The sequence below is a fragment of the Maricaulis sp. genome (assembly GCF_048269565.1).
Taxonomy (GTDB): Bacteria; Pseudomonadota; Alphaproteobacteria; order Caulobacterales; family Maricaulaceae; genus Maricaulis.
Map to the genome: position 1 here is coordinate 1 of NZ_JBLXIK010000002.1, position 47,529 is coordinate 47,529.

The window sequence follows — 47,529 nt, forward strand, 5'->3', positions numbered from 1 at the left end:
AATGGCTGGAATTATGCCCTCGAAATGGACGGATCAGAGTTCATCTTTGCTCCGGCCGCTGCTGCGGAGCTCAAACTCGCCAACATCGTCTCTCCGGAGCTGACCTTCGACGTGACCTCCGGAATCGGAACCGACTTCGTGCCGAACCTGCACAACACCCCGGCCGAACTGACCGGTTGGGATGCCGGCCTCTTCGACTTCGACCGGATCGATTACGACGCGTTCTGATGAATAAGGCGTCCAGACACGGGCAATATCCCGGTCTGGACGCCTGCTTCAAACTGGACTTAAGTGCGGCGGGGCCTTCGGGCACCCGCCGTTCGCTTGTCTGGCCGCAACCGGCCAGCGAGCGGCGCCATGTATGGGGGATATGATTTCAATGGCTGCCGCGACCCGACCGCCCCGTGTTCTGCTGGTTCACTATTGGCTTGTCGGAATGCGTGGCGGCGAGAAAGTACTCGAAGCCCTTTGCCGGATGTTTCCGGGCGCGGACATCCTCACCCATGTCATTGATCACGACAGCCTGTCACCTCGTCTGAATCAACACCGGATCCTGACGACCTCGATCAACCAACTGCCTTGGTCAAAGCAGCTTTACCAGAGCTATCTGCCCTTAATGCCACAGGCGCTCGAGGCCTGTGATCTGGCAGCGTATGACCTTGTCATTTCAAGTGAATCCGGTCCGGCCAAAGGGGTTATAGTACCGCCGGACACGCCTCATTTGTGCTACTGCCACTCACCGATGCGTTATATCTGGGACCAGTATCACACCTACAAGGCATCAGCGGGCGTATTTGCGAGACTGGCAATGCCCTACATCGCCCATCGCCTGCGCCAGTGGGACGTGACAAGCGCCGCGCGCGTCGATCAATTCGTTGCCAATTCAGAACATGTTGCCAACCGGGTACAAAAATACTGGCGCCGCGAGGCGGCGGTCGTCCACCCGCCCGTCGGGGTTGCGGACTTCGCTCCGGTAACGCCGGATGAACGTGGCGATTACTATCTCTGGCTGGGCGAGCTGACGCCCTACAAGCGGCCCGACCTCGCCGTCGAAGCCTTCACCCGATCAGGGCGGCCCCTCAAACTGATCGGTGGCCCTGACAAATCGGTCTCCCGGTTGGAAAAGACTGCGGGGAGCAATGTCGAGTTTCTCGGCAAAACGGATTTCGATACCCTCAAACACCATCTGGCACGCTGCAAGGCCCTGATTTTTCCAGGTGAGGAGGATTTTGGCATCGTCCCTGTCGAAGCCCTGGCATCCGGGAGGCCCGTGATCGGATTCAATCGCGGCGGAATCCGCGACACGATCTCCGACGGCCGCACCGGCATTCTCTACGATGAAGCAACCGTTGAGGGCCTGAATGCAGCCGTGTCGCGGTTTGAAAACAGTGATCTCGCCACGTGCGGCAGCGATGTCTTCACCCGGGCCGCGGCCGACTTTTCCGAAGAGCGGTTCGCCCGGGAGATGTGGTCATTGATCAAAGCCATGCCATTGCCGCACGGAGTTGATTGGCAATAATGTTGCTACATGGTTCAAGATCTGTGCTCGCCCGCATTCGCGCCCAACCGGTGCTGGTCGGGCGAACCGTGCTTGTGCTCCTCATCAAGCTGGGCGCTGCGGCCCTTTCCTACGTCATGTTCGTCGCGATTGCCCGGTCACTGGACGCCGGAGCATTCGGTGTTTTCGGCGTGGCATTTTCCACCGCAACACTGGGCGCTGTCGTCATCGGATTTGGCCAGAAAGCCTACATATTGCGACGCGCGCCGGTCTTGCTGGCGGCACACAAGCCCGCTGCCGTCGCGGCCCTGAACCTGCGCGCACTGGTGGTTTTTGCCGTGCTGACGCTGGCAATGGCGGGCCTCGGTCCTCTCGTCACAACAATTGATGCCATCGCGCCGTCAACAAGCCTGTGGCTGTGGGTCACCGGCGCGGCCGGCCTGTTCGCGCTCGCCGATTATCAGCAGAGCGCCGCGCGATCGGCCGGAGTCTTTTTTCGCGCCCTGACACCGCGGGATATCATCTGGCGGATGATGGTGATCGCCTTTGCGGCCGCAGGAGCCGGCGCACCCTGGATGTCGGTCAACAACCTGTTTGCCGCTCTGGTGGTATCACTGGCTGGCCTGCTCTTGCTGCAACTGGCACTGCTCACGCCGCTGCAGCCCCGCTTCGCGCCCCTTGAGGCCGAGGACCGCAACCGCGCCTGGCTCGCCGCGTCATCGGGATTGTGGGGCGTCGCCATCGTGCAAGCCCTGATCCCCAACCTGTCTGTTCTTGCGGCGGGGCTCATCCTTGATGTCGATACGGCTGGCCGCTTCTTCGCGGCTTTGCGCACCGCCATGCTGCTGCAAATTTTCCAGATGGCCGCAAACCTTGTCATCGCGCCGTCCATTTCACGCCTGAAGGCCGAGAATGAGCTGGGGCGCCTTCAAAAGGAGAGCCGCCTGATCACGCTGCTGGCGGCATTTCCTCTGTTCGCGCTCTTGCTGGTGTTCGCGCTGGCTGGCGGATGGGTCATGTCCATTTTCGGAGCAGGACATGCTGACTCCGGCCCGATCCTGCTGATCCTTGCGCTGGGCTTTGCGGTGAATGCGCTGTGCGGGCCGACGGCGCAGATGATGGAATCCCTCCACGATGAGCGCATGCTGTTTGTCATTCTGACAGCTTCTGCGCTGCTCTCGACATTGTTGATATTCAGCCTCGGACACGCCTTCGGTGTCATCGGCGTCGCCACGGCCGTCTCACTGCACAGCGTGTTCTGGAATCTCGCGGCCTATATCCGAATCTGGCGACGGCATGGCATTCGCGTGGGGATGATCTGACCGGATGAGACAATGAAGCCCAACTTTCTCTATCTCGGCGGTGACAAGTGCGGTTCGACCTGGCTGCACCGGATTCTGTCCCTGCATCCGGATGTGGCGTTGCCCGGATCCAAGGAACTTTTCTTCTTTGACCGTTACTTTCAGCGCGGCACGGACTGGTACATGCGCCAGTTCGACGGGTTGGCGGCACCGCGGGTGGGGGAGATCTGCCATGACTATCTCTACAGCCCGCCAGCCCTCGAGCGTATTGCCGATTTTTTCGACGACGATGCGGTGTTTCTGATCGTGCTGCGAAACCCCTGGGTGCGAATGATCTCGCATCACCGCTATCTGCAGCGGATCGGAAAGACCGCCCTACCGCTCGACGGCGCGATCGACAGCCACGCCGGGCTCACCGCCCACAGCCTCTATCTTCAACCGGTCCGGCAAGCCATCAAGCTGCTGGGTCGTGAGCGGATCCGGTTCTTGAAATACGAGGATCTCGCCAGCGACCCGAGCGGGTTTGGCCGGCAGCTTTCCGACGCCTTGGGTATAGGGTTCGAACCGGAGCTTCCCTATGCCGAACGGGTGCTGGAGGGCAGCTCAGCGCGATCCGGCCAGGTCGTTCGCGTCTTGCGCGCTGCCGGCTGGCGCTTGCGTGAACTCGGCCTCCAGAATCTCGTGAGCTCGGTCAAGTCCAATCCGTTGGTAAACCGGGCCCTGTTCCAGCGTCAGACCGCACGCAGTTCGCCCCAGGATGCTGGATCGACACCACAGATGGCAGAATTGGTGCAGCGGTTTCACGAACAGTCTTTCGGACTGGAGGACGCCTGCGGTCTGGATCTGTCGGATTGGCGCGAGATCCTGGACCAGCTGCCAACCTCACAGGTTCAGTAAATCGCGTCCCCGACACACATGATCGCTGGATGCGAATGACCCAGCTTCACGATCCCAAGGCTCGCCCGATGCCGATCGGGCCGCTGAGCCCCCGGACCGGTGCGGGAGTGACGAGGCCAGCCGTCATGTGCCGAGATAGACTTAATGGGTAATTTACACGGGCCGATTAGACCGTGTCCTCGTCAGGGGTCAGCGCATGCGAAGGGGGCGGAAGCGACAGGCTATGGTGGCAGACACCCCGTTTCATCCCGTAATCGCCGCTGTGATGTACAGCCCCAATCTTGGCGATGGCGCGATCGCAGCCTGTATCGACCATGCAATCCGCCAGCAACTTCCCGGCGTCAAACCCGGCTGGCTCGATCTCGCCGGACGAACGGAATTTCCCCGGCAGCCCTCGAAGGGCAGACAGGCGGCCATAACGCTGATGGCAAGTCTGCCATCGCCAGTCGATCAACTGATTGGCGAGCAGATAATCCGCCATCAGGCCCGGTCACGGCTGGAACCGCTTCTCGCCCGGACCTTGCCCTCAACCAGCGCACTCATGCTGGGTGGCGGTCAGCTACTGTCTGATGTGCATATGAATTTCCCTGTCAAACTCGCTGCCCTGGGCACCGGGGCGGCGCAATGGGACATTCCGGTAGTGATCCATGGTGTCGGCGTGACCGAGACTTGGCACCCGCGCGCCACCGCATTGTTTCTTAAACTGCTTGGCAACCGGAAACTGGTCTCGGTCTGTGTTCGTGATCGGGCCTCGCACGAAAACCTTTTGCGTCATGCCGGCGATGAATTCGCGCCGCGCGGGCGGCTGGACCTACGCATTGCGCCGGACCCGGCCTTGCTGGCCCCGGATGCCTTTGACCTCCAGATATCCGACGCGGCAACCGGGCGCATCGGGCTCGGTATCACGCACCCGTCCGCGCTGCAGGCCCACGGGGAAGGCGCCGCGCCGTCAGGACATAATGCCATCAGCAACGTCGCGGCACTTGCTTCCAATCTCACTGCAAACGGGTTCCGCCCGGTCCTGTTCACAAATGGCGCCTTTGAGGATGAAGCCTTTTTGGCGAGACTCGTCGCATCAAAAACGTTCGCAGCCTTCAAATCGGGGGTTGAGGTCGCGCCGCGCGCATCCTCGCCAGCTGGACTGGCCCGTCTGATTGCCGGTTTCGACGGCGTGATTGCGCATCGGCTGCATGCGAATATTCTCTCCTTCGCGCTGGGTGGCGTACCGGTCGGTCTGGCGTGGGATGCCAAGATGCGTGGCTTTTTCGATCTCATCGACGAGGCTGGTCTGTTGCAGACCTCGGCCTGCCCGGACCCGGCTCAGGCGGTCGCAAGTTTGCAGGACGGGTTGAAACGGCGCGCCGAAATGAGACAGCGTGCCCGCGAACTATCTGTGGCCGCCCGGGCGGGCGTGCTGGAGAGTCTGGATCGTGTGTGCTAGCCAAACGAGATACTAGGCGGCACCAACGTGCCATTTCGGGAGACGCAGAAATGCAACTGACATCTCTATTCCGCTTGATTTCTGTCCTCAGTGTCCTGGTCATCTGCGCCTGCGCCTCAACGTCCGCAGGGCCGATCTCCGGTGACACCGCCGAGAGCATGATCGACTCCGTCGAATACCGCCTCGGTGCTGGCGACCAGCTTCGCATCATCGTGTTCGGCGAAGAGGACCTGTCGGGCGAGTTTGTCGTCGATGGCCGCGGGACGGTTTCCCTGCCCCTGATCGGGGAAATCGATGCGGGAGGCTTGACCGCGCGTGAATTCCAGCAGGCCTTCGCGGATGAGCTTCGCAATGGCTATCTGAACGATCCGCGGGTCAGCGTCGAAGTGATCAATTTCCGCCCCTATTACATTCTGGGCGAGGTCGAGGCCGCAGGCGAGTATCCGTTTTCTGACGGGCTGACCGTGATGAATGCCGTGGCGACGGCCGGCGGCTTCACCTATCGCGCCAATCGCCGGGTCGTCTTCATCCGCCGCGCTGGCAGCGACCGGGAGATCGAAGTCCCGCTTCTCGCCGTTACCGAGGTGCAACCCGGCGATACGATCCGTATCGGCGAGCGCTTCTTCTAGGCGATCCGGTCGAGGGGATGTGGTCATCCTGCTGTCTGCCTATTTCTCCCTCGGCCTGATCTGGCTGGCCGCCTTTGCCGCGCTGGGCGCCGATGGCGAAATGGCGAGCTATCTGTTTGGCGCACCGCTGCTGCTGATTGGCGCCTGGATTGGCTGGCGTGATCGTGAGATCGGCACCGGCGCGGTCGCCCTGCTCGCCCTGTTTGCGCTGTTCGTGGGCATCGCGGTGATACAGGGACGCTGGTCCAGCGGTGCGCCAGAATTCATCGTGCTCGGCGCCTGTATTGGCGTTTTTCTCAGCGCACGGGCCTTCGCCCGGCGCCAGCCAAACCCCTCCCATATTTCGACACTCCTGCTGTGGTTCTTCCTGCTGGCCGCGACGGTGTCCTTCCTGGATCATGTCTGGGCGCCGGACCGCATATTCGTGTTCGAGCGACCGTTTCATCTCGGCCGGCTGTCCTCGCCCTTCCTGTCCGCGAATACTGCCGCCAGCTTCTTCGGGATCGGTGTCATCCTGACCATTGGCAGGATCATCCGGGTCTCGACTCGCTATGCCGGCGAAAACAAGTCGAGGCGCCTGATCCTGCCGATTGTGACCTTGCTTCTTTGCCTCACCTGTCTGGTTCTGACAGCTTCGCGAGCCGGGATATTGCTGGCCGGCGGCGCGTCGGCGGCGCTGCTCTGCTGGGAGCTGGTGCATCGCTTCCGGCGCGGGGAGCGTCAATCGCTCTGGATGCTGGCCGGCGCCGGCCTCGGACTGGCCGCCGCGGCCGGCTATATTGCCCTGATCTCCGGCGAAACACTCGGAGGCCGCCTTGGCGATGGCGTCGATGGTATCGAGACGCGAACCGAATTGTGGACCGCCTATGCCGGCGCCATTCGCGACCAGCTCTGGTTCGGGGCCGGGCCGGGAGGGTTTGAATATGTAAACGCGATTTCAGCCGATGCCCGCAATGCGTCGACTCTCGTGTTCCAGCGCGCCGCGCACAATGTCGTGCTGCAATGGCTGGTCCAGACCGGCCTGGTGGGCCTGGCCGGTCTGGGCTGCTTCTGGATCGGGACGGGTCGCAGGGTGTCAAATGGCCTGCGCCGGGCCGGTCAGTCACGCTGGTTCATCAGGGCGCTGGTGTGCGTCGGCCTCTTCGTGTTCGCCCACAGCCTCGTTGATTATGGACTGGAAATCCCCGCCATGGCCTGGTTGGTCGCCTGGCTGACCGGTCTGGCCTGCGGCCTGTCCCCGGTTCGGGCCGGGTCCGGCACCCGCCTGGTCCGGATTGCCGTTGCCAGCGGAATGATATTGCTGGCGGGGTGGGCCCTGCTTGGCCTGAAGGACATGCTGACGGCCACAAGTGTGCGCACCGCCTCCGGCGCTACCGCTCAGGCGATCCTGGCGGCCCCCGTCCCCGAACATGCCAGCCTTCCCGTGGCGCGGGCGCATTCGGATCTCGCGCTGCGCTCCACCCCGGCCCATCCACAACATGCACGCGAGGCACTTGAGCGGGCGCTCAACCTGGAGCCTCGTGATGGCCGGGCCGAAGCGCGGCTCGCTTACGCGCTGCTCCTGTCCGGCGAAAGTCGGGCCGCAGCGAGCCATCTTGGCCGGAGCTATCAGCTCTGGCCCTATGCCCATCCCGATTTCCGTACCTGGCGGCTTGATCTGGCTGCGGCGCTCTGGAACCGGCTGCCAGAGCGGGAGCGCACCGCAGCCCTTCACGAGCTGCGGCAGGTGCGTCCGGAATGGCGCGGGCCCTGGCTGGCCCAGACTCACGCCTGCGAACTCGGCGAAAGCCCGGCCTGCATCGGTCTCTCCAGCGATTGACGTCGATTCCACCTCGACTCTGCAACGTCAACTCCCTAAGCTTGCATTAGTTCAGACAGCGCGTTTGCTTTACTCCAATGGGGTCGTGCTGTAACTTGCACCTAGGATGAGTGGGGGCTCGGGTTCCGTGAGAAAATTACGTTCTGTGTTTGCTGTAACCGTCTTGGCCGGTGCCCTTCTCGGCGCTCCAGCCCAGGCATGGCTGCAAGATACAATCGCGAGCGGCGAAGTGACCGCACCATCACCTGAAGCACGGGCATTGGCGGATCAACTGCTCGCCGTCCTGGCGGCAACCGGAGCGGATGCTGATGCGACAGCCCTTGAGGTTGCATTGATCAACGCCTTGATTTCCGCGGACCAGAACGCGGACATTGAGGCGGAGGCCCTGCGCCTCGTGAGTGCCGAAACCGGAAATGACACCTTTCGCGCCGCTGCGGATGCTGTGCTGGCACGCCTGCCTGATACAGAGGTGGGCTTTGTGGCGACCGCAGAATTCACAGGCGGTCTGCCGGCTGGCGTCGGTGAGCTGGTCCTGCCGGGGACCCCGCCTGAAACGCGCGGCGGCGGCTCGGACTACTAAGAGACAATTGCACGGCACCAGTGCCGGCAGGTGGGGGACGACATGCGGGGAACACCAATCCTGATAGCGGCGCTGGCCATTCTGCCGACGTTGGCTGGCGGTGCCGCCTGGGGGCAAAACCAGGGCGAGTACTTCCAGCGCGACCGGAATACGTCGGTTCTGGAGCGGCCGCGTAACGAATTCATCGCGCCTCCTGCCCAGCATGGCGCCTTTTTCGTAAAGGCTGAAGCCGAGCTCGGCGTCGCCGTCGACAACAATATCTATGCGACCACGACCAATACCGAATCCGATGTCGTGGCATCATTCCAGCCCTCTTTTGAAGCGGAAAGCACCTGGTCACGCCACGCGATGTCAGCCAGTGCCTCTGCGGTCCGCCGCCAGTATCTCGATTTCACATCGGAAAGTGTCTGGAACGCCGAGGTTGGCGTTGCAGGCCGTGTTGATATTCAGCGTGGCGTCTTCCTTGACGGCGACGCCTCGATGGCGATGTTGACCGAGAACCGTTCGAGCGCCGGCGCCGCACTCCTGGCCGCCGAACCGATCGAATATGACACCGCCCAAGTGTCCGGTGGCGCGACCTACACCACGGGACGCGTGAGAATGAACGCTGCCGTCAGCGCCGAGAGTTATGACTTCGATGACGCCAGCCTCACGACCGGCGGCATCGCGGATCAGGACTTCCGCGATTACACTGAAACGGCGATCAGCGCCCGGATTGATGCGGCCGCAAGCCCCGCTGTGGCGGTCTTCGCGCGCGCCTCCAAGAACCAGCGGGATTACGATGCCCCTGCCGCCGGCAACCCCAATCGCGACTCTGACGGTTATGTCGTGGAATTGGGCGTTGATTTCGACATCGGCGGCACTGCGCGCGGCACCGTTGCCGCAGGGGTGCTCAAACAATCCTATGACGACGCGACCTTCGCCGACATCGATGGCACAAGTGTCAACGCCCTGGTCGAATGGTTCCCGACCGAGCTGACAACGATTGAGCTCTCCGCGACCCGCGCACCACGCGAGTCCGCCATCACCACCAGCGCTGGCTATACTGAAACCCAGATTTCGGGTCGGGTGGATCATGAGCTGTTGCGCAATCTGATCCTGTCGGCACGGGCCTCATTTGGCGATGACGAGTATTCCGACATCGACCGCACCGATGAGCGCTTCGAGGCGATGGCCTCGGCCTCTTGGCTGATGAACCGACGGGTTGGCCTGCAGGCATCCTTCACCCACCTCGATGTGGAGTCGACAGGTGCGGCGGCGCGTGGGGATTTCGACAATAATATTGTCCGGATTTCTGTCAGCCTGCGCATGTAGTTCCTCAACGAATGGCCTCATTCGTGCATGTGAAATTACAAAACCCGCACATGACGAAGGTGCCACATGGCAAGACTGGAAATTGAAGAGTTCGACCGTCACAACCCGGAAACACCCGGCAATGACGTCGCCGACCTTCGGCTCGTTCTCGTCATTCTGCGCCGGCGAATGTGGAGCATGCTATTTGTTGCAGTGCTGATCTTCAGCGCGGTCACACTATACACCCTTCAACAAACGCCCCTCTACACGGCGAGCGCCCGCCTGCTGATCGACACGCGGGAATCGCGCGTGGTAGACTTCGAAGCCGTGCTGTCAGGCCTGCCGCCCAACTCGGCAGCGATCGACACCGAAGTCGAGGTGCTGCGCAGCCGGTCACTGGCTCAGGCCGTGGTCAGACGGACTGGCCTGACAACCATTCCGGAGTTCAATACCGCACTTCAGGAGGAGAACTGGCGCGACCGGTTGCTGCGCCAGCTGGCGGCCCTGGGCGGGACCGTCATCGCGAACCGCAGTCATGAGGTCAATGGCGGTGAAACACCGGAAATGGTGATGGACCGGGTGGCAGAGGAGCTGCTCGAACATAGTTCTGCCCGCCGCCTCGGCAGCACATTCGTCATTGAAGTCTCGGCCACATCGCAGAGCCCCGAGCTCGCCCAGGACATGGCCAATGCCTATGCCGAGGAATACCTGCTGGCCCAATTAGAGGCCAAGTTCAACGCAACCGAACGCGCCAATGAATGGTTGTTCGAACGCGTTGCGGCACTGCGCGAAGAGGTTCAGGCAGCCGAACAGGCGGTTGCGCGATATCGCGATGAGCACGGATTGCTGGATGCCGAGGGCGCGACGCTGACGGAACAACAGATTTCCGATACCAACGCCCAACTTATTGTCCAGCGTGCGGAATTGACGGAGGCCCGGGCGCGCCTGCGCAATGTCCGTTCGCGGCTGGACCAGGGTGTCGGGCCGGAATCGATTGCAGAAGTCCTCAATTCCGAGGTCGTTCGCGAACTGCGTTCACAGGAAGCCATGGTGAGCCGCCAGCGCGGGGAATTGATGTCGCGCTACGGAGCGCGCCACCCGGAGATCCAGACCGTCGAGCGCGAACTGGCCGATATCCGCGTTCAGATCGACCAGGAAGTCAATCGCATCGTGAGCAATCTCGAGAGCGAGGTGAATATCGCCGCCGAGCGGGCCAATTCTCTTGCCGCCAGCCTCCAGGACTTGCGCAGTGAGTTGGGCAGCAACAATGCCGCGCTCGTGAATCTACGAGCACTGGAGCGCGAGGCCAATGCCAGCCGGGCGATGTTTGAATCCTTCCTCAATCGCTTTCGCCAGACTGATGAAGCCGACCAGTTCAATGAGGCAGACGCGCGCATTGTCGCCAATGCCACCTTGCCGCTCGACGCAAGCTCACCGCGGCTCCTACTGAATTTTGCGCTTGGCCTGGCGCTCGCCGGTCTGGGAGCCGTTCTGGTCGCCCTGATGCGCGAGGTCCTGGAATCCGGCCTGAGAACGGAGGCGGAAGTCGAGCGCAAGCTTGGGGTGCCCCATATCGCGTCCGTACCAAAATTGAAGGCAGGCTTTTTCGAGGGCCTGCGCGGCAAGCGGACAGAGCCGGGACAGTACGTCCTCAACAAGCCGCTTTCGAGCATCGCGGAGAGCTATCGCACGCTGAGGTCCGGCCTCAAAGTCGCCGGGCTCGACAAGCCTCTCACAGTCATTGCCGTAACCTCGGCGCTTCCCGGCGAAGGCAAGACCACGACCACAATCGCGCTCGGCCGCATCGCGAGCCAGGCGGCCGACCGGGTGCTCGCCATTGATTGCGATTTGCGACGGCGCGGACTCAGCATGGGCCTGGCCCCGGATGCCCCGACGGGCATGCTCGAGGTTCTGGCCGGAGAGTCCAGTCTTGCGGATGCCATTGTTGTTGACGAACCATCCGGCCTGCATGTCCTGCCTCTCACCGTCAGCTCCTTCTCACCCAAGGACCTGTTCCGGTCGGAAGCTTTCAAGACGTTTCTGGAGCGGGTGCGCGGCCAGTATGACCTTATCCTGCTGGACACCGCGCCGGTGATGGCGGTCGCGGACACCCGTGCGATCGCAAGTCTCGCCGACGGGATGATCTTCTCGGTGGAATGGGGCCGCAGTCCCGTGGGAGCTGCCAGGCTTTCGATCGATGCCCTCACCCGCGCCAAGGGCAATATTGTGGGCGTCGTTCTTAACGGCGTCGATATCAATCGACAGGCCAGGTATGGGTATGGCGCGTACTACACGTATTACGGGTCATATCAGAAATATTATACAAATTAACTTTTAGGGCTTGCCCCGGGCGCGATTATGGCCCCCAATTTGCGGAACTACCGTAAATTGTCCTGAATTGAAGCGGGCAGACGGATAGTGAATGCCTGCAAGGGCTTGGGGGATGGTATGTTGTTTGACACCCGGTATGAGCGGAGCTTCTCCGACGTGGAGACACCGCCCAAGGCGACGGTGATCGGGGGCTCGGAGGCAAGCTCAAAGGTTAAGCGGTTCGCTGACATTTTACTGTCGGTACTGCTGGTGATACCGGTCGGCCTGGTCCTGGGCATGATCGCGCTGATTGTCCTGGTCTTTGACCGCCAACCCGTGTTTTACGTCCAGACCCGTGTCGGGCGCTGGGGCCTCCCGTTCCAGTGCCTCAAGATCCGCACGATGCGGATTGATGCGGACGAGCTGCTGGAACAAATTCTGGCTGATGACCCGGTCGCAGCGCAGGAGTGGCGTGAGCACCAGAAGCTCAGCAACGACCCGCGCGTCACCCCGATCGGCCGGTTCCTGCGCAAGACCAGTCTAGATGAGCTGCCGCAGCTGCTGAATGTGCTGCGGGGGGACATGTCGCTGGTCGGACCGCGCCCGATTATCGAGCCCGAGGTCGAACGTTATGGTTCGGATATTGCCTACTACCACGCTGTACGGCCGGGCGTGACCGGGTTGTGGCAAGTCTCCGGGCGCAGCAAGACCAGTTATTCCCGTCGCGTCGCCCTGGATCGGGAGTATGTCGAAACTCGCTCCCTGGCCCTCGACATGTCGATCCTGGTCCGTACCGGCTGGGTAGTCCTCACCGGTCAGGGTTCTGCCTGACAGCATCCCCGGGACCTGAATTATTCCTCACGGAATGAACGGGCCAGCCGGTCGGTGATGGGCCTCAAGAGATAGTCGATCGCCGAGCGCGAACCGGACGTGATGAAGACCTCAACCGGCATGCCCGGCACAAGCTCGATGTCCGGGCCGTCCCCTTCCATGGCAATGAGTGCCAGGTAATAGGGCATCCCTGTTTCCGCCTCGACGAGTCTGTCAGCAGAAATCGTCAATACAGAGCCGGGCCATTCAGGAGTCTGCCGGCCCTGAAAGGTCGAGAACCGGATGCGTGCCGGCGCCCCCGGCGCTATACGATCAATCTGGGTCGGCGGGATTTTCGCGGAGATCACCAGAGGCTGGTTTTCCGGCGACACCTGCATCAATGGCACCCCGGGCCGGACCACGCCGCCAAGCGTGTGCACGTCGAGTCCGAAGACATAGCCCGAACGCGGCGAAGTTACTTCCGTTCGCTCAAGTGCATCGGCAACGGCAACGCGCCGCTCCCGCAGCTCGGCGATCTGGGCCCCGACATCGGCTTCATCGGCGGCAACTTCCTCAATGAAGGAATTATAGAGTTGCGCGATTTCCACCTCGGTCTGGCCAATCGCCGACTGGGTTCCGGCAATATCGGCAATCCGGGAGCCGCGAGAGCCACGCAGCGCCTCCGCGTCGCGCTCAAGCGCGAGAACACGGGTACGGGGCGTCAGTCCGCGCTCGAACAGCGATCGCAATCCGACCAGCTCCTCCTCGATGAGGGCGAGCTGGCGGGTTTCGGAGTCATATTGCGCCTGCAGGCCGGTAATCCGCTCATGGTACTGGCTGATGCGATTACGCATCACCTCAATCTCGGTCTGTCGCGTGTCACGCCGCGTCGTGAAGACAGCCCGTTGCGCCGCGATAATGTTCTCGCTGTCATCGGACACCGTTATGCTGCTGAAATAGCGCTCAAAGTCGATCTCATCGAGGCCCTCACGCTCGGCTGCCAGGCGCGCACGGCGGGCGGTCAGTTCGGTGAGGCGGGATTCGATCTGCGCCATTTCGGCACGCGGCCCGGTATCATCGAGGCGGATCAGGATGTCCCCCTCCGCGACCCGGTCGCCTTCGCTGACCAGAATTTCGGAAATAATGCCGCCTTCAAGGTGCTGGATGGACTGCACCTCCGTCTGGCCACGAATTTCGCCCGGCGCGATCACGGCGCTGGAGATAGGTGCCAGGACGGACCATGCGATCAGTCCGCCGAAAACGCTGAGAATAATGGCGTAGCCAAGCCGGTTCGCATTGCGGATACGCGCATCGCTGTCCGTCCCGCCCTTCGCTGCAGCCCCGTCACCCATGCTTCTTTTCCTTGCTCGCTTCTGCCAGGCCGGCAAGCACTTCATCGCGTGGGCCAAAGCCACGAACCTGGCCATCGGCCAGCACCAGAACCTTGTTGCAGGACCCGAGAATGCTTGGCCGGTGCGCGATCACAATTGTCGTCACCTGGCTGGCCCGGAGATCCAGCATCGCCTTGAGGAGCGCATCCTCGCCCTCCTTGTCGAGGTTGGAGTTCGGCTCGTCGAGCACAACCAGAACCGGATTGCCATAGAGTGCCCTGGCCAGGCCGACGCGTTGACGCTGGCCGGCCGATAGATTGCGTCCCCCCTCCCCGACATTGGTGTCATATCCATCGGCCAGCCGAAGTATCAGATCGTGGGCACCGGCCTTCCGTGCGGCCTCGACAATCGACTCGGAGTCGGCACCCGGCCGGAAACGGCTGATATTGTCGGCAACCGTGCCCGGCAACAGATCGACGGTCTGCGACAGATATCCCAGCTGCGGACCGAGCTCGTCACGGCGCCAGTCCTCGAGCGACGCGCCGTCGAGACGGACAGCTCCACTGACCGGCGTCCACAAACCCAGCAGCACCTTGGCGAGAGTCGACTTGCCGCCGCCCGAAGGCCCGATCACACCAAGCCCGTCGCCTGGCTCCAGTCTGAGGCTGACACCCTTGAGAATATGGATCTTGCCGGCCGGCGGCGTGGCGAACACTTTTTCCACGCTGAGGACGCCCGTTGCAGGCGGGAGTGACATTTTTTGCTGCGGAGGCTTCGCCAGCGAGAGCAGATCGCTCAGCCGCCGGTAGGACTGGAGCGCCATCATCGCGGGCCGCCACTGCCCGATTCCCTGTTCGATCGGGGCCAGGGCCCGGCCAAGCAGGATCGAGCCGGCGATCATCATCCCGGGGGTAATGTCACCCTGTACTGCCAGCCAGGCCCCCAGACCGAGGACCGCTGACTGGAGTCCGACACGGAGCGCCTTGGTCGTCGAGCTGTAGTGGGCGATGCTCTCGCTGGCTTCACCGTTCAGATCGAGTGACTTCTCGTTGCGTTCGAGCCAACGCCGCTCGAGTTCGCTACGCATGCCCATTGCTTCGAGTGATTCAAGGCTGGAGAAGGCGGCATCGGCCGTCAGATCAGCCGCGGCAGAAGCCTGTCCGGCATCTTTCAACTGGCCGCGCGAGCGAGCCTGATTGCCGAGCGCAAGTGCACCCAACAGGATGATGGAACCGACACAAAACACCCCGAGGACCGGATGGATCAACGCCATGACCACAATGAAAAGCGGCGACCATGGCAGGTCAAAAATCACACCCGGAGCCGGGCTCGAAATGAAGTTCCGCAAGGTACGCATATCCTGCAGCGCCTGGTTGGAACGGCTACCGGCAGCGAGGTTGGCGCGCATGACCGCGTCGATTAGTCGGGGTCCCATTTTCCGTTCGGCAGCGGTTGCGATACGACTGAAAAGCGCCGAACGGACAAACTCAAGACCGCCATAGGCAATATACATCACCGCGGCGAGCAGCGAGACCGCTATCAGGGTGTCTATAGATTGCGATGCGAGGACACGATCATACACCTGCAGCATGTAGATCGGCCCGGTAAGGACCAGCAGATTGATGCCGAACGAAAAAATCGTGAGATTCACAATACTGCCGCGGGCAGCGCTCAGGGCGCTCTTGACGATCTCATTATCCCGGATTTCTGTTCGGTCTCCGGGCGCCGCTGACGGTGCCGATTTGCTGGACATTTCAGGCTGGCCCTTCGCTTTCAGCGCCGATCTCGCGCCTGGGGCGAAGTGCGTCGACCGCTCTGCCCCCATAGCGTGTGTTATGCGTCATCCCACTGAGCAGCAATAACATTGTAACGACGTTAACGTTGATTCCGGTTGTGTCACAGCCCCGATGTGCTTAAGGTTTCCTTAACTTGCCCAATACGCCCGGCATGACCCGCCTGGCACCGGCAGCCCGCCAGTGGCGGGGGTCGCAGGGCGAGCGTCGGTCAAGATGGGGATGGTGTGTTTCAGCTGGATTTCATAGAAGAGCTGGACCGTGGATCAAGCGGCTCGCAGCCGATCGGTATGGAATTCGTCGCCGCCGATATCCTGCGCGCGGGCATGGGCGGACGCGCTGCAAACATGCCCCGGCCCACCGAACAATCCGCACGTCACGACCACTCAACCCAGTTGGTTCAGCACGACCTGTTTTCGCAGGATTGGAATCCGTCGCCGCCGGAAATGGACCTTCGGGGCTCCGCGAGCCATGTGGATTTGATCGAAACCATAAGCCTTGATGAGGGGCTGAGCGGGTTGGCCGACAATTCCCCCCTGTTCGATTTCAGCGCCTATCTGGAACGCCATGACCGGCATGTCGATGTGCTCAGTCGCATCGCTGAACTGGAACTGCCGGCTGGCGATGGGGCCACCGTCACGGACACGAACGGTATCACCGTGCCGCTATCCTTCCTGCTGGAGCATATCGAGGACGGGTTCGGCCAGAACGACGCCAGACTTCCTGACACCAACGGCAGATCGCCAGGCGCGGAGCCGGGAATTATCGAGTCCATGAGCGGTCTGGCCGGTGGCGAGTCGCCGTTCAATTTTGATGGCTATCTTGAGCTTTCTGATCAGTGGATCGCAACTCTTGGCCGGGCTGACGGCCTCGAGGCACTCGCCGCAGGCGCAATTGAGGCGATCCCGGAAAATGCCTATGCGGTCCAACTGGCGCTGTTGCTGGAAGAGGCCAACCAACACCCCGGCACAACAGATCTCGCATCACTGGCCGATCATCATCCGGCCGAGATTCCATCCGCAGCGGAAATCACCGACCTGGACTGGTTGTCGCCGGAAGTGGTGGACAGCTACGGTTTCGATTACTCGCTGTTCTAGCCGATAACCGCGGCGAAACCGTGCGGCACATGCCGTTAGCCGGTACAATTCGTTCAGCTTTCCAGACTATGCTACCGGAAGTGGGTTCATTCGGGCGGGGGCGCGAGCATGGCACGCATTCTTGTTACAGGCGGGGCGGGATATATCGGCGCCCATGTTTGCCGCGCCCTTGCGGCCCGAGGCGACCTGCCGATCTCCTTCGACAATCTGTCCGGTGGCCATGCCCATGCCGTGCAATGGGGCCCGCTCGTCTGCGGCGATATCCGCTCACCCGCACAGCTCGATGACGCGTTCCGCGAATTCAAACCCAAGGCTGTCATGCACTGCGCAGCAAGCATCGAAATCAATGAAGGCCAGAAACACCCCTTCCCGTTTTGGGAGAATAATGTCGGCGGCGCCATCAACCTGATGGGCGCAATGGTCCGGGCCGGCGTCAAGCCGATCGTGTTCTCGTCATCCTGTGCCGTCTATGGCGAGCCGGAGCGTGTCCCCATTCGCGAGAGCGAACCGCGCACCCCGGTCAGCGTCTACGGCCAGACCAAGCTGGCAGTTGAAATGCTGCTTGCCGACCTGGCGCTCAGCGATGATATCCGGTTCGCGGCCCTTCGCTATTTCAACGCGGCCGGGGCCAGCCCGGACGCCGAGATCGGTGAGGAACACGAGCCCGAAACCCACCTTATTCCCAATGCACTGAAGGCCGCGGCCGGGGTCGGACCCGCTCGGCTTGAGGTCTTCGGGTCCGATTATGACACCCATGACGGCACCTGCCTGCGCGACTATGTCCATGTCGTCGACCTGGCCGCCGCCCATCTGGCGGCGCTGGACCGCGTCATGGCTGGCTCCAGTGGGTTGTGCTGCAATCTCGGCACCGGGCGGGGCGCCACGGTGCTGGAAGTCCTGCAGGCCGTGGAGCGCGTGACGGGATCCCCGGTCCCCTATGATATCCAACCGCGAAGGGCGGGCGATGCGGCTGTCTTGCTGGCCGACACCGAATTGGCGAGGACAGAGCTGGGTTTTGTACCCGAGGCGTCATCGATCGATCAGATCATCGCCGATGCCTGGCGCTTTCACGCCCGCAAGTGGGGTGCCTGACCGAGGCTTGAGCCTACCCGGTGCCATGCGTCGCCATGTCGCCTGTTGCAGATCGTCAGGATTGATAATCGTCAATCCTGAAATCTGTCCGCTTCCAAGGCTCGCCCGAAAATGCCCAGCAGCACCATCCTGAAATACGCCGCCCTCAACACACCGCGCTACACCAGCTACCCGACGGCGCCGCATTTTCATGCCGGGGTCGGGCAGGACGTGTATGCGCAATGGCTGGAGGAGATCGACGGGGCAATGACCGGGTCGATTTATCTTCACATCCCCTATTGCCGGGAGATGTGCTGGTATTGCGGTTGTTCGACCAAGGCGACCCGCCGGGCTGCGCCGGTGGATACCTATGTTGATGTCCTGCTGCAGGAGATCGCCCAGACGGCGGCGCGGCTCCGCACACGCCCCCGCATCGACCACATCCACTTCGGCGGCGGCACACCCACCCTCGTCGAGCCGGCCAGGCTGGCCGAAATCATGGCGGCCCTGCGCCAGGGCTTCGAAATCTCGGAAACGGCCGAGATCGCGGTCGAAATCGATCCGCGCCAGTGCAGTCAATCGCTGGTGGAGACCCTGGCCTCGCTAGGCTTCAACCGGGCCAGCCTCGGCGTGCAGACCTTCGACCCGGAAATCCAGGCGAAGATCAATCGCATCCAGAGTCGGGAAACCGTGACCGCCTGCGTCGAGCGACTGCGGTCCGTCGGGATCGACGCGATCAGCCTCGACCTACTCTATGGCCTCCCCGGCGAGACAGTGACCAGCTGTCAGGAGACGGTCGCGGCCGCGCTCGAGCTGGAGCCGGACCGTTTCTCCGTATTCGGCTACGCCCATCTGCCACATCTGAAATCACACCAGCGACTGATTGCCGATGCCGACCTGCCGGGGCCGGATGCGCGCGTCAGGCATGCCATGGCGATCGCCGAGGCCTTGAACGCGGCAGGCTATACCCCGATCGGGCTGGATCATTTCGCGCGCGCCGGCGACCGCATGTCGACCCAGGCTCAAAGCGGCACGCTGCGACGCAATTTCCAGGGCTACACCACCGACCAGGCCGATTTCCTGATCGGCCTCGGCGCCTCCTCCATCGGCAAGCTGCCGCAGGGCTATGTCCAGAATGCCAGCTCCGTCCCCGACTGGACCCGCCGAATCCAGGCCGGCGAGGCGGCAACGATTCGCGGCTTTGCGCTCTCGGCCGAAGACCGCCTGCGCGCAGACATCATTGAACGCCTGATGTGCGACCTGCGCGTTGATCGCGATGCTGTGACACGCAGCTTTGAAGGTAGCTTTCCGGACGCTTTTCTCGACGACCTCTATGAGGACGGAGTCGTTTGTGAGGACGGACGTTTATTGCGCGTGCCCGAGCATTTCCGCATGCTCGCCCGCACCGTCGCGGCCCGTTTCGATGCCCATCTTGGACAAGCCCCCGGCGCTGTGCACGCCCGATCAGTCTGACCTCGCAGAACCGGCGCCACAAACCGGCCCGCCCCCGGATCACCAGGAGACGGGCACCGGATCAATGCCTGGACCTAAAAGCCTATACGGATTTCCATGCGGGCCCCGTTGGCCGAGAAATCACCATCGCCGAGGCCGGCAAAGCTGGTCTCGATGGCGAGGCTGGCGCCCGGCGAAATCTGACCACGCAGACCGAACTTCGCGTCAGCGCGGACACCGCCTGTACCGACCAGGCCGCCATTCTCGTCCATCAATTGCGCCGCGTCATAATCCCAGACACCGGTGATATCCAGGCTCGGCTCCCACCAGCCGCCCGAAGGCGTATCGAAGCGATAGGCGATCTGCGGACCGGCCTGGAAGCGTCCGATCGCGATGGTCTGCTCCGGAATATCGATGCCGAGGCTGTCGACATAGGCGGCCTGGCTCTCCTCGAAATGGGCGAGGCCGGCGGTTGGACGGATGCGCCAATTGCCCGAACGCCATTCGCCGGTCAGGTTCATCCGGACCAGATAACGCGTGGTGGTGAACTCATCCTCATAGAGACCGAGCGGATCGACCGTATTGTCGGATTCGCCATACATGGCGGTGGCATCGAACCAGAGGCCGTCGCCAATTTCCCGGACCAGGTAGGGGCCGGCGAGCCAGCCACTGCCTTCAATCCGGGCGCCGCGAATGGCGCCCGCACGTTCGGCGATATCGTCGGCCGTCTCGTCCATCCAGTCATGCTGGAACATCACGCCGACAATCGTCTGCTGCCCCAGCATCCAGTCGGCCCCAAGCTGGACCAGGCCAAAGGCACTGTCGGCTGCGTCGCCGGCCCGGTCATCAGAGACCGACGAATAGTTGGCAGAGAACCAGACATCGAGCCCGTTCTCATCCACCTCAACATCGGCTGCCTCGCCCTCCATCTGCGGCGCGGAATCATGGGCGGCGCGGCGCATGCCGGACAGGCTGGCGCCCATCGAGACATTGCGCGTACCGCCATTGATATCGGCAGCAAACTGACCGGGTGAACGGGTGTCGCGATCCTGGACACGCCGGGTCAGATCCGGTGCGGCCTGGAGAATGCGGTCACCGCGACGGACCATGAAATTGCGGATAGCACGCTGGGTAGCCAGTTGGACCTCTGCCTCATCACGGGTATTGGCGAAGGTGCAGACAATGTCCTCATTGGCATCCAGATCGATATCGACCCGGCCAGCGGCGAGATCGATGACGCTGCCGCCATCCGTGTCGCCGACGCAGCTGATCGTATCGAGACGCCAGCCTGCCGGGACCGATTGCGCCACATCATACGTGCCCAGCAGTTTGCGCACTGGTGTGCTCGCCGCATAGCCGGCCTGGGTGGTCAGGCTGAGGGCATCCAGATCGCTGTCGCTGGAGGTGAAGACGAAGGTCTCGTCACGCTGGACACCGCCCGGCGTGGTCGAAACCAGCTGTATCGAGCCACGACGCTCCGCGATCGAAACGGTAAGCGGGATGGCGACAACGATGGTGTCACCGCTGGCGCGCGTCTCGGCATTGGGCCCCTTGGCAGCAGCACCGCCGCCGCTGAGATTGATCACGGTCACCGTGCCGGTATAGGTGCCGGCTGGCAGCGCATTGGCGAGTTCATTGACGGTGATCGTCAGATCCACGCCGCCAAAAGCCGGGAGAGTGCCGCTCAGGGGATCGACATCGAGCCAGTCGACATCGGCTTCGACCCGGAACTGGACCGGCTGGCTGCCGGGATTAGTGACCGTGGCAGTCGCCGTGACATCCGTCGGGTCCTCGACATCGCTGCCCAGAATAACTTCAACCTCGATGGGCTGCGCCACGGCTTCGATCGAAGCGGACTCAGCTTCATTGCCATTGCCCGCCGCATCTTCCGCGACCTCGGCGGCAACGCTGATCTCGATGCTGCCGATCGTCTGCGGCGTCACCAGGACGGTGTATTCGCTCGCGCTGGCGGCCGTGAATGCGGACAGATCGGCATTGGAGGCGCGAATGTCATCGAGCTCGAAACCGGTGACATCCTCGGAAAAGGTGAAGCTGGCCGTGAAGGGCCCTTCGGTCTCGGTGCCGGGCAGGGCAATGGTCAGAACGGGCGCGGTATTGTCGGTGATGATGGAGAATTGCTCCGCCGCCAGATTGGCATTGCCGGCCGCGTCGATCACGGTTTCAGCGGGCAGGTCCACCGTCACCGGGCTTCCGGCCGTCGGCGTCACGATCAGCTCGTATTCGCTACCGCTGCCGCTCAGATCAGAGAGATCGGCATTGACGGCCACAAAATCCTCGAGCGCCAGATCGGTCACGTCCTCGGAGAAGGTCACCGTCAGCGTGAAGGCCCCGATCGCCGGCTCGGCGGCATCGCTGCTCAGCACCACCGTCGGCGCAGTGCCATCCGTACCGATCGTGAATTGCGTCGCGGCCAGGTTTGCATTGCCCGCCACATCTTCGGCCGCACCGGCGGCGAGATCGACGGTGACATCACCATCGGCAGCCGGCGTGATCGTCACAGAATAGTCAGAGCCAGAGCCCGTGAGGTCAGACGCCGCACCATTGCCGACCGTCAGGTCTTCGAGGGTAAAGCCGGTAACACCTTCGGAGAAGGTGATCGCCAGCTCGAAGGCGCCGGAGACCGGATCCGTCGAGGCCGTGGAGAGCGTCACCTCTGGCGCGGTCACGTCCGCCGCGATGGTGAATTGCGTCGCAGCGAGGCTGGCGTTGGCGCTCTCGTCCTGGGCGGCACCGGCAGCAAGATCCACCGTCACATCGCCATCGGCCGACGGTGTGATCGTGACCGTATATTCAGCCTCGCCCCGGCTGGAGCGCGAGGCCGACTCACCACCGTGGGCCGCGTTACCCGCAGGCGGAGCCGAGCCGGAGAAATCTGAAGCCGTGCCATTGCCAACGACGATGTCCTCGAGGGCGAGGCCGGTCACGGCTTCAGAGAAGACAATGTCGAGCGTGAAGGCGCCCGCGACCGGACCGGCGTCCACGGAGGACAGCACCACACTCGGCGCGACCACGTCGTTGACGAGCGTGAATGTCGTCTCATTCGCACCGGACGGCGTCAGACTGACCAGAGCTTGCCCGGAATAGTCGGCGACATCATTGCCCGCCGCGAGTGACAGGGTCACCACGCCGTTCAGCGATGGCAGATCGCCACTATAGGCCGAAACATTATAGACATCGGGGGCCGCCGATCCGGAGCTGGCAGTCCCGGCAGCGGGCTCATTCAGGCCGCCGCCGGCAGATCTCACGGAGATCTGCGCCGTCGTGCCATCAAGCGCGAAGTCCGAACGATCCAGATTGGACACGGGTTCGGAGAAGGTCACCACCCACGTCAGACTGTCGGAATCCGTTGTCTCGGCGAGCCAGCTGGCGCGTTCGATCGAGACGAGCAGTGGCGCGGTCTCATCATTGGTCACGCTCAGCGTCTGACCGCCGGCCAGATTACTGTTCCCCGCCATGTCGGTCATCACATCCGCGGCGACACTGATCATCACCGTGCCTTCGGCCAGTGGAGTGATCGTGAAGGAGAAGAACTCGCCGTCCTGCGCCAGCAGGGCCGCCGTCGCATTGGAGAGGGTCAGATCAGCCGCTGTGAAACCGATGACCACCTCGTCAAAACTGACGTTCACTACAAAATCGCCGGTCGTCGTGTCACCGGGGCTATCCAGCTCGAGTTGCGGCGTCGGGGCCGTGTTGTCGACCGTGACGACCCGCTCATCCGTCCCGCCGGTCGGCGCGAGGCTTTGGAGCCTGAACCCGCCGGCATCAACGGCATCGGTGTAATAGCCCAGCTGGAGCTCGACCGATCCATCGAGCGAGGCGAGGTCGCCACCTGAGGCTTCCACGACATACACAGTCGGCTGTGGCTGCGTCACCGACGTGATGGTCGCGGTGGTGTTGACCAGGCGGAAATCGTCTTCCGAGACATTGTCGAGCTCTTCCGAAAACATGACGGCCCAGGTCAATGTGTCGGAATGGGTCGGAGAGCCACCGGTGGTGACGAATTCCACGACCGTCACGCTGGGTGGCGTAAAGTCATACAGGTAGGAGGCCTGCTCCGGCGCCGCATGGCCATTGCCCGCGATATCGGTCGCCGCGCCCGCGGCGAGATCAACCGTCACCAGTCCGTCGCCGGCCGGCGTAATCGTGACGAGATACCCGTTCCCGAAGGTCCTGAGGTCTGACGCCGTGCCATTTCCGACAATGAATTCATCCAGCTCAAGCCCGGTCAATCTCTCGCCGGACAACACGACGAGCGTAAGCTGACCCGTGTCCTCAACCATATCCGCGTCGATGATGAACTCCACGACGGGTGCTGTGCGATCAAGCGTATAGCCAATTTCCTTGGTGCCGGTCGCAACATAGCTCCCCGGGTTGTTGCCATACTCGTCGGGATAGGGGCCACCCTCACCAAAATTGATATAGACGTAGCCCTCATGCGTCGGCAGATCGCCGCCGGATGCCGTGACATAGAAGCCGACCGAATAACGCTCCACCTCGATCGTCCCCACATTCACATTCCGCACACTGAAGGCTTCAGGTGGGAGGCTGTAGCCAGACGAAATGCTCGAGAACTGGAAATCCCACGTCAATTCCGTTGCGTTTGTCAGCTCCGATGTCGAAGTCACTCGGCGAATATGGGCCAGAACCGGCGCGGTATTCGAAACATCGAAATAGTTTTCATTGGTCCCTGACGGGGTCGCATCGACCAAGGCGCGGCCGTCGGTGTCTTCGATATCCTGTGAAGCAGAGACGCCGAGGGACACGATCCCGTCCAGCCCGGCAAGGTCGCCGCCGCCTATCCGGACATGCCAGGCATTTCCGCCGGCCGACTGTGCGTTGAGAACCGTGGCAGTGCTGCCGGTCACGCTGAAATCAGTCTCATCCACTCCGGTCACAGGCTTGGAAAACGTAACAAGCCACCAGAGGTAATCCTCGTTTGTCTTTTCGCTCAAAGGGTCGGTGCGCTCGATCGAGAGTATGGTCGGCGGGCTCATATCCGCCGCGATCGAGAACCGGGTCGAGGCCGTGTTCTCATTGCTGGAGTCATCGTACAGGCTGCCAGCGGGGAGATCGACCGTCACAGTGCCCGTCGAGGACGGGCGCAGGGTGAAGCTGCCCGTATAGGGCCCCGGGAATGAGAAGCTCTCCACCGTGGCATTGCCGACCACGAGGTCGGACTCGGCGAAGGCGACAATATAGTCGGCAAAGCCGTCCTGCGGCGTACACGCCACGGTGACGGTGAACACATCGGTGACCGGTGCCGAGGCTGCCGATGCAAAGGCACAGTTCGGCGCGGTGTTGTTGACGGTGACAAGCTCTTCGTACTCGGTGTCCAGATTGGTGAGCGGCACCCCGTCAAGGCTCTCGATATCCTGACCGGCGACGAGACGGATCGTGACCTGCCCGTTCAGATCCGCCAGATCTCCGCCAGAGAGTGTCGCCAGGTAGCTGCTGGCATTGCCGGCGCTCCATCCGGTGATGGTGGCCGTCGTGCCGATAACTTCAAAATCGGTCGCATCGACATTGCGCACGTCGATGTCGAAACTGAGCCGGATACTGATCGAATCGGCATTGGTGTAGGTCGGCCCGCTCGTGGACTCGAGGCGTGGCGCAGCAGGCGCGGGAATTCGCGATTCGGCACCGGGGGTCAGGCCGGCACCAGCGACGAGGGCTGCGCCGAGCATGGCCACCACAAGACCGGGCGTTTTCGCACCGATACCCCGGCACGCGCGGGCAAGGCCGCCCCATGCAGCTGAGCCAAAACCAAACATGAGCTTACTCCCCTTAACTGCGGCGCGCGGCGGATGGCGACTTCCCCCGAAGCCGCCATCCACCTTGCGCAATGCCCTGCGGACATCGCACAGCGCGCCTCCCCCCCAGTTCCCACGCCCACCTAGAGGTTGAGCGCAAATAAGGGTTGGATTTCAACTTGATTGGGCAATGTTTTAAGACCAGCATCAATCACCCATATGGGTGGTTCTGGCCGCCTTTTCTGTGAAATCCGTCCACGCGAAAGCCGCCCATGTCCGATCCTGATTCTGCGCCTCAACCGGAAAACTTCCCCGCAACCAGGCTCGGGATTGGGCAGCGGGCGAGCTATGGCGCCGGCGATATCGGCTTCGTGCTGGTATGGCAGGGAGCCGCGCTCTTCCTGCTCTATTTCTATACCGACATTCTGCACTTGCCGCCCTGGACGGCCGGCGCGATCTATCTGGCCGGCATGATCTGGGATGCCGTGTCCGATCCGCTGGTCGCGACCTGGGCCGAGCGCCGCGCCGCCCGTACCGGGCGCTATGGCCCGATCATCGCCTGGTCGGCGCTGCCCGTCGGTCTCAGCTATGTCTGGATGTTCTCAATCCCTGCCGATGGCGGCCTGTCGACAGCTATAGGCGCCCTGCTCAGTCATCTGGTGTTCCGCACCGCCTTCACCTGTGCCGGCATGCCCTACAATGCGCTGCCCGCAAAGCTGACCCGCGACAGCGACGCGCGCACAAGCCTGGCTGCCCTTCGTGTGGTTGGCGCCGCCATCGGCGGGCTGACCGTGGCCATAGTCACACCGCTCCTCGTGCAAGGCGCGGCCGGGTCAGGGGAAGCGGGCGCCTACCACCTGGCAGCGGCCGCCACCGGCGGCGTCGCGGCGGCCGTGCTGCTGCTCTCCAGCCTCGGCATTCGCGAACCCCGCACCCTCACAGCTGCGCCGACGGCCACCGGCTATCTGGGCGATCTCGGCGCGCTATGGCCCAGCCTGCGGCGCAACGGACCCTTGCAACGCCTGTTGGCGATGATGTTGCTGGCGACCGTCGGATTCGGCCTGTTCACCCAGAACATGCTGTATTTTCTCACCCATGTTCTGGCGCGGCCAGAACTGACCCTGCCGGTGCTGGCGAGCCCGGCCCTGGCGATGATCGTCACCGCTCCGCTGTGGATGGTGCTGGCCGCGCGCAGCTCGAAGCGCCTCGCGATGCTGGCCGGTCTGGGTACCGCGACGACCGGCTATCTGCTCCTCGGCCTCGCGCCTGCAGCAGACGCCGCGCTCACCCTCACCAGTGTCGGGCTCGTCGGTGTCGGCAGCGCGGCGCTGCCGGTGATGTTCTGGTCAATGGTCCCCGACGTGATCGACTATGGTCAATTGCGGACAGGTCGGCGTGTGGAGGCCCGCACCTTCGGCCTCACGACCTTCGTGCAGAAAAGCGCTGCCGGGGTCACGGCCCTGATCATCGGAGGCCTGCTGGGCTGGGCAGGCTATTCGCCCGACGCAGCGCAGACACCGGCGGCGCAATCCGCGATCATCACCATGATCTCCTGGTTGCCGGCCATCTGCATGGTCATTATCGCCGGCGTGGTCTGGGGCTATCCGATCGACCGGAGGCGGCATCGCGAAATCATTGCGCAACTCGCCGAGCAAGATGAGCCCGCCGGACACGCCACCCGTTCGGGCGGTTGAGCGCGAGGAAAGCGAGTGGCAATGTGAGCTCTTGCACGGGCGTCGGCGCTCGGCCAGCGATACCTGAAAGGCCCGAGATGAGCGAGACCGCCCAGGAGCAGAAAGCCCATGAGCTTCCCGCCTGGGAACCGGGTGCCGAGCTGCACGAGGTTCATCTCGGCCAGGCGCGATTGCTGCACGCCCGCACCGGTCAGTCCTGCCTGATTGTCTCGGGAGTGACCCTCTATCTTGCGGCGCTGATCGGGCTGACCGGCGATCTGCCTTTCGCCGCGATCTGGCTGGCGGCAACGGGGACGATGATCGCCGTCGTCTATGCCTATGCACGCCTGATGGCACCCGATGGCATCAATGCCGGCAATTACCGTCGCTATCTGACCGGGCACACGGTGATCTCGGCGCTCACCGGTCTGGTCTGGGCCGGACTGGCGAGCGCCTTCCTTGATCCCGACTCCGTGCTCAACATGTTCATCGCCGTCAATATGGTCTTCTCCATCACCGTCGGTGGCGTGATGCCGAGCGCCGAATACCGCCCGACCTTTGTCAGCCTGGCAACGGCCACGCTGCTGCCCTTCTCCGGCTATTGGCTGTTGAGCGTGGAAGGTCCGCTGCGGTTGATCGGGATCGGATTGCTCATCTATTACGCCTTCGGCCTGCTGGTCAGCGCCCAGGCCGAGGTACAGACCATCGCCAGCCTCGCCGCCGAGCGCACGCGAAAGCTGACCCAGCGCCTGCAGGAAAAGAACCGGATCATCGAACGGGCCAGCGCCAGCAAGTCGCGTTTTCTCGCTGCAACCAGCCATGACATGTCGCAACCGCTACAGGCGCAGGGGTTCTTCATTCGTGCGATCCGGCGCACGCTCGACCGGCCGGACCAGGTCGAACTGCTCGACAAGATCGAGGCTGCCTGGCGCAGCCAGCAACAATTGCTGCAGGCGCTGGTCGAGACCGCCCGGCTGGACAGCGGCGCGATCATTGCCCGCATCCGCCCCTTCGCGCTCGATGAAGTGCTGCAGGGCCTGCGGGCCGAGTTCGCCGATCTGGCCCACGCCAAATCGATCGAGCTGATCGTCGCGCGCACAACCATCGCCGTGAACAGCGACGCGCTTCTGGTCACACGGATCCTGCGCAACCTGCTCTCGAACGCCATCAAATTCACCCCGCCTGGCGGCCAGGTCGAACTGCACTGCACGCGGTCCGACGACGGCCTGCTGGTCGAAGTCAGCGATGACGGACCCGGCGTGACGGCGGCCGAACGCGAGCGTATTTTCGAGGAATATGTGCAGCTGCAGCCGGGCCAGGCCGGCAATGAACGTGGACTGGGGCTCGGCCTGACGATCGTGCATCAGCTGGCCCGCAAGCTGAATGTCGAACTTCGCTTTGCCTCGACGCCGGGCGAAGGCACACGCGCCGGCATAGTCTTGCCGCTCGCCGACGCGGCGCCCGCCCCGCAGGGCGGCGCGCGGCCGGACGCGATTGACGGCAGCCCGCTGGTCCTGCTGGTCGAGGACGAGCCGGCAGTGCGCGAAGGACTGACTATACTGCTGACGGATTGGGGCTGCCGCGTCATCGCGGCCGGCTCCGGCGCTGAAGCAATGGAACTCCTGTCCTGGGCGGATGCGGAGCCAAACCTGTTGATCGTCGACAAGCGACTGGCCGGCGGCGAGGACGGGCTGGACACCATTCAGGCGGTGCGCAGCGAAGTGGTGGCCGAGATTCCCGCCGTGCTGCTCACCGGCGATATCTATCAGTTCGAGGCCGTGACCGGGATGGAGCGGATCACCGTCCTGCCCAAGCCCGCCGACCCGACCCAGCTCCATTCCCTCCTGCGTGAGGCCCTTGAACGGCCCCGGGCCTAGATCAGGCCCAGCGCCTGCGCCTTGCGGACACAGGCTGTTCGCGTATGGGCCTCAAGCGCCTCGAAGATCGAGCGCATATGGGACTTCACGGTATTTTCGCTGATATTGAGCCGGGCGGCGATATTCTTGTTGGTCTCGCCGCGTCCGATCAAATCGAGAATTTCCAGCTGGCGCGGCCCCAGGCGCGGCAATTGCCGTTCGGCCTGTGACTGCCACATCTCCCCGTCGGCGCCATTTGCGGTCACCGCATCGCCCGGCGCGCCCTCGAACCAACTGCCCCCGGCCAGGATGGCATCAACGGCGTTGAGCAGAACCGCGGTGTCGGCGGATTTGTGCACAAAACCGCGCGCTCCGAGTTTCTTCATTTCGACCAGCGGTGGCTCGGCGCCGATACCCGAGAGCATCATCACCGGCATGCGCGGACTGCGCTCGCGGATCGCGGCCAACAGGGCCAGCCCGTTCATTGACCGCATCACCAGGTCGAGAATCACCAGGTCATAGGCGGTCGACGGGACAAACCCCTTCAGGAAATCGACCGGATCGCTGAAAACCTCGACCGCGTATCCCTCGCGCAAACCGGTCAGCAGGGCACTGAACCCGTCAGAAAACATCCGGTGGTCATCGACCAAGGCGACGCGTCGGCTCGAAATCATCCTGCTGCAAGCCTCACCGGATCCAAGACAAGACGACAGACCGATCGTGACAAGGCCTGCGCCCCGAAACCCCGGTCCATCACCAAGACCCTAGCCCATGCTCCCGAGCGAGACCAAGCCGTGTGTCAGACGCATCCGCGCACAGGGTTCAGTGCGACTCGGCGGCGCTCAGCCGCTTCAGCGCATTGTGGTCGTTGAGCAGGCCTTTCCAGAGGCTGACGCAACACACCAGCAGAACGACCGTGAACGGCAAGGCCGCCGAAATGGCGCCCGCCTGCAGCGCCTGCAGGGCCTGGGCACCGCCGCCATAGAGCAGGATCGCCGCAACGCCTCCTTCCAGCGTCGCCCAGAAGATGCGCTGCGGGACGGGTGCATGCAGCTTGCCGCCTGCGGTGATGCTGTCGATCACCAGCGAGCCGCTATCCGACGAGGTGACGAAGAAAATGAGGATCAGCACCACGGCAAAGCCGGAGGCGATCTGCGTGAAGGGCAGGTTCTCCAGCATGTGGAACAACACCAGCGAGACCTCGCCGATACCCGCCTGCAGCGTGCCAATGCCACCCTCGGCCTGGAACAGCGCCGTCTCGCCGAATGTGGTGAACCAGATAATGGTCACGACCAGCGGCACGAAGATCACCGAGAGCAGGAATTCGCGCACCGTGCGGCCCTTGGAAATGCGGGCGATGAACATGCCAACGAATGGCGACCAGGATATCCACCAGGCCCAGTAGAACACCGTCCAGCCATGGAACCAGTCGGTGTCCTCGCGCCCGATCCAGTTCGATAGCGGCACGAAATCGCGAACATAGTTGAGCGCATTGTCCATGAAGCCGGTGGCGATCAACACGGTCGGGCCGACAATGAAGACAAAAGCGAGGAAGAGGGCCGCCATCACCATATTGATGTTGGAGAGGACTTTGACCCCGCCGTCGAGACCGCGCACGACAGAGATGATCGCAATCGAGGTTATGAAGGCGATAATGAGGATCTGTGTCAGCAAGCCCGGATCAATCTCAAACAGGAAATGCAGACCGCTCGCGATCTGCTGCGCGCCCAGACCGAGACTCGTCGCCAGCCCGAACAGGGTCGCGACCACGGCGAGAATATCGATGACATGTCCGGGCCAACCCCAGACCCGCTCGCCCAGGAGGGGGTAGAAGGCCGAGCGCATGGTCAAGGGAAGCCCCTTGGAGAAAGTGAAATAGGCCAGCGCCAGACCGATCACCGCATAGATCGCCCAGGCATTCAGGCCCCAATGGAACATGGTGGCGCTGAGCGCCAGGTCGCGGGCTTCCGGGGTACGCGCCTCGACACCGAGCGGCGTTCCTGACCAACCGGTATAGTAGGCCAGCGGTTCAGCGGCGCCCCAGAACATCAGCCCGATCCCGATCCCGGCAGAGAACAGCATGGCAAACCAGGACAGGGTCGAGAATTCCGGCCGGGCCTCGCTGCCGCCGATGCGCAAGCGGCCCATCGGTGACACGATGAGCGCCAGACAGAAAACAAATACGAGATTGACCGTGGATACAAACAGCCAGTCGAAGGTCGCCAGGACCCAGTCCCGCGCGGCGAACAGGGCGGCGCCCACGGTCTCGGGTGCGCCCAGCGCCAGACCGATAAATCCAAGCACAAGGACTGCAGCGACGAAGAAGACCGGGTTGTGGACATCCAGCCCGAGGAGCGAGACATTGTTTTCGCCGGTCTTGTGGGTCGTCTTGTAGAATCTTTTGGGCATGTTCAGTCCCTGTATCCTGTCAGCGCCGGCCCCAGGGCCTCGCGCAGCGGGTTGAGATGGGCGTCGAAATGGCGCCATTGTTCGATACCGGCGCGATTGATCGGTTGGCGCACCTGTTCCGAGCTCGCCGTCCGCACAGCCCGGTCCGTTTTGTGAAAATCCAGGCAGGCCGGCTCGAAGGCCAGACCGCAGAAGTCGAGAATACGGCGGACCTGGGTCTCCAGATCGGTCACGACATCCTCGTATTGAACGCGCAGGATCTCGCCCGGCAGGACGGCGTCCCAATGGCGCATCAGCTCGACATAGCCGCGATAATAGTGGCCGACTTCCTCGAGCCCGTAGGTAAATTCCTGGCCCTCGGCGAACAATTGTTTGAAGCCGGAGAAGCAACAGGCCATCGGCTCGCGCCGCGCATCAATGATCTTCGCATTCGGCAGGATCAGCTTGATCAACCCGATATGGCGGAAATTATTGGGCATCTTGTCGGTGAAAAAGGGAGCGCCGGCCCGATGGATACGGGTGTTCTCGATATAGGCCTCGCCCATCTGGCGCAGCTGGTCACCGCTCAATTCCTCTAGAATGCGCGGATAGCGCGAGCGATCGGTGAACTTGTTGCGGCCGCGCAGCCGGTGAGCCAAAGAGAGAATGTCGGGCAGTTCCAGCGTGCCATCGACCTGGCTGTGCGACGCGAGGATCTGCTCCAGCAGGGTCGAGCCGGCGCGCGGCAGGCCGACAATGAAAATCGGGTCCGGCGCCGCAGCTCCCATACCCGCCTTGCTGGCGAACAGGGCCGGGGTGCAGACGCTTTTCTGGGCCTCGAACTCCTCGGCCATCTGGTCGGACGTATAGCGCGTCTGCAGGCGTTTGAGTTCATTGCCGCGCGCATAGGCCTCGAAGGCCCCCCCGTAGTCGCCCGCATCTTCCAGCGCCTTGCCGAGTGCGAAGCCGATATGGATTTGATCCTGATGCGGCAGGCCGGGCGCCTGCTGCAGGGCCTCCATCGCCGAGCGATCCTCGGCGCTGAACCGATAAGTCTTCAGATTGGCCAGCGCATACCAGGCATCGCCATGATCTGGCTTTCTGTCGAGGGCGGCGCGATAGGACGCGACAGCCTCGTCCTGCCGCCCCATGGTCTTGAGCGCATGACCGCGCGAGGTGAGCACCAGCGGATCATCGGGCAGGATGGCCAGCACACGGTCGAACAGCTCGAGGGCACGGTCATAATCGCCCGTCTGCATCAGCTCGATCGCCAGATGCGACAGGAAGACAGGGTTCTCCGGATCGCGCTCATACAGCGATTGGGCCTGGGCGAGCGCCGCCGCGAACTTCTGCCGTTTGCGCAGGACCTGGATGTAGTCGAGCCGGACCTGGATATTGTCGGGCTCGAACTCGACAGCGCTTTCGAGCAGAAAATCGGCATCGTCGAGCACGCCCAGCCGCACCCCGATATCGGCCAGAAGACGCATCGCCTCGACATGACGGGGATGTTTCTGCAGGAAGGCACGGCAGAGGTGTTCGGCCTTCAGGACCTTGCCGTCAGCGAGCAGGTCGGTGACCGCGACGACATCCTTGGGCAGGGCGGACAGGCGATCGACCTGCGCCCCGGCCAGCGCCGCCGCCGGGACGTCGCCCGCTGCGGCGAGCAATTCGACCTGGGCGCGCCAGCTGGCGATCAGGGCGGGATTGAAGCGGCAGGCCCCTTGATAGGCGGCCAGGGCGGCGTCCGGTTCGCCCTGTTCACGCAGGAGATGCCCCGCCTCCTGCCAAGCCCGTCCATGTTCCGGCGCGACGCGCTGCAACGCTGCGAGATGGGCCTGTGCTGCCGGGTAATCCTTGCGATAGCGCGCGCATACGGCCGCAGCATAGCGGGCATCAACATGGCCGGGCTCGGCCGCAAGCACTCCGTCCAGCTGGCGCGCCGCCGCATTGAAATCGCCGGCCATCAGCGCTTGCTGGGCCTGTTTCACGGCAGCGGCTTGGGCGTCCGGGGATGAAGTCAATACGCGCTCCAGAGACGGCGAAGGGAAGCGCACCGTCCGGCGCACTTCCCCTGCCATGGTAAGCACCTGACGGGTCAGGTCTAGAAGTCGACCCCGACGCGCACGCCCCAGGTCCGCGGACGCGAGACGGTCACCCGCTCGCGATCGTAGACGAAGTTGTTGGCCATCTGCGCCCGCTCGTCGGTCAGATTGTCAACGAAGAGCTCGACACGCCACTGATCGGTGGTAACGCCGGTCGAGAAGCTCGCCATTGTATAGCCGTCAATGGTCGCCTTGTTGATCTCGACCACGTCTGAAACGCTGTCGGCCGAATGGATGATCTGCGGCATCACATGCGCGGTCCAGCCATTGTCGAGCTGCCACTCATAGCGGGCCCGCAGATTGGCCTGGAAGGACGGCGCAAAGGCCAGATCCGATCCGACAAGGACGTCATTGGTCGGGATCAGGACTTCGGTGATCTCGGTATCGAGGATCGAGACGGCGCCGGTCACGGTCAGCCCCTCCATCTCGGCAGGAGCCCAGATGAAGTCACTTTCAACACCACGGATTTCCGCGTTCGCAGCATTGTCCGAGAAGAAGAGGTTGACGATGCTCGGATCGAAAATCGTCGTCTGCAGGCGTTCGATCTCGACATAGAAGGCCGAGCCATTGAAGCGCAAGGTGTTGTCGAACAGCTCGGTCTTCCAGCCGAACTCGTAATTGGTCACATCATCGGTATCGAGCGCGAAGGGCACGGTATAGCCACCCGGCCCGGAAGCACCGCCGGGACGATTGAGCAGACCCGGGCGGAAGCCTTCCGAATAGGTGCCGTAAAACAGCGTCGTATCGGTCGGACGCCAGGTGCCGGTCACGCGTGTGATCACACCGTCCGTCCGCGCGGCGTCTGGCGCCAGGAGCGCGGCAGCCACCGAGGCCGGAATACCCGGCGTGTTCGGATCGGTATAGGTGATGTGGTTGGCGGTGTTGCAGGAACCGTGGAAGGTGACCGCGCCATCGCCATTATACAGGTCGGAGATATCCGTACCGTAGGCATTCGCGTCCGACTGGAAGCCGTTGCAGAAGGAGGCGTTGGCGCTGCCTTCCAGGTCGACCTCGATATCATACCAGCGCGCACCCAGCGTCAGTTCGAACTGATCGGTGATGTCAAAGCTGACCTCGCCAAAAACGGCCTGTTGGTCGTCGGTGCGCAGGACATCATTGCGGAAGATCACACCGGCCGGGAACGGGCCCGGATCGGAGATATAGCCGGTCGTGAACGGGTAGTTCGGCGAGAAGCCGGTCTGGCCGAACAGAACCGCATTGACCGAACCGGGATAGGTGAAGTCATTGCGCTCGGCGAGTTCGAGGCTGGAGTAGAAACCACCGAAGGTCGCGCGGACACGGCGATCATCCGGCGTATTGAAGCGCAGTTCGTGCGTCTCGGCCTTGGCCTCGGTCAGACTGTCGACATAGAGGTTGGGAGCCTGGCAGGTGCCCGACGGGTTTGCGCCACCCGGATAGCTCACCGAGCCGTCACAGATATAGTATGGCAGATACTGCCCGACGAAGAGGTAGTCGGTATAATCGACGCGCTGGGTCGTCTCGCGGTCGGTATAGGCACCGGTGTAGACGACATCGAGCGCCGCGATGCGGCCTTCGAGCGTCCAGCTAACATTGGTGAATTCGTCCTCGATATTGTCATCGGCATAGCGCTGGATCTCGAGCTCGTTGAGGTCCGGATCCTGGAAGAAGACGCCCTCGGATTCCATTTGCTGGCTGGTGAAGCTGACCAGCAGGCTCCAGTCGGCATTGAAGTCGTAGAGACCGCTGAGGCGGAAGCCGTTATAGCTGGTGTCGTTGAAATCATCTTCAACGAGGGCGGTATTGTCCGCATCAAGGAAGGTGACGCCGGACAAATCCGCCGTCGACTGGAAGCCGGCGCGGAAGGCATTGACCGGCACGCCATTGTCACGAACCGTGCCGGCAGCCCGGAAACGCGCCGATTCCGAAACATTGACCGTGCCGGCGACATTATCGATATAGCCGCCCTGATTGTCGGAATAGACGACACCGCGCACGGCGAAATTATCGCTCACCGGCAGGTTGATGACGGCTTCGACCTTATTGCTCATTTCACCGTTTTCCGTGAAGGAAACGCCGAAATTGGTCGAGGCCGAGAATTCGCCGATTTGCGGCCGGTTGGTGATCAGGCGCACGGTGCCCGCTTGCGAGCTCGCGCCATAGAGCGTGCCTTGTGGCCCGGGCAGGACTTCGATGCGCTGCAGGTCAGCGGCATAGACGTCGAGATTGCGCCCCGGCTGGGCGAGCGGCTGCTCGTCGAGATAGAAGGCGACATTCGGCGCCAGACCGGCGACACCGGCTGTGGTCAGGTTCGGCGTCGTCGAGGCGAGGCCGCGAATATAGATCGTGCTCTGGCCAGGACCGGAGCCGCCAGCCGTCACACCCGGAAGCTGTTGCAGATAGTCGGTGAAGACATCAACACGAAGCTCTTCCAGCGTCGCGGCGGGCATTGCGTTGACGGCGACAGGAATGTCCTGGGCGCTTTGCTCGCGTTTCGTCGCGGTCACGGTGATGGTTTCGATCCCCTGTGCGAGCGCGGCTCCAGCACCGAGGGTGGAAACGGCAATGGCCGTCAGGATGGTCGATGATAGTGCGGTTTTCTTCAACATGAGTAACGCCAGACCCCTTTGAGTACGAATGATGCAGGCGGTCTAAGACACTCAGCGCGCTTTGGCTAGGATACTAAGAGGTCGAATTAAATCTCCAGCCGCCAGGCCGGGCGTGCTTCGCGACCATTTTGGGTAGAAAAAACAACTTGATCATGGCTAATGTGTTCGATTTACAACAAATTCATGACGCCGCATTGTCGCGCAAATCCCGTAGACCGCAAAGCGCTTCGCCATTGGGAGTTGGCCGCACCCTCGCCTTCGCGTATGAGACAGCTCCCGCAATGGCCAGACGCTCATGACCGATCACGACGACATCCTGATTGCCCTGCGCCGCATCACGCGCGCGATCGACCTTCAGTCCAAGAAGCTGATGAAGACGACGGGCCTGACGGCGCCGCAGCTCGTGATCATGCAGGCCCTGCGGCGCGAGGGCCAGATGTCCCCGTCCGCGATCGCCAAAACCGTTTCGCTCAGCCAGGCGACCATCACCAGTATTCTCGACCGGCTTGTAAAGCGCGACTATGTGTTGCGCGAACGCTCCGGCACCGACAAGCGCATTATCCTGGCCAGGCTAACGGACAAGGGAGCCGAAGCCGCAGCGGCAGCGCCCGAGCTGCTGCAATCAGGCTTTCTGCGCGAATTCCGCAAGCTGCAGGACTGGGAGGCCAGCATGCTGATCGCTTCGCTGCAACGCATCGCGGAAATGATGGACGCCGAGGATCTGGACGCCTCGCCCATCCTCGAAACCGGCGAAATCGATCCCGCTCCGGCAGCGGGCTGACGCTCTGTGGCCACAGCGAAGATACGTGGCAAACGGGCGTGGGCCTCGCTGCGCCCAGACTTCCTGACACCGACCACCCGCCAGCCCCTCCCGGGGGGCCGGCGGATGGTGCGGCTGCCTAGAATCGCATCCGGAGTTCAAACCCTGCGCGGTGATGCTCGGTTTCCTCACCAAACTCAGCGCCATAGCCGAAATTGACGCTGATCCGGTCATTCCCCACGATGTTGAAATCGGCACCGAGCTGGTAGACGACCTGGTCAAGCACGGTGCCGATAATCGCCGGGTCAGCCGCCGGATTGGCGCCGGTGAAGCGGATCGGCAGCACCATCTGGTCCCTGGAGCTGATCCGGGCACCCATGGTGAGCGAGACGGTACCCTGCCCGGTTTCACCCTCATGGAACACATGCCCGACGCGCAGGACCGGGTTGAGCGAAGCGATCAACTGGGTATCGCGGATCACTTGCACGCCCAGCCCGTCCAGACCGGTTTCACGCAGACCGTCGTGGCGCAGAGCCGTCAGGCCCAGCCCCACTGACGGGTTGGCGAACACTGAACCGGTGCGAAAGACATTGCCGACATGTGCGTCGAGGCGGACATGGCCGGTCTGCGGTTCCGACAGGCCAAGGCCCGGCTCGAACACGCTGACCGAACGCGCCGTTTCAAGCCAGGACCAGCCACCGGACACCGAAGCGCCGTAATAATGGCCGTCGGCATTGTGCCGCTCCAGGCCGATCCCGGCCGTGAAGCCCTGACCATCAGACTTGGCACGACCGCCATCGATCAGGGTTTCATTGATCTGCTCGTAGGCGATCGCGAGCGCCACCGACCAGTCATGGCCCAGTGGCTGCTGAAAGCCGCCGCTGAAGCGGGTCGAGCCGCTATCAACCCCGAGGTTTTCGAAGCTGGACGTCCGGTCCCGCGAGGATTGCTCCAGACGGTGCTGTCAGACAAACGCGAACCGGTCTCCGAAATCGACCGTCTACCCTAACTCAGGCGGCGAGTTGGCGCCATTCGGCCAGGGCAGCGGATCGGTTTTGCTTGAATGTTTCTCTGCGGTTTAAGTGACGCTCGTGGCTGAAGTGATTGTGGACGGATGATTGGGCTGAAACGAATTTCTGCAAGGTCTCGAAGCTGCGAAACTTGCCCATGGCGCGTTCCTTTCGCCTAAAGGGAAGGTGGGAGTTTTCGGCCCGGTTGTTGAGCCAGCGCCCCGTCTCCTGGCGGCCGGCATTACCGATCACGTTCATTGCCGCCCGATAGGAGCGTAGCCGGTCGGTCACTACGACCAGCGGATTGCCATACAGCTTCATCGTTCTGCGCAAGAATCTCAGCGCTGCCTTGCGATCCCGGCGCCTGGTTACATAGGCCTCAAGCACTTCACCCTCGTGATCGACGGCGCGCCAGAGATAGTGAAGCTCGCCGTTTATCTTTACGAAAACCTCGTCGAGATGCCACTGCCATTGGGTATGGGCTCGCATTGAGGCGGATCGTTTCTTGCGGATCTGCGCCGCGAACATTGGCCCGAACCGGTTCCACCAGAACCGCACCGTTTCGTGCGTGATATCGATCCCTCGCTCATGGAGCAGGTCCTCGACGTTTCGCAGCGAGAGCGGATAGCGGATGTACATCATCACCGCCAGGCGGATGATCTCCGGCGAAGTCTTGAAATATTTGAACGGATTACGCATCCGGAGAGGCTAGGGAACTACCGTCCCGCGCTCAAGACAAAGTTGCTCTGACAACGCCCTTCACCCTCATGATCGACGGCCCGCCACAGTTAATGAAGGTCACCGTTGATTTTCACGAAAACCTCGTCGAGATGCCACCGCCATCGGGTGTGGGCTCGCATTGAGGCAGATCGTTTCTTGCGGATCTGCGCTGCGAACATCGGCCCGAAGCGATTCCACCAGAACCGCACGGTCTCGTGCGTGATATCGATCCCGCGCTCGTGAAGCAGGTCCTCGACATTGCGCAGCGACAGCGGGAACCGGATATACATCATCACAGCCAAGCGGATGATCTCAGGTGAAGTCTTGAAATATTTGAACGGATTACGCATCCGGTGAGGCTAGGGAACCACGTTCCCGCACTTAAGGCGTTTTAATCTGACAACACCCGCGACTGGCTGGCAAGCACACTCGGTGCGCGGCGCCCTGGCCGGAGCCCTGCGCAAGAAGGGGCACATCATTACCTCGACCGTCGATGACGGCGTGCGCCGCTACCGGATCGCGGTGCCCGCATGAGCGCGGCCGAAGCGGGTGATGAGGCCGCTGCGCTCGGCGACCTCGATCTGGAGGGACTGCGCTCCGCCTGGCGGCTTCGCTTCGGCGAGCCGCCGCCGCTGCGCTCGGTGGAGCTGCTGGCGCTTCTGCTCGCCTGGCGCATCCAGGCCGGCCAGCAGGGCGGGCTGGATGCGGGCACCCGGGCGGTCCTCAAGCGCAGCGGCCCGGTTAAGGCGGAGGGCCTCGATATCGGGGTCGGTGCGGTCCTGCGCCGGGAGTGGAAGGGACGTGTCGTCGAAGTCCTCGTCGAAGAGGACGGGTTTCGGTGGGAGGGGCAGAGTTATGCCAGCTTGTCTGCCGCTGCGACCGCCATCGCCGGAACGCGCTGGAACGGGCCGCGCTTCTTCGGGCTTCGGCCAGCGGCGCGGGCGTCATGACCCGGCCTGCGGTCAAGCGCTGCGCGATCTACACCCGCAAAAGCTCCGAAGAAGGCCTCGATCAGGCCTTCAACAGTCTGGATGCCCAGCGTGAGGCCTGCGCCGCCTACATCCAGAGCCAGGCCGGTGAAGGCTGGCGGGCCATGCCCGGACTCTATGATGATGGTGGCATCTCCGGTGCCACCATGGAGCGGCCCGGCCTGCAAAACCTGCTCGCCGAGATCCGCAGCGGCCAGATTGATGTCGTGGTCGTCTACAAGATTGACCGTCTGACGCGCTCGCTGGCGGACTTTGCCCGGATGGTAGAGGTGTTCGATGCCCATGAGGTGAGCTTTGTCTCGGTCACCCAGGCCTTCAACACCACCTCCAGCATGGGGCGGCTTACCCTCAACGTCCTGCTCTCCTTTGCCCAGTTTGAGCGAGAGGTCACGGGCGAGCGCATCCGCGACAAGATCGCCGCCTCCAAGGCCAAGGGCATGTGGATGGGAGGGGCTGTGCCGCTCGGCTATGACCTGCCCGCTGCCCCTTCGCGGGCCTTGCGGGTCAATGAGGCCGAGGCGCGCCAAGTGCGCGAGATCTTCGAGCGGTATCTGGCGCTGGGCTCGGTCCACAAGCTGGAGGCCGAGCTGGCCCAGGCCGGCATCCGCTCCAAGCAGCGCATCACCGCCAAGGGACGCGCCATTGGCGGCAAGGCCTTCAGCCGCGGGGCGCTGTTTCATCTCCTGCGCAACAAGACCTATCTCGGCCTCATCGTGCACAGGGACAAAACCCATCCCGGCCAGCATCCGGCGATCATCGAGCCGGAGCTGTTCGAGGCGGTGCAGGCTTGCCTCAGCGCCAATGCCCGGCGCACCAGCGCGGCCGCCCAGACTCGGGCCCGGCTCGCGCTGACTGGGCGCATCTTCGACGTCGATGGCAATCCTATGTCGCCGACCACCGCACGCGGCTCCAAGGGCAAGCTCTACCGCTACTACGTCTCGGCGCCGCTACAGCAGGGTCGGCCGCGACCGGCAGCGGATACCGGCGTGCGCCGGGTGGCGGCAACGCAAACCGAAGCCCGGCTGGCCGATGTGGTCAACCGGCTGACCGGGGAGGAGCATGCCGCACCACTGGCCCTGATCCGACGGGTCGAGGTCCATGCTGATCATGTTCGGATTCGCCTACCGGCAAATCGCCTGACAAGCGTCGGCGAGCGCCTAGGAGAGGGTGAGACCGTTGGTCGAGTAGAAGGTGACCGCACCTGCCGGCAGTTGATCATCCCGATGCGACTTAAGCTGCAGAGCGGGCGCAGCTGGATCGAGGGCGCGCCCGATCAGCCACGACAGCCTGACCCCGCCCTCGTCGGCGCATTGCGCCAGGCCCATGCGGTGATGACACGAGATGCTCGTGGTCTGCCGATATTGCTCAGCGCCCCGGCCGGCCCCTATCGCCGCAAGCTGATCCGGCTCGCCTTACTGGCGCCTGATCTCCAGAAGCAGATACTGGACGGCCGCCAGCCCCACGGCCTGACCGTCACCCAGCTCATCGGCTGTGACCTTCCGCCCAGCTGGCCAGCCCAACGCGCGATGATCCAGGCGCTGGCGACAAACGCCCCAAAATCATAGCGAATCGCCGGCCCGAGCCTCACCCTGTTATTGCGGTTCACGCACCCTGCTACGGGGTAAGTCGGGCCCTGTTATGCGCTTGAAATGGCCTGTTTTGCGCAATAACAGGACCACGGGTTTTGCGCTGGCAAGGTGCTGATTTGGCGCTGGAAATCGTGATGGCTGCGACGGCAATGTCCGCGAAAGCCCTGTTTTGGGCCCGAAAATTGAGAAATTTCCCTGTTAATTGCCCATAACAGGCAAACTCACCCATATCGGCAACGCGCAGAGACCGGCCGTCCCAGCGCGCCGAAACAGGCCCGCAACACGGCGTCAGATCAGGGGCCAGATAGGGATGGTGGTGTGAAAACCCGCCCTGTTACCGCGCCTTGGCTGGGCAGGCCCGAAGGCAGAGACCGGTGTCGGGGGTTAGTGGCGGTGAGGGTGGGATTCGAACCCACGAGACGGTTCCCCGCCTACACACTTTCCAGGCGTGCGCCTTCGACCACTCGGCCACCTCACCGCGAGGAGGGCGGACTATACGCATCACAGGGGCTGGGGCAAGAGACCTCGATCAGCTGTCGGGGCATTGGCGGCAGGCCCGTGAGGGCCGGGTTTGCGGGGTCGGGCAGTTGGCGCTCTGGCATTCGCGCCGGGAGTGCTTATTTTGAGTGCAGAATTCGTTCGGAAACCCATCGCAGGAACGCGCCATGACCGAGCCTCGCCTGACCCCAGACCTGCCCCGCTCCGGCATCATTTCCGCCGACCAGGCCCTGCCCGGACGGGCAGCTCCACTTGCCACCACCGCAACCCATTTCGTCACCGGGCGGCCGATCGATGTGGCGGTGCCCGAAGGGATGGAAGAAGTCTTTTTCGGCATGGGCTGTTTCTGGGGGGTCGAGCGGCTGTTCTGGCAGACCTTCGGCGTCTGGCACACGGCGGTCGGCTATGCCGGCGGCCACACGCCGAACCCGACCTATGAGGAAGTCTGCTCCGGCGCCACCGGCCATGCCGAGATCGCCCGGGTGGTGTTCGACCCGCAACAGCTCGCCCTTGCCGATCTGCTGAAAGTCTTCTGGGAAGGGCATGACCCGACCCAGGGCATGCGCCAGGGCAATGATCGCGGCAGCCAGTACCGCTCGGTGATCCATGTCACTTCGCCCGACCAGCTTCGCGAGGCCGAGGCCAGCCGTGCGCGCTACCAGGCCGCCCTGGCGGCGCAAGGCCGCGGCATGATCACGACCGAGATCAACGGGGCCGGCCCCTTCTATCTCGCCGAGGATTATCACCAGCAATACCTGGCCAAGAATCCCGATGGCTATTGCGGACTGGACGGCACGGGTGTGGTCTGCCCGATCGGACTCGGCGCCACGGCGAGCTGAAAGCCTGCCGGTGCGGCCCTCGCCGCATCGCCGGAAATGACACAGAATGGCCGCATGCGGTGCCGCAAGGCGCGCCGGAGCCGGTGAGGAGCCTTCGCTTGAAACGCCTGATCGCCTTCGATATCGATTCGACCCTGTTGCGGGTGGAGTCACTGGACACCGCCATCGAGGCGGCGCTGTCGCGTCTGCCTGATGCGACAGAGGCCCGCAAGCGCCTGCATGACTTCACCAATGGCGGCATGACCGGCCGTATCGCCCTGCGCGACTCGCTGGAAGCCCGCCTGAAACTGGCCGCGCTCGACCGCGGCTCGGTCATTGCCATGGCCGAGGCGCTGCGCAAGCGCGTCACGCCCGGCATGCCGGCGCTGTTGCGGCAATTGCGCGAGCAGGGCGATGACGTGCATGCGATCTCGGGCGGGTTTGCCGATCTGCTGGAGCCGGTGCTTGGCGATCTGGGTTTCGGCCGCAGCGAGATCCACGCCAATCGCTTCCTCTTCGACGGCGATCTCGTCAGCGGGCTCGATCCGGACTGCCCGCTATCGCGCAATGGCGGCAAGGCGGAGATTCTCAACCGCATTTCCACCCATGCCGATACCACCATCATCGTCGGCGACGGCATGACCGATTTCGAGGCCTTCGAACAGGGCGCCGCCGACCGTTTCATCGGCTTCGGCGCCATCGCCCAGCGCGAGGTCGTGCTGGCGGCAGCGGAATGGTCGGGCCAGAGCTATGTCCGCAGCGTCAACGCCCTGGCCGGTGCGCTGAAGCGCTAGCCCGCCACAAGCCTTGCCCGGATCGTGCCGTCCATCGCCTTGACGCGATCGAGGAAATCCGCGGGCAGATCGCCCTCGAGATCGGCGGCGACATAGCCGAGCTCGCCGCGCGTTTCCAGCTGCTGCGCCGCGATATTGGCGCCGGCGGCGCTGACCGCGTCATTGAGGCGGGAGAGATAGCCCGGCGCATTGCCGTGGAAGCTGAGCAGGCGGACCCGTCCGGCCTTGATCGATCCCGGCTCGATCTCCGGCACATTGACCGAGCCCTTGGTCGAGCCATGGCTGAGAAAGCGCGCCAGCTTGGCCGCGACATCATCGCCGATCGCTTCCTGGGCTTCCAGCGTCGAGCCGCCGACATGCGGGGTGAGGATGATGTTCTCGAATTTCTGCAGCGGCGTCTCGAAGCGTTCATCCTTCGAGGCCGGCTCCTTGGGGAAAACATCGACAGCGGCACCGAGCAGATGGCCGCTTTCCAGCGCGGCGGCGAGGGCGTCGATATCGACCAGATCACCGCGCGCCTGGTTGATCAGGATCGAACCGGGCTTCATCCGCGCAATCGCGGCGGCACTCATCATGTTGCGGGTTTCCGGCAGGGACGGCACGTGCAGCGTGACGACGTCGCTCATTTCCAGCAGCTCATCGAGGCTGGCGACCGAACGGGCATTGCCGTGGGCCAGCTTGGGTTCGACATCGTAGAAATAGACGTGCATGCCCAGCCCGCTGGCGAGCACGCTCAATTGCGAGCCGATATTGCCATAGCCGACAATGCCGAGCTTCTTGCCACGCACCTCGTGCGAATTGGTCGCCGATTTGAGCCATTCGCCACGCATCGCCGCAGCCGAGCGCAGCGGCACGCCGCGCATCAGCATGATCACCGAGGCCAAGGTCAGTTCGGCGACCGAGCGGGTATTGCCGAACGGGCCGTTGAAGACCGGAATGCCCTTGGCGGAGGCGGCGTCGAGATCGACCTGGTTGGTACCGATGCAGAAACAGCCCAGCGCCAGCAGTTTCGGCGCGGCGTCGAAGGCGGCGGCGGTCATCCGGGTGCGCGAGCGGATCCCGGCGACACGGGCGCCGGCAAGGGCGGCGTGCAGCTCTGCCGGCTCGAGTGCCGAGGCATGACGTTCAATGCGCAGCCCGGCCGCGAGCAGCGGCGCATCGGCCACCGGGTGGAGGTTTTCGAACAGGACGGCGGTTTCGGTCATCTGGCGCTCCCATGAATCGGCGCCAGACTAGGACGATTTCGCTGCGTCGCAACATCCACCACAGGATTTTTCCATGAACCCGGATGGTTTTCGCAGCTCGTCACGAAAATCATGCGCGAAAAGATCCAGCGCGCAACATTATGCGCTTTAACTGGCCTCATAGGCGGCGCGCAGCCATCCGGTCACGGCGTCATCGACCGCCTCCAGGCTCTCGAGCCGGATGCGGTGGCTGACCATTGAATTGAACGAGCCCGACGCTTCCAGCCGCCCGTCCGCCGGCACGGATCCGAGATTGAGACCGAGATCGAGGCGGGTCTTGGTCGAGGGCTGAACGATGGCGAATTGTTTCGAGCGGCGCAGCGCGACATAGGTTTTCTTCGGTGCCAGCTCGACATCATCGCCGAGGCCGCGGGCGATTTCCATCAGCCGGTCATGGATCGGGCGCAGCGCGTCCTTGCCGGCATATTGCGCCGCGACCAGATCGGCATCGCCCGACGCCGAGGACGGCGCGAGGCGTTCGGGATTGAGGCTGGCTGTCGCCACCAGATTGGCATAGCCGTGGGTGAGGCCATGCTCGCCCTTGAGCCAGGCGACGATCTTGCCATGTTTGCGTTCGGGAGCCTGACCGGCCAGGACCAGCCAGTCCTCGAGCGCACGGCCGGTCTTCTCCGGCATGTTGGCGATCATGCTCTGCATCATCTCTTCAGGCGTGGCCATGTAATCCCCTCCTCTTGATCAGGCATCGGGCCCTTGATCAGCGGTCAGGCTAGTCATTCACGACAGCCGGGAAAACCCTATTCGCTAGCCGCAGACGCGTCCGCGTCGAGCGCATGCAGGGCCGAAAGGGTCAGGGTGACGTGCTCATTCGGGTTCATTTCCGAATGCTTGAAGGCGATTTCGCCATCTTGCGCGATCACATAGGAGGTGCGGCTGGTCCAGCCCGGGCGCATCATCAGTCCGACGCCATAGGCCGAGACCGTCTCGCGATCGACGGCGGCGACCGGGAAGGCGCTGGCGCAATGGGCCTCGGAAAACTCGGACAGGCGATCGGTATTGCCGGCGGTGACGCCGATCAGCGTGGCCCCGGCAGCGCTGAATTCAGCCGCAGATTCGGCAAACAGTGCCGCCTCGACATTGCAGCCGCCGGTAAAGGCGGCGGGGAAGAAATACATCACCACCGGACCGTTCGAGAGCGCCTCGCCGAGGTCGAAATGGAAGGCTTCGCCGCCGAGAAAACCATCGGCCTCGAACAGCGGCGCGGCATCGCCGACTTCGGGCGCAGCAAAGGCCGGCGCGGCAAGACAGGCGGTGGCGGCGAGGCTGGCAAGAATATGGCGCATGGCAAACTCCAGAGGTCGATGGGGATATAGTCTAGCGCATAAATGCGCCCTGCCGGATAATTTGCAAGGCCGCGCGGTCAATCAGGCGGCTCGCTCACCAAAAGGTGAGCGGACCGGCCTAGTTGTCATCCATCTTCAGCGCGGCGATGAAGGCTTCCTGCGGGATATCGACCTTGCCGAACTGGCGCATCTTCTTCTTGCCGGCCTTCTGCTTGTCCAAAAGCTTGCGCTTGCGGGTAGCGTCGCCGCCATAGCATTTCGCGGTCACATCCTTGCGCATCGCCGAGAGGGTCTCGCGGGCGACAATGCGGCCACCGATCGCGGCCTGGATCGGGATCTTGAACATGTGGCGCGGGATCAGGTCCTTGAGCTTTTCGCACATGGCCCGGCCACGCTGTTCGGCGCGGCCGCGATGGACCACCATGGAAAGCGCATCGACCGGCTCGTCATTGACCAGGATCGACATGCGCACGAGATCGCCCTCGCGATTGTCGACCCAGTGGTAATCGAAGCTGGCATAGCCCTTGGAGATGGATTTCAGCCGGTCATAGAAATCGAACACGACTTCATTGAGCGGCAATTCATAGACCAGCATGGCGCGGCTGCCGGCATAGGTCAGCTCGAGCTGGTTGCCGCGGCGGTCCTGGCACAGCTTGAGCACGCCGCCGAGATATTCGTCGGGCACCAGGATGGTGGCCTTGATCCAGGGTTCGGCAATCGAGTTGATTTTCATCACATCAGGCATGTCAGCCGGATTGTGCAGGTCGATCTGGGTGCCGTCGGTCATGTCGATCTTGTAGACCACGGACGGCGCCGTGGTGATCAGTTCGATATCGTATTCGCGCTCGAGACGTTCACGGATGACTTCCAGGTGCAGCAGGCCGAGGAAGCCGCAGCGGAAGCCGAAGCCAAGCGCCGCCGAGGTCTCCATTTCAAAGGAGAAGCTGGCATCATTGAGAGCGAGGCGTTCGATTGCCTGGCGCAGATCCTCGAATTCGGCACTGTCGACCGGGAAGAGGCCACAGAACACCACCGGCTGGGCCGGTTTGAAGCCCTTCAGGGCCTGGTCGCACGGGCGGCGGTCATCGGTGATGGTGTCACCGACGCGGGCATCGCGGACCTGTTTGATCGAGGCGTTGAGATAACCCAGCTCACCGGGGCCGAGGCTGTCGATCGCTTCCTTCTTGGGGCGGAAGACGCCGACACCATCGACGGGATAGGCGCCGCCGGAGCGCATCAGGCGGACCTTCATGCCCTTTTTCAGCGTGCCCTCGACGATGCGCACCAGACAGATGACGCCGAGATAGGCATCATACCAGCTATCGACCAGCATCGCCTTGAGCGGCGCATTCGGATCACCCGCAACCGGCGGCGGCAGGCGCTTCACCACGGCTTCGAGCACGTCCTCAATGCCGAAACCGGTCTTGGCGGAAATCTCGACCGCCTCGGAGGCGTCGATGCCGATCACGTCTTCGATCTGTTCCTTGACGCGCGGAACATCGGCGGCGGGCAGATCGATCTTGTTGAGCACCGGGACGATCTCGTGATCGACCTCGATCGCCTGGTAGACATTGGCCAGCGTCTGCGCCTCGACACCCTGGGAGGCGTCGACCACCAGCAGCGAGCCTTCGCAGGCGGCGAGCGAGCGATTGACCTCATAGGCGAAATCGACATGGCCGGGCGTGTCGATCAGATTGAGGATATAGGTCTTGCCGTCCTTGGCCGGATAGTCGAGGCGCACGGTCTGGGCCTTGATGGTAATGCCCCGCTCGCGCTCGAGCTCCATATTGTCGAGCACCTGCTCCTTCATCTCACGATTGGTCAGCCCGCCCGTGTACTGGATCAGGCGGTCGGCCAGGGTGGATTTGCCGTGGTCGATATGGGCCACGATGGAGAAATTGCGGATCAGGGATTGGTCAGTGCTCATGGGGCCGGGAGGTAGCATTGACTGACCGTGCGGCCAAGCGGGATGGGCTGTTTGCTTTATGCGCGCGCCAAAATCTCCACGCGGCTCGCCGCTGGAGGGATAGGAGGTGTGCGGGACGCGGCGAATGCCGTTTAGCGCAATAGATAAGTGAGACATTCGAAACGTCCCGCACGTGGAGA

General features: G+C 62.9%; 35 protein-coding genes, 1 tRNA gene and 1 pseudogene. 22 read left to right on the forward strand and 15 right to left on the reverse strand.

The genetic code is table 11. The annotated features are described in order from the left end of the window. The 11 genes from ACN0YL_RS03505 to ACN0YL_RS03555 all read left to right on the forward strand — a co-directional run. Positions 1–228, forward strand: a 228-nt coding sequence (locus ACN0YL_RS03505; protein ID WP_417497053.1) for a hypothetical protein, incomplete at its 5' end; no start/stop codon positions are given. A 151-nt stretch (positions 229–379) separates the two neighbouring features. Beyond that, positions 380–1,519: a glycosyltransferase gene (locus ACN0YL_RS03510; protein ID WP_417492419.1), complete on the forward strand. Its 1,140-nt coding sequence runs from the start codon at positions 380–382 to the stop codon at positions 1,517–1,519. Between the two features lie 23 nt (positions 1,520–1,542). Continuing rightward, complete coding sequence (locus tag ACN0YL_RS03515) at positions 1,543–2,820, forward strand: lipopolysaccharide biosynthesis protein (RefSeq protein ID WP_417492420.1); 1,278 nt, start codon at positions 1,543–1,545, stop codon at positions 2,818–2,820. A 12-nt stretch (positions 2,821–2,832) separates the two neighbouring features. Continuing rightward, a complete protein-coding gene (locus tag ACN0YL_RS03520; RefSeq protein ID WP_417492421.1) occupies positions 2,833–3,696 on the forward strand; it encodes a sulfotransferase family protein in 864 nt (287 codons plus the stop codon). Between the two features lie 223 nt (positions 3,697–3,919). Then, complete coding sequence (locus ACN0YL_RS03525) at positions 3,920–5,137, forward strand: polysaccharide pyruvyl transferase family protein (RefSeq protein WP_417497054.1); 1,218 nt, start codon at positions 3,920–3,922, stop codon at positions 5,135–5,137. Between the two features lie 50 nt (positions 5,138–5,187). Continuing rightward, positions 5,188–5,766: a polysaccharide biosynthesis/export family protein gene (locus tag ACN0YL_RS03530; RefSeq protein WP_417492423.1), complete on the forward strand. Its 579-nt coding sequence runs from the start codon at positions 5,188–5,190 to the stop codon at positions 5,764–5,766. A gap of 19 nt (positions 5,767–5,785) precedes the next feature. Beyond that, positions 5,786–7,585, forward strand: coding sequence for an O-antigen ligase family protein (locus ACN0YL_RS03535; RefSeq protein ID WP_417497055.1), 1,800 nt, complete (start codon positions 5,786–5,788; stop codon positions 7,583–7,585). Positions 7,586–7,712: 127 nt separating this feature from the next. Continuing rightward, positions 7,713–8,165, forward strand: a complete 453-nt coding sequence (locus ACN0YL_RS03540) for a hypothetical protein (protein WP_417497056.1) — start codon at positions 7,713–7,715, stop codon at positions 8,163–8,165. Between the two features lie 42 nt (positions 8,166–8,207). Continuing rightward, complete coding sequence (locus tag ACN0YL_RS03545; protein ID WP_417492426.1) at positions 8,208–9,479, forward strand: outer membrane beta-barrel protein; 1,272 nt, start codon at positions 8,208–8,210, stop codon at positions 9,477–9,479. A 66-nt stretch (positions 9,480–9,545) separates the two neighbouring features. After that, the gene (locus ACN0YL_RS03550; RefSeq protein ID WP_417492427.1) at positions 9,546–11,789 is read left to right on the forward strand and encodes a polysaccharide biosynthesis tyrosine autokinase; all 2,244 of its coding nucleotides are present in this window, start codon (positions 9,546–9,548) and stop codon (positions 11,787–11,789) included. Between the two features lie 117 nt (positions 11,790–11,906). After that, positions 11,907–12,599: a sugar transferase gene (locus ACN0YL_RS03555; RefSeq protein WP_417471061.1), complete on the forward strand. Its 693-nt coding sequence runs from the start codon at positions 11,907–11,909 to the stop codon at positions 12,597–12,599. Between the two features lie 20 nt (positions 12,600–12,619). Here ACN0YL_RS03555 and ACN0YL_RS03560 read toward each other — a convergent pair whose 3' ends face one another. Together ACN0YL_RS03560 and ACN0YL_RS03565 are read right to left on the reverse strand one after the other, a co-directional pair. Continuing rightward, a complete protein-coding gene (locus tag ACN0YL_RS03560) occupies positions 12,620–13,930 on the reverse strand; it encodes an HlyD family type I secretion periplasmic adaptor subunit (RefSeq protein ID WP_417492428.1) in 1,311 nt (436 codons plus the stop codon). Then, positions 13,923–15,662 carry a type I secretion system permease/ATPase gene (locus ACN0YL_RS03565; RefSeq protein ID WP_417497057.1) on the reverse strand — a complete coding sequence of 580 codons (1,740 nt, stop codon included), beginning with the start codon at positions 15,660–15,662 and terminating at the stop codon, positions 13,923–13,925. Before ACN0YL_RS03565 ends, ACN0YL_RS03560 begins: the two co-directional genes overlap by 8 nt. A 267-nt stretch (positions 15,663–15,929) precedes the next feature. Here ACN0YL_RS03565 and ACN0YL_RS03570 point away from each other — a divergent pair, with 267 nt between their 5' ends. The 3 genes from ACN0YL_RS03570 to hemN all read left to right on the forward strand — a co-directional run bounded on the left by ACN0YL_RS03570 (position 15,930) and on the right by hemN (position 19,343). Further along, positions 15,930–16,799 (forward strand): hypothetical protein, encoded by an 870-nt coding sequence (locus ACN0YL_RS03570; protein WP_417497058.1) that lies wholly within the window; start codon positions 15,930–15,932, stop codon positions 16,797–16,799. Positions 16,800–16,907: 108 nt separating this feature from the next. Next, positions 16,908–17,891 (forward strand): UDP-glucose 4-epimerase GalE, encoded by a 984-nt coding sequence (galE, locus tag ACN0YL_RS03575; RefSeq protein WP_417497059.1) that lies wholly within the window; start codon positions 16,908–16,910, stop codon positions 17,889–17,891. 111 nt (positions 17,892–18,002) lie between these two features. Next, positions 18,003–19,343, forward strand: coding sequence for an oxygen-independent coproporphyrinogen III oxidase (gene hemN / locus ACN0YL_RS03580; protein WP_417497060.1), 1,341 nt, complete (start codon positions 18,003–18,005; stop codon positions 19,341–19,343). Positions 19,344–19,417: 74 nt separating this feature from the next. Here the strand turns inward: hemN and ACN0YL_RS03585 are convergent, their stop codons facing one another. Continuing rightward, complete coding sequence (locus ACN0YL_RS03585) at positions 19,418–25,114, reverse strand: Ig-like domain-containing protein (RefSeq protein WP_417497061.1); 5,697 nt, start codon at positions 25,112–25,114, stop codon at positions 19,418–19,420. A 251-nt stretch (positions 25,115–25,365) separates the two neighbouring features. Between ACN0YL_RS03585 and ACN0YL_RS03590 the strand changes: the two genes are divergently transcribed. Then, on the forward strand, positions 25,366–26,787 hold the full coding sequence (locus ACN0YL_RS03590; RefSeq protein ID WP_417497062.1) for an MFS transporter: 1,422 nt from the start codon (positions 25,366–25,368) through the stop codon (positions 26,785–26,787). 77 nt (positions 26,788–26,864) lie between these two features. Next, positions 26,865–28,643 (forward strand): ATP-binding protein, encoded by a 1,779-nt coding sequence (locus tag ACN0YL_RS03595; RefSeq protein ID WP_417497063.1) that lies wholly within the window; start codon positions 26,865–26,867, stop codon positions 28,641–28,643. On the opposite strand, the gene ACN0YL_RS03600 is transcribed toward ACN0YL_RS03595, so the two are convergent. The 4 genes from ACN0YL_RS03600 to ACN0YL_RS03615 form a co-directional block, all read right to left on the reverse strand. Then, positions 28,640–29,296: a response regulator transcription factor gene (locus ACN0YL_RS03600; protein ID WP_417492436.1), complete on the reverse strand. Its 657-nt coding sequence runs from the start codon at positions 29,294–29,296 to the stop codon at positions 28,640–28,642. The genes ACN0YL_RS03595 and ACN0YL_RS03600 overlap by 4 nt on opposite strands. Before the next feature lie 148 nt (positions 29,297–29,444). Beyond that, positions 29,445–31,031, reverse strand: coding sequence for a BCCT family transporter (locus ACN0YL_RS03605; protein WP_417492437.1), 1,587 nt, complete (start codon positions 31,029–31,031; stop codon positions 29,445–29,447). 2 nt (positions 31,032–31,033) lie between these two features. After that, positions 31,034–33,031 carry a tetratricopeptide repeat-containing sulfotransferase family protein gene (locus ACN0YL_RS03610; RefSeq protein WP_417497064.1) on the reverse strand — a complete coding sequence of 666 codons (1,998 nt, stop codon included), beginning with the start codon at positions 33,029–33,031 and terminating at the stop codon, positions 31,034–31,036. An 80-nt stretch (positions 33,032–33,111) separates the two neighbouring features. Further along, complete coding sequence (locus ACN0YL_RS03615; RefSeq protein ID WP_417492439.1) at positions 33,112–35,700, reverse strand: TonB-dependent receptor; 2,589 nt, start codon at positions 35,698–35,700, stop codon at positions 33,112–33,114. Positions 35,701–35,995: 295 nt separating this feature from the next. Between ACN0YL_RS03615 and ACN0YL_RS03620 the strand changes: the two genes are divergently transcribed. Then, positions 35,996–36,481 carry a MarR family winged helix-turn-helix transcriptional regulator gene (locus ACN0YL_RS03620; RefSeq protein ID WP_417492440.1) on the forward strand — a complete coding sequence of 162 codons (486 nt, stop codon included), beginning with the start codon at positions 35,996–35,998 and terminating at the stop codon, positions 36,479–36,481. A gap of 118 nt (positions 36,482–36,599) precedes the next feature. Here ACN0YL_RS03620 and ACN0YL_RS03625 read toward each other — a convergent pair whose 3' ends face one another. From ACN0YL_RS03625 to ACN0YL_RS03635, 3 genes and pseudogenes are all read right to left on the reverse strand, one after another. Further along, complete coding sequence (locus ACN0YL_RS03625) at positions 36,600–37,415, reverse strand: autotransporter outer membrane beta-barrel domain-containing protein (protein ID WP_417497452.1); 816 nt, start codon at positions 37,413–37,415, stop codon at positions 36,600–36,602. Positions 37,416–37,470: 55 nt separating this feature from the next. After that, positions 37,471–38,169, reverse strand: coding sequence for an IS6 family transposase (locus ACN0YL_RS03630; protein WP_417497065.1), 699 nt, complete (start codon positions 38,167–38,169; stop codon positions 37,471–37,473). A 92-nt stretch (positions 38,170–38,261) separates the two neighbouring features. After that, positions 38,262–38,540, reverse strand: a pseudogene (locus ACN0YL_RS03635) (IS6 family transposase); the annotation flags it as partial. Positions 38,541–38,586: 46 nt separating this feature from the next. On the opposite strand from ACN0YL_RS03635, the gene ACN0YL_RS03640 reads away from it, so the two are divergent. Genes ACN0YL_RS03640 through ACN0YL_RS03650 form a run of 3 tightly spaced genes read left to right on the forward strand, consistent with a single transcriptional unit; the run spans position 38,587 to position 40,744 of the window. Next, entirely contained in the window at positions 38,587–38,724 is a 138-nt protein-coding gene (locus ACN0YL_RS03640; RefSeq protein ID WP_417497453.1) for a DUF3489 domain-containing protein, read from the forward strand. After that, positions 38,721–39,140, forward strand: coding sequence for a DUF2924 domain-containing protein (locus tag ACN0YL_RS03645; RefSeq protein WP_417497066.1), 420 nt, complete (start codon positions 38,721–38,723; stop codon positions 39,138–39,140). Before ACN0YL_RS03640 ends, ACN0YL_RS03645 begins: the two co-directional genes overlap by 4 nt. Continuing rightward, positions 39,137–40,744, forward strand: a complete 1,608-nt coding sequence (locus ACN0YL_RS03650; RefSeq protein ID WP_417497067.1) for a recombinase family protein — start codon at positions 39,137–39,139, stop codon at positions 40,742–40,744. Before ACN0YL_RS03645 ends, ACN0YL_RS03650 begins: the two co-directional genes overlap by 4 nt. Positions 40,745–41,156: 412 nt before the next feature. Here ACN0YL_RS03650 and ACN0YL_RS03655 read toward each other — a convergent pair. Continuing rightward, positions 41,157–41,246 (reverse strand) — tRNA-Ser (locus ACN0YL_RS03655). A 187-nt stretch (positions 41,247–41,433) separates the two neighbouring features. Here ACN0YL_RS03655 and msrA point away from each other — a divergent pair. Beyond that, complete coding sequence (gene msrA / locus ACN0YL_RS03660; protein WP_417497068.1) at positions 41,434–42,105, forward strand: peptide-methionine (S)-S-oxide reductase MsrA; 672 nt, start codon at positions 41,434–41,436, stop codon at positions 42,103–42,105. 98 nt (positions 42,106–42,203) lie between these two features. Then, on the forward strand, positions 42,204–42,878 hold the full coding sequence (locus ACN0YL_RS03665) for an HAD-IB family phosphatase (protein WP_417497069.1): 675 nt from the start codon (positions 42,204–42,206) through the stop codon (positions 42,876–42,878). Here the strand turns inward: ACN0YL_RS03665 and serA are convergent. The 4 genes from serA to lepA form a co-directional block, all read right to left on the reverse strand. Next, positions 42,875–44,083, reverse strand: a complete 1,209-nt coding sequence (serA, locus tag ACN0YL_RS03670; RefSeq protein ID WP_417497070.1) for a phosphoglycerate dehydrogenase — start codon at positions 44,081–44,083, stop codon at positions 42,875–42,877. The two genes, ACN0YL_RS03665 and serA, sit on opposite strands and share 4 nt — an antisense overlap. Positions 44,084–44,230: 147 nt before the next feature. After that, positions 44,231–44,800, reverse strand: a complete 570-nt coding sequence (locus tag ACN0YL_RS03675; RefSeq protein WP_417497071.1) for a DUF4287 domain-containing protein — start codon at positions 44,798–44,800, stop codon at positions 44,231–44,233. A gap of 77 nt (positions 44,801–44,877) precedes the next feature. Then, positions 44,878–45,423, reverse strand: coding sequence for a redoxin domain-containing protein (locus tag ACN0YL_RS03680; protein ID WP_417492446.1), 546 nt, complete (start codon positions 45,421–45,423; stop codon positions 44,878–44,880). A gap of 118 nt (positions 45,424–45,541) precedes the next feature. Next, positions 45,542–47,350 carry a translation elongation factor 4 gene (gene lepA, locus ACN0YL_RS03685; RefSeq protein ID WP_417492447.1) on the reverse strand — a complete coding sequence of 603 codons (1,809 nt, stop codon included), beginning with the start codon at positions 47,348–47,350 and terminating at the stop codon, positions 45,542–45,544. Positions 47,351–47,529 lie beyond the last annotated feature (179 nt).

Bases quoted from the DNA above. Each gene is read 5' to 3' on its own strand.
- ACN0YL_RS03595 (WP_417497063.1), top strand. From the start codon at position 26,865: ATGAGCGAGACCGCCCAGGAGCAGAAAGCCCATGAGCTTCCCGCCTGG.
- hemN (WP_417497060.1), top strand. From the start codon at position 18,003: ATGCCCAGCAGCACCATCCTGAAATACGCCGCCCTCAACACACCGCGC.
- ACN0YL_RS03680 (WP_417492446.1), bottom strand. From the start codon at position 45,423: ATGCGCCATATTCTTGCCAGCCTCGCCGCCACCGCCTGTCTTGCCGCG.
- ACN0YL_RS03560 (WP_417492428.1), bottom strand. From the start codon at position 13,930: ATGGGTGACGGGGCTGCAGCGAAGGGCGGGACGGACAGCGATGCGCGT.
- ACN0YL_RS03630 (WP_417497065.1), bottom strand. From the start codon at position 38,169: ATGCGTAATCCGTTCAAATATTTCAAGACTTCGCCGGAGATCATCCGC.
- ACN0YL_RS03650 (WP_417497067.1), top strand. From the start codon at position 39,137: ATGACCCGGCCTGCGGTCAAGCGCTGCGCGATCTACACCCGCAAAAGC.
- ACN0YL_RS03675 (WP_417497071.1), bottom strand. From the start codon at position 44,800: ATGGCCACGCCTGAAGAGATGATGCAGAGCATGATCGCCAACATGCCG.
- ACN0YL_RS03600 (WP_417492436.1), bottom strand. From the start codon at position 29,296: ATGATTTCGAGCCGACGCGTCGCCTTGGTCGATGACCACCGGATGTTT.
- ACN0YL_RS03555 (WP_417471061.1), top strand. From the start codon at position 11,907: ATGTTGTTTGACACCCGGTATGAGCGGAGCTTCTCCGACGTGGAGACA.
- ACN0YL_RS03605 (WP_417492437.1), bottom strand. From the start codon at position 31,031: ATGCCCAAAAGATTCTACAAGACGACCCACAAGACCGGCGAAAACAAT.
- ACN0YL_RS03615 (WP_417492439.1), bottom strand. From the start codon at position 35,700: ATGTTGAAGAAAACCGCACTATCATCGACCATCCTGACGGCCATTGCC.
- ACN0YL_RS03550 (WP_417492427.1), top strand. From the start codon at position 9,546: ATGGCAAGACTGGAAATTGAAGAGTTCGACCGTCACAACCCGGAAACA.
- serA (WP_417497070.1), bottom strand. From the start codon at position 44,083: ATGACCGAAACCGCCGTCCTGTTCGAAAACCTCCACCCGGTGGCCGAT.
- galE (WP_417497059.1), top strand. From the start codon at position 16,908: ATGGCACGCATTCTTGTTACAGGCGGGGCGGGATATATCGGCGCCCAT.
- ACN0YL_RS03525 (WP_417497054.1), top strand. From the start codon at position 3,920: ATGGTGGCAGACACCCCGTTTCATCCCGTAATCGCCGCTGTGATGTAC.
- ACN0YL_RS03620 (WP_417492440.1), top strand. From the start codon at position 35,996: ATGACCGATCACGACGACATCCTGATTGCCCTGCGCCGCATCACGCGC.
- ACN0YL_RS03530 (WP_417492423.1), top strand. From the start codon at position 5,188: ATGCAACTGACATCTCTATTCCGCTTGATTTCTGTCCTCAGTGTCCTG.
- ACN0YL_RS03520 (WP_417492421.1), top strand. From the start codon at position 2,833: ATGAAGCCCAACTTTCTCTATCTCGGCGGTGACAAGTGCGGTTCGACC.
- lepA (WP_417492447.1), bottom strand. From the start codon at position 47,350: ATGAGCACTGACCAATCCCTGATCCGCAATTTCTCCATCGTGGCCCAT.
- ACN0YL_RS03585 (WP_417497061.1), bottom strand. From the start codon at position 25,114: ATGTTTGGTTTTGGCTCAGCTGCATGGGGCGGCCTTGCCCGCGCGTGC.
- ACN0YL_RS03545 (WP_417492426.1), top strand. From the start codon at position 8,208: ATGCGGGGAACACCAATCCTGATAGCGGCGCTGGCCATTCTGCCGACG.
- ACN0YL_RS03645 (WP_417497066.1), top strand. From the start codon at position 38,721: ATGAGCGCGGCCGAAGCGGGTGATGAGGCCGCTGCGCTCGGCGACCTC.
- ACN0YL_RS03510 (WP_417492419.1), top strand. From the start codon at position 380: ATGGCTGCCGCGACCCGACCGCCCCGTGTTCTGCTGGTTCACTATTGG.
- ACN0YL_RS03590 (WP_417497062.1), top strand. From the start codon at position 25,366: ATGTCCGATCCTGATTCTGCGCCTCAACCGGAAAACTTCCCCGCAACC.
- msrA (WP_417497068.1), top strand. From the start codon at position 41,434: ATGACCGAGCCTCGCCTGACCCCAGACCTGCCCCGCTCCGGCATCATT.
- ACN0YL_RS03565 (WP_417497057.1), bottom strand. From the start codon at position 15,662: ATGTCCAGCAAATCGGCACCGTCAGCGGCGCCCGGAGACCGAACAGAA.